47 protein-coding genes (1 of these 47 running past the window's edge) are annotated in these 57671 nt (G+C 50.7%); 10 read left to right on the top strand and 37 right to left on the bottom strand.

Features of this window, described 5'->3' with window-relative positions:
- The 12 genes from MRY86_RS14995 to MRY86_RS14940 all read right to left on the bottom strand — a co-directional run.
- A protein-coding gene (locus MRY86_RS14995) for a M1 family metallopeptidase (protein ID WP_293567205.1) crosses the window boundary here: on the bottom strand, window positions 1-1001 show its beginning. 1342 nt of this gene lie to the left of the window's left edge; only the first 1001 of its 2343 coding nucleotides appear in the window; it begins with the start codon at window positions 999-1001; its stop codon lies off the left edge, out of view.
- A gap of 182 nt (window positions 1002-1183) precedes the next feature.
- A complete protein-coding gene (locus tag MRY86_RS14990; RefSeq protein ID WP_293567204.1) occupies window positions 1184-2350 on the bottom strand; it encodes a beta-ketoacyl synthase N-terminal-like domain-containing protein in 1167 nt (388 codons plus the stop codon).
- Window positions 2351-2395: 45 nt separating this feature from the next.
- Window positions 2396-3523: an 8-amino-7-oxononanoate synthase gene (locus MRY86_RS14985; protein WP_293567203.1), complete on the bottom strand. Its 1128-nt coding sequence runs from the start codon at window positions 3521-3523 to the stop codon at window positions 2396-2398.
- Window positions 3524-3597: 74 nt separating this feature from the next.
- The gene (gene thrC / locus MRY86_RS14980) at window positions 3598-4914 is read right to left on the bottom strand and encodes a threonine synthase (protein ID WP_293567202.1); all 1317 of its coding nucleotides are present in this window, start codon (window positions 4912-4914) and stop codon (window positions 3598-3600) included.
- A 2-nt stretch (window positions 4915-4916) separates the two neighbouring features.
- Complete coding sequence (locus MRY86_RS14975) at window positions 4917-5852, bottom strand: homoserine kinase (RefSeq protein WP_293567201.1); 936 nt, start codon at window positions 5850-5852, stop codon at window positions 4917-4919.
- Entirely contained in the window at window positions 5852-8308 is a 2457-nt protein-coding gene (gene thrA, locus MRY86_RS14970; protein WP_293567200.1) for a bifunctional aspartate kinase/homoserine dehydrogenase I, read from the bottom strand. The genes MRY86_RS14975 and thrA overlap by 1 nt, the downstream gene beginning before the upstream one ends.
- 196 nt (window positions 8309-8504) lie before the next feature.
- The gene (locus tag MRY86_RS14965) at window positions 8505-9707 is read right to left on the bottom strand and encodes an MFS transporter (protein ID WP_293567199.1); all 1203 of its coding nucleotides are present in this window, start codon (window positions 9705-9707) and stop codon (window positions 8505-8507) included.
- A gap of 78 nt (window positions 9708-9785) precedes the next feature.
- The gene (gene ybeY, locus MRY86_RS14960; protein ID WP_363325427.1) at window positions 9786-10184 is read right to left on the bottom strand and encodes an rRNA maturation RNase YbeY; all 399 of its coding nucleotides are present in this window, start codon (window positions 10182-10184) and stop codon (window positions 9786-9788) included.
- 77 nt (window positions 10185-10261) lie between these two features.
- Window positions 10262-10648, bottom strand: coding sequence for an ATP-binding protein (locus MRY86_RS14955; RefSeq protein WP_293567197.1), 387 nt, complete (start codon window positions 10646-10648; stop codon window positions 10262-10264).
- Between the two features lie 130 nt (window positions 10649-10778).
- Window positions 10779-14147: a DUF4175 family protein gene (locus MRY86_RS14950; RefSeq protein ID WP_293567196.1), complete on the bottom strand. Its 3369-nt coding sequence runs from the start codon at window positions 14145-14147 to the stop codon at window positions 10779-10781.
- A gap of 252 nt (window positions 14148-14399) precedes the next feature.
- On the bottom strand, window positions 14400-17009 hold the full coding sequence (locus MRY86_RS14945; protein ID WP_293567195.1) for a M1 family aminopeptidase: 2610 nt from the start codon (window positions 17007-17009) through the stop codon (window positions 14400-14402).
- Window positions 17010-17176: 167 nt separating this feature from the next.
- The gene (locus MRY86_RS14940) at window positions 17177-17953 is read right to left on the bottom strand and encodes an alpha/beta hydrolase (protein WP_293567194.1); all 777 of its coding nucleotides are present in this window, start codon (window positions 17951-17953) and stop codon (window positions 17177-17179) included.
- A 362-nt stretch (window positions 17954-18315) separates the two neighbouring features.
- Here MRY86_RS14940 and MRY86_RS14935 point away from each other — a divergent pair, with 362 nt between their 5' ends.
- Window positions 18316-19083, top strand: coding sequence for an OmpA family protein (locus MRY86_RS14935; protein WP_293567193.1), 768 nt, complete (start codon window positions 18316-18318; stop codon window positions 19081-19083).
- A 90-nt stretch (window positions 19084-19173) separates the two neighbouring features.
- On the opposite strand, the gene MRY86_RS14930 is transcribed toward MRY86_RS14935, so the two are convergent.
- The 3 genes from MRY86_RS14930 to pdxA all read right to left on the bottom strand — a co-directional run bounded on the left by MRY86_RS14930 (window position 19174) and on the right by pdxA (window position 23673).
- Entirely contained in the window at window positions 19174-20034 is an 861-nt protein-coding gene (locus tag MRY86_RS14930; RefSeq protein WP_293567192.1) for a DUF4249 domain-containing protein, read from the bottom strand.
- A gap of 26 nt (window positions 20035-20060) precedes the next feature.
- Complete coding sequence (locus tag MRY86_RS14925; RefSeq protein WP_293567191.1) at window positions 20061-22409, bottom strand: TonB-dependent receptor; 2349 nt, start codon at window positions 22407-22409, stop codon at window positions 20061-20063.
- A 181-nt stretch (window positions 22410-22590) separates the two neighbouring features.
- Window positions 22591-23673 carry a 4-hydroxythreonine-4-phosphate dehydrogenase PdxA gene (gene pdxA, locus MRY86_RS14920; RefSeq protein ID WP_293567190.1) on the bottom strand — a complete coding sequence of 361 codons (1083 nt, stop codon included), beginning with the start codon at window positions 23671-23673 and terminating at the stop codon, window positions 22591-22593.
- A gap of 136 nt (window positions 23674-23809) precedes the next feature.
- Between pdxA and rsmA the strand changes: the two genes are divergently transcribed.
- From rsmA to MRY86_RS14905, 3 genes are all read left to right on the top strand, one after another.
- Entirely contained in the window at window positions 23810-24589 is a 780-nt protein-coding gene (rsmA, locus tag MRY86_RS14915) for a 16S rRNA (adenine(1518)-N(6)/adenine(1519)-N(6))-dimethyltransferase RsmA (RefSeq protein WP_293567189.1), read from the top strand.
- A 149-nt stretch (window positions 24590-24738) separates the two neighbouring features.
- Window positions 24739-25185, top strand: coding sequence for a GatB/YqeY domain-containing protein (locus MRY86_RS14910; RefSeq protein ID WP_044218452.1), 447 nt, complete (start codon window positions 24739-24741; stop codon window positions 25183-25185).
- A gap of 279 nt (window positions 25186-25464) precedes the next feature.
- Window positions 25465-25950, top strand: coding sequence for a helix-turn-helix domain-containing protein (locus MRY86_RS14905; RefSeq protein ID WP_293567188.1), 486 nt, complete (start codon window positions 25465-25467; stop codon window positions 25948-25950).
- Between the two features lie 154 nt (window positions 25951-26104).
- On the opposite strand, the gene MRY86_RS14900 is transcribed toward MRY86_RS14905, so the two are convergent.
- A complete protein-coding gene (locus tag MRY86_RS14900; protein WP_293567187.1) occupies window positions 26105-27208 on the bottom strand; it encodes a COX15/CtaA family protein in 1104 nt (367 codons plus the stop codon).
- Window positions 27209-27937: 729 nt separating this feature from the next.
- Here MRY86_RS14900 and MRY86_RS14895 point away from each other — a divergent pair.
- Window positions 27938-28615: an SOS response-associated peptidase gene (locus MRY86_RS14895; RefSeq protein ID WP_293567186.1), complete on the top strand. Its 678-nt coding sequence runs from the start codon at window positions 27938-27940 to the stop codon at window positions 28613-28615.
- A gap of 7 nt (window positions 28616-28622) precedes the next feature.
- Here the strand turns inward: MRY86_RS14895 and MRY86_RS14890 are convergent, their stop codons facing one another.
- A complete protein-coding gene (locus tag MRY86_RS14890; protein ID WP_293567185.1) occupies window positions 28623-31112 on the bottom strand; it encodes a T9SS type A sorting domain-containing protein in 2490 nt (829 codons plus the stop codon).
- A 77-nt stretch (window positions 31113-31189) separates the two neighbouring features.
- On the opposite strand from MRY86_RS14890, the gene dtd reads away from it, so the two are divergent.
- Complete coding sequence (gene dtd, locus MRY86_RS14885; protein WP_293567184.1) at window positions 31190-31642, top strand: D-aminoacyl-tRNA deacylase; 453 nt, start codon at window positions 31190-31192, stop codon at window positions 31640-31642.
- 16 nt (window positions 31643-31658) lie between these two features.
- A complete protein-coding gene (locus tag MRY86_RS14880) occupies window positions 31659-31997 on the top strand; it encodes a nucleotide pyrophosphohydrolase (RefSeq protein WP_363325426.1) in 339 nt (112 codons plus the stop codon).
- 5 nt (window positions 31998-32002) lie between these two features.
- Here MRY86_RS14880 and MRY86_RS14875 read toward each other — a convergent pair whose 3' ends face one another.
- The 15 genes from MRY86_RS14875 to lptC all read right to left on the bottom strand — a co-directional run bounded on the left by MRY86_RS14875 (window position 32003) and on the right by lptC (window position 48926).
- Window positions 32003-34450, bottom strand: coding sequence for a PAS domain-containing protein (locus MRY86_RS14875; protein WP_293567182.1), 2448 nt, complete (start codon window positions 34448-34450; stop codon window positions 32003-32005).
- Window positions 34451-34515: 65 nt separating this feature from the next.
- Window positions 34516-35310 (bottom strand): DUF481 domain-containing protein, encoded by a 795-nt coding sequence (locus MRY86_RS14870; RefSeq protein WP_293567181.1) that lies wholly within the window; start codon window positions 35308-35310, stop codon window positions 34516-34518.
- Between the two features lie 241 nt (window positions 35311-35551).
- Complete coding sequence (locus MRY86_RS14865; protein WP_293567180.1) at window positions 35552-36274, bottom strand: hypothetical protein; 723 nt, start codon at window positions 36272-36274, stop codon at window positions 35552-35554.
- Between the two features lie 26 nt (window positions 36275-36300).
- Complete coding sequence (locus tag MRY86_RS14860; protein ID WP_293567179.1) at window positions 36301-37020, bottom strand: hypothetical protein; 720 nt, start codon at window positions 37018-37020, stop codon at window positions 36301-36303.
- A 12-nt stretch (window positions 37021-37032) separates the two neighbouring features.
- Window positions 37033-37767, bottom strand: a complete 735-nt coding sequence (locus tag MRY86_RS14855; protein ID WP_293567178.1) for a hypothetical protein — start codon at window positions 37765-37767, stop codon at window positions 37033-37035.
- 4 nt (window positions 37768-37771) lie between these two features.
- Window positions 37772-38347: a hypothetical protein gene (locus MRY86_RS14850; protein WP_293567177.1), complete on the bottom strand. Its 576-nt coding sequence runs from the start codon at window positions 38345-38347 to the stop codon at window positions 37772-37774.
- Window positions 38344-38907 (bottom strand): RNA polymerase sigma factor, encoded by a 564-nt coding sequence (locus tag MRY86_RS14845; RefSeq protein WP_293567176.1) that lies wholly within the window; start codon window positions 38905-38907, stop codon window positions 38344-38346. The genes MRY86_RS14850 and MRY86_RS14845 overlap by 4 nt, the downstream gene beginning before the upstream one ends.
- 66 nt (window positions 38908-38973) lie before the next feature.
- On the bottom strand, window positions 38974-40842 hold the full coding sequence (locus MRY86_RS14840; protein ID WP_293567175.1) for a PAS domain-containing protein: 1869 nt from the start codon (window positions 40840-40842) through the stop codon (window positions 38974-38976).
- Window positions 40826-43069, bottom strand: coding sequence for a PAS domain S-box protein (locus MRY86_RS14835; RefSeq protein ID WP_293567174.1), 2244 nt, complete (start codon window positions 43067-43069; stop codon window positions 40826-40828). The genes MRY86_RS14840 and MRY86_RS14835 overlap by 17 nt, the downstream gene beginning before the upstream one ends.
- A gap of 9 nt (window positions 43070-43078) precedes the next feature.
- Window positions 43079-43267, bottom strand: coding sequence for an ATP-binding protein (locus tag MRY86_RS27190; protein WP_363325425.1), 189 nt, complete (start codon window positions 43265-43267; stop codon window positions 43079-43081).
- 23 nt (window positions 43268-43290) lie between these two features.
- Complete coding sequence (locus tag MRY86_RS14830) at window positions 43291-45159, bottom strand: PAS domain-containing sensor histidine kinase (protein ID WP_293567173.1); 1869 nt, start codon at window positions 45157-45159, stop codon at window positions 43291-43293.
- Between the two features lies 1 nt (window position 45160).
- On the bottom strand, window positions 45161-46240 hold the full coding sequence (locus tag MRY86_RS14825) for a response regulator (protein WP_293567172.1): 1080 nt from the start codon (window positions 46238-46240) through the stop codon (window positions 45161-45163).
- A gap of 187 nt (window positions 46241-46427) precedes the next feature.
- Window positions 46428-47093, bottom strand: coding sequence for a DUF2461 domain-containing protein (locus MRY86_RS14820; RefSeq protein ID WP_293567171.1), 666 nt, complete (start codon window positions 47091-47093; stop codon window positions 46428-46430).
- A gap of 13 nt (window positions 47094-47106) precedes the next feature.
- On the bottom strand, window positions 47107-48369 hold the full coding sequence (locus MRY86_RS14815) for a hemolysin family protein (protein ID WP_293567170.1): 1263 nt from the start codon (window positions 48367-48369) through the stop codon (window positions 47107-47109).
- Window positions 48369-48926 (bottom strand): LPS export ABC transporter periplasmic protein LptC, encoded by a 558-nt coding sequence (gene lptC, locus MRY86_RS14810; protein ID WP_293567169.1) that lies wholly within the window; start codon window positions 48924-48926, stop codon window positions 48369-48371. The genes MRY86_RS14815 and lptC overlap by 1 nt, the downstream gene beginning before the upstream one ends.
- 159 nt (window positions 48927-49085) lie before the next feature.
- Between lptC and MRY86_RS14805 the strand changes: the two genes are divergently transcribed.
- Both MRY86_RS14805 and MRY86_RS14800 read left to right on the top strand, forming a co-directional pair.
- The gene (locus MRY86_RS14805) at window positions 49086-50336 is read left to right on the top strand and encodes a peptidase U32 family protein (RefSeq protein WP_363325423.1); all 1251 of its coding nucleotides are present in this window, start codon (window positions 49086-49088) and stop codon (window positions 50334-50336) included.
- Window positions 50317-50550 carry a ferredoxin gene (locus MRY86_RS14800; protein ID WP_282784093.1) on the top strand — a complete coding sequence of 78 codons (234 nt, stop codon included), beginning with the start codon at window positions 50317-50319 and terminating at the stop codon, window positions 50548-50550. The genes MRY86_RS14805 and MRY86_RS14800 overlap by 20 nt, the downstream gene beginning before the upstream one ends.
- Window position 50551: 1 nt before the next feature.
- On the opposite strand, the gene MRY86_RS14795 is transcribed toward MRY86_RS14800, so the two are convergent.
- Together MRY86_RS14795 and MRY86_RS14790 are read right to left on the bottom strand one after the other, a co-directional pair.
- Entirely contained in the window at window positions 50552-53095 is a 2544-nt protein-coding gene (locus MRY86_RS14795; RefSeq protein ID WP_293567167.1) for a polynucleotide kinase-phosphatase, read from the bottom strand.
- 47 nt (window positions 53096-53142) lie between these two features.
- Window positions 53143-54540: a 3' terminal RNA ribose 2'-O-methyltransferase Hen1 gene (locus MRY86_RS14790; RefSeq protein WP_293567166.1), complete on the bottom strand. Its 1398-nt coding sequence runs from the start codon at window positions 54538-54540 to the stop codon at window positions 53143-53145.
- Window positions 54541-54645: 105 nt separating this feature from the next.
- Here MRY86_RS14790 and MRY86_RS14785 point away from each other — a divergent pair, with 105 nt between their 5' ends.
- Window positions 54646-55689 carry a WYL domain-containing protein gene (locus tag MRY86_RS14785; protein WP_293567165.1) on the top strand — a complete coding sequence of 348 codons (1044 nt, stop codon included), beginning with the start codon at window positions 54646-54648 and terminating at the stop codon, window positions 55687-55689.
- Between the two features lie 137 nt (window positions 55690-55826).
- On the opposite strand, the gene pth is transcribed toward MRY86_RS14785, so the two are convergent.
- The 3 genes from pth to MRY86_RS14770 form a co-directional block, all read right to left on the bottom strand.
- Window positions 55827-56387 carry an aminoacyl-tRNA hydrolase gene (gene pth, locus MRY86_RS14780; protein WP_293567164.1) on the bottom strand — a complete coding sequence of 187 codons (561 nt, stop codon included), beginning with the start codon at window positions 56385-56387 and terminating at the stop codon, window positions 55827-55829.
- Between the two features lie 53 nt (window positions 56388-56440).
- Complete coding sequence (locus MRY86_RS14775) at window positions 56441-57259, bottom strand: 2,3,4,5-tetrahydropyridine-2,6-dicarboxylate N-succinyltransferase (protein ID WP_293567163.1); 819 nt, start codon at window positions 57257-57259, stop codon at window positions 56441-56443.
- A 92-nt stretch (window positions 57260-57351) separates the two neighbouring features.
- Window positions 57352-57474, bottom strand: coding sequence for a hypothetical protein (locus tag MRY86_RS14770; protein ID WP_293567162.1), 123 nt, complete (start codon window positions 57472-57474; stop codon window positions 57352-57354).
- Between the last annotated feature and the right edge of the window lie 197 nt (window positions 57475-57671).

Raw genomic sequence — 57671 nt, 5'->3', positions numbered from 1 at the left:
CTTTGCTCTACGCCCATAGCGTCCCAGATGAATTTCCGGGAGGAAGCAAAGGCGAAGTCACGCACATTCTCAGCAACAAAGGTCCAGGTCTTCTTCTTATCAGACTTCGTTTTTTCGTTTTCGCGGGCTTCCTCCTCCGAGTAAATAATGACCGGTGTTTCTCTTTCTGCACGGGCTTCTTCCAGCTTTTTGCGCTTGTCGCGGGGAAGGACATCATTGGCGTTTTGCAAAGTGCCTGTAGAAGCCACGAGGTGATCCGCCGGCACCGTGATATTCACTTTGTAGTCGCCAAAAGGCAGGGTGAACTCGCCACGGCCCAAAAACTGTTTATTCTGCCAGCCCTCTACATCGTTGTAGACCGCCATGCGCGGAAAGAACTGAGCGATGGTGTACAGGTAATTGTCATCTTCTTCAAAGTATTCATACCCGGAGCGCCCGCCAATTTCCATACGGTCATTAATATTGTACCACCATTTCACCTTGAATACGAACTGTTCGCCCGGCTGAATAGGAGCGGGGGGGTCGATGCGCATCATTGTTTTATTGACGATGTGTGGCAATGGCTTATTATTGGCATCCCGTACGTAGTCCAGCTTAAAGCCCCCATCAAAAGTCGGCGTAAGGCGCTTTAGCTGTCCGGAGGACATCCGGTCACCCATTTCACTCTGCTGAATCTTGTAAGTGTCCGAGTCCTTGGCGCGCATATTCTGATCAAGCTGCACCCAAATGTACTCCAGCGGGTCCGGAGCATTATTGGTATAAGTAACGGTCTCTTCACCATATATCCGCTGCTGCTCATCGTCAAGCTCTATGTCGATAACATAGTCGGCTTTTTGCTGCCAGTATTCATGGCCGGGTGCGCCTGCCGCATTCCGGTACACATTAGGTGTCGGCAATTCGGTGTAAAGTTGCCTGAACTTATTGGTATTGGTATTTTCTTTTTGCGCCCATGCCCCTAATACAAGACAAGACAGGAGCGGCAGTAACAATAGCTGCTTCATACTAATTTTTAGTTTGAATTTAATATTATCGTGTACATGCAAAGGTAGCTTTTGCAATAGTTTTCTAACAGCAAAAGAGAATGCTTAGTTGTGCCGCCAGTAAATGTTCCACGTGGAACAAATTGATTAGAAAAACACTTGAGCCGGATCAATAAGCTAGCTGACCGGTCTTTAGATACGACCTAACACGCTGCCTCCAGAATCACGCTAATTGCATTCCCCCCAAAGCCTAAAGCATTCACCATAACATGCCGGATCGGCCGCTTAAGAACAGGGGTATTCAAATAGGGCACTGATATAAACGCTTGGTGCCTGATCATCAGTAAAGCAAGCTCAAGGCTAAGAGCGCCGGATGCTCCTAAAGTATGTCCGATTTTCCATTTATTAGAAGTCAACGGTGGCATACGTTCTCCAAAAACAGCCTGTATGGCCGCATATTCACTTTGATCCCCCAAACGAGTACCCGGACAATGGCACACCAGCGCATCAACAGATGTAAGCCCCGCCTCCTCTAAAGCATTCTTCATAGCAGTTTGAAGACCGATTGCGTCTTCTGAAACACTAGTCATTGAAGCAATATCTTCACGAGCGTACCCCAATCCACCAATCCAGGCCAAGGCTTGATCAGGCGAACGCTCTAATGCCAATACTGCGCTCCCTTCTCCAAGTACCATAGTGTTTTGCGCCTTGTCTAAATCCAATGAACGGTTAGGGTAGGGGGTAGATAGATCAGAACTTGCGTAAATTTTCAGGGCTTTCATTTGTGCGATTGTAAAGGGCGTTAGCGGAGCTTCTGTACCACCGGCGAGAAACCGCTCATACCGTCCGGACTCCAGCCATGCAACCGCATTAGCAAGGGCATGTACGGCGCTGCTGCAAGTAATCGATTGGTCTGAAGCAAAGCCTCTAATCCCAACATATTGCGCCGTATGCGTGGCCAGGTTGCCCGCAGTGCTCAACGGAGAAGCCTGGGGCGGCAGCTGGCTTTTTCCGGATTGGAACTGTTCAAAGTAGGCCTCCCATGCGCCCGTTGCCCCTCTTGATGAGCCCATGTATAATCCTACCGCCTTCTCATTTTTCCAGGGTGAGGCCTGCACAGCCCGCTTTGCAGCAAGCATAGACAGTAAAACGGACCGATCCAGACGCTGATAATGTTTATTGGATGCAATTAACTGTTGAAGCTTCTTCTCTTCTGACGCAGCCAATGAAGCAACCCAAGCCTCTTGTTCAGGACGATACCTTATACAAGTGCGGTTGTCTAAGTACTGATTCCAGACTTCCGCCCATGTACCGCCGAGGGCTGAACTGCTGCCCCAGGCTACAATACCTATTTTTCCGAATCTGCTCAAACTCTAGTCCGTTTAATTGTAAATCCATAAGCCCTTTTACCCTTTTCAAGCAGTATACCTCCCGGTATGCTTTTCAAAATATCTACTCAGAGCAAACAGTATTTGATCTATCTCCTCATCCGTATTAAAGGTGTGCAGGCATATCCGCAGGCGCTCCTGCCCGCGTGGCACAGTAGGGTAGCGTATAGGAAGCACAGCCATCCCAGAACGCTGCAAAGACTGTGCTAAAGCCTTCACCTCGGTATTGCCAGGACAAAGCACCGCCTGAATGGGGGTTGTACTGGGGATCAACCGCCGCCTGACTGAATCAGGGCATTGCTTCAAAAAGTATTGCACCCGCTCATGTAGCACCTGTACAATGTCTGTTTCTGCCATTCTTCCATAAGCAAGGCTGATATGCGCCAGGCTAATTGGCGGAATAGCTGTAGTATAAATAAAAGACCGGGCAAAATTGACCAGGTAATTCTTCAGTAATTGGCTGCCAAGAACGGCGGCACCATGCCCTCCAACTGCCTTGCCAAAAGTATGTATTCGTGCCCATACCAGATCTTCCAGCCCTAAAGCACATACCAAGCCTTCACCCCGGTCGCCCATAACGCCTGTACCATGGGCCTCATCTACAATAAGGTTTGCACCATATTCCTTACAAAGCGATGCCATATCAACAAGTGGAGCCTGATCTCCGTCCATCGAATAAACGCTTTCGACAATCACCCACTTTTCGCCCTCCGCGACGGCAAGCTTCTTTGCTAGATCATTGATGTTATTATGGGCAAAGCCAAATGCACGGGCTTGCGTCAGCTTAATGCCATCCCTGAGAGAAGCATGCAGCAGCTTATCGTAAACGATGGTATCCTGCCGGCTTACAACTGCAGGCAGCAGGCCGATGTTGGCAGAATAGCCGGAAGGGAATAACAAGGCTGCTTCAGCTCTGTGGAAAGCTGCAATCAATCGTTCTACCTCCTCCGCGAGGGATGAGTTGCCACTGATCAACCGTGATCCGGTAGCTCCAGGCGATTGCTCAGAATAATCAGGTGTAGACCTCGCAAGCCCCAGGTAGTCATTTGAGCAAAAATCCAGCTTACCGCCAATGGGCTCAGGAAGCGCTCTAAGAAGTCCTGCCCGACGGCGTTTCTCCAAGGCCCCTTCCATTCTTTTTTTTATTGAAGACATACCGCAAAGTTAAGCAAGGGCAAGAAGTACCGGACCTCAGAGGGCACATAAATTCAAGCGTAGCACTCCCGGGCTTATCTTAAATGCTCCAGGAGCCACTCCTTTACCGGACTGTACTCAGGCGGCATTAAATCGGCTACCTTTTTTTTATCCCTCAACACAGCCAAACGTTCCGGTACAGTTATCGTTTGCTCCAAAATAGCTTCAACATCAGGCAGGAATTTAGCCGGGTGGGCAGTCTCCAGGATGACACCGTTCGTTCCAGGATTCTTTTCCTGATACTCCTGAAGTGCCAGATACCCCACAGCCCCATGAGGATCAATCACGTAACCATAACGGTCATACACTTCCTTAACCGCTTTGCGGGTAGCTTCATCTGTATAAGCATACCCACTTATAGAAGCCTTCATATTGTTCCACGTGGAACGTTCCTCCAAATCATGGTATAGGTCTTGCATGCGCGCGAAGTTGGAGGGGTTGCCCACATCCATCGCGTTGCTTAGGGTGCGCTGAGAGGGGCGGGGTGCATATGCGCCAGACTCAAGGTATTCTGGTACGACATCATTGATATTCGTCGCAGCGATGAAGTGCTGCACGGGCAGCCCCATGCGTTGTGCCAAAAGACCAGCGGTGAGGTTGCCAAAGTTGCCACTGGGTACGCAAAAAACGACGTTTTCCTGATTCTCTAATTGCTTAAATGCTTCGAAGTAGTAAAAAGACTGGGGTACCAGACGGGAAATATTGATGGAATTGGCAGAGGTCAGGCGGATACGGCTCGTGAGCTCCTGATCCAAGAAAGCCTGCTTTACAATCGCCTGGCAATCGTCGAAAGTGCCTTCCACTTCGAGCGCACTAATGTTGTGCCCGAGGGTGGTGAGCTGCTTTTCCTGCAGGTCAGAAACTTTGCCCTTAGGGTAGAGAATGACTACCCGCGTACCGGGAGTTTGATAAAACCCAGCAGCTACTGCACCGCCGGTATCGCCGGAAGTAGCCACAAGTATGACCAATTCCCGGGACTCTCCCTGATTGAAATAGCTCATAAGCTGCGCCATGAAGCGGGCACCAAAGTCTTTGAAAGCCAGTGAAGGTCCATGGAATAATTCCAGGATATGCTGATGCTCGTTCAGGGACACCACAGGGGCATTGAAATTCACCGCATCATCCGTGATTTTCCTCAAGTCTTCCTCCGGAATGGCGCCCTGAAAAAGGGTCTTCGTTACGATAAAGGCGATGTCCTGAAAGGAATAATCCTTCAGATTGCGGATGAAAGACTCGGGCAGAGCGGGGATAGACTCGGGCATATACAACCCATTATCAGGGGGCAGGCCGCGCAATACGGCTTCCCGGAGGCTGGTAAATTCGCTTCTGTTTTTTGTACTGTAAAGTCTCATAGCTAAGCTAGTATTTTGGCGCCTTCCTTATTGATAGGGGAGACGAATAGATCGCAGGGAATATCCTGGTTTAAAAAGGCTTTTTGCATAGCAGCGCCGACTGACTGCGCAGTCTCACGCCCTTTGCATAAGGCAAATACAGATGGGCCTGCCCCGGATATACTGCAACCCAGTGCACCGGCTTTCAAGGCAGCCGACTTGACGGTGGCAAAGCCGGGAATGAGCTGAGCGCGCTGGGGCTCGATGATCACGTCCTGCAATGACCGCCCGATTAATTCATAGTCTGATTCGTACAAGCCAACGACCAGCCCGCCCAGATTGCCGGTTTGCTGAATGCACTGAGGCAGGGTAGTGGTGGGACGGAGTACATCCCTTGCATCTTTGGTGAGAATACTTACGTGGGGGTAGACTACAGCTGCATACAGTTCGTCCGGAATAGGCAGGCTGTGGACATCCAAGCCCTCATTCGCCCGAATTAGAATAATACCGCCCAGCAAAGAAGGGGCTACATTATCGGCATGGTAAGCACCATCCGCAATTTGCTCCCCAAGGACAGCGCAGTGCAGGGACGCTATCTTGGGCACAGGCATATCCAGCAGCGCATTAACCGCCATTACCCCGGCAGCAGCGCTTGCCGCGCTTGACCCCAGCCCACTTCCAAAGGGCATTTTTTTGTGGATCTCCAGCTCTACGCCCAGCTCCGGCTTACCCAACTGCTCCAGCAGCCGAATGGCGGCAAAGCCTGCCGTATTCTTTTCTGCCTTTAAAGGGAGCTTACCGCCATCACCCGTAATGCAAGAGATCGTGACACCTGAAGCATTACTATACCTGGCAATTATTTCATCGCCCGGGCCATCAATTGCAAACCCGAGTATATCAAAACCTACCGCTACATTCGCTACGGTAGCCGGTGCAAAAACACGTACTTCCTTATTCATTAACTGAGGTAATTTCCAATGGTGATGATTTCAGCAAAAACCCCGGCTGCCGTTACTGCCGCTCCGGCACCAGGACCACGTACCACGAGTGGGCGGTCCTTGTAGCGTTCGGTGGTAAATACGATCATGTTGTCACTGCCACTCAAGTTGTAGAATGGATGATCGGCATCTACCGCTTCCAGTCCAATAGTGGCTTTAGACCCTTCCAACTTCGCTATCATCCGCAGGGCTTTGCCTTCTGCTTCAGCCTCTGCCCTCAACTCTTCAAAATGCTGATCGGCATTGGCAAGCGCACTAAAGAAGGCCTCCACAGTATCTGCTTCCTGACAGGCAGCAGGCAAGATGTTCTCAATCTCAACACCCTCAGCTTCCAAAGGCAAACCCGTTTCCCTGGCCAGGATGATCAGCTTGCGCTGTACATCCAAACCATTGAGGTCGATCCTTGGGTCCGGCTCAGTGTAGCCCAGCTCCTGAGCTTGCTTTACGATATCGCTAAAGCTTGTGCCCGCTTTGAAATTATTGAAGATAAAGGATAAGGAGCCCGAGACGACCCCTTCAATCTTCAGTATCTGATCACCGCTAATAATAAGGTCGTTTAAGGTCGAAATCACTGGCAGACCTGCGCCCACGTTGGTTTCGTACATGAACTGTACGCCCCGGCGGACAGCGATCGCTTTCAGCCGCTGATACTGCGCAAAGCCTGAAGAGACCGCAATCTTATTTGGAGTGGAAATGCTAATGCTGGAATTGAGGATGTCCTCATAAAAGGCAGCGATTTTAGCACTTGCTGTATTGTCAATAAATATGGTGTTCGATAAATTCAACTCTTTCATCTTACCGATGAAGATGGCAGGGTCCATGTCCATACCTTCTTCCTTCAGGGCGGCCTTCCAGTTGTCCAGATCGATGCCCTCTTCCTGGAAAAGCATTTGCCGGCTATTGCCCATGCCTACGATCCGGACTTCCAGTCCTCTTTTTTCTTTAAGGTAAACACTCTGATCCTTGATCTGCTCAATAAGGGTACTGCCGATGAGCCCGACACCAATCATAAACAAGTGCAGCTCTTTGGTATCCGAAAGAAAGAAGGACTCGTGCAGGGCGTTCAGGGCTTTAGCCTCATCTGCCCGGTTGATCACCACCGATACATTCAGCTCAGAAGAACCCTGGGCGATGGCGACTGCATTAATACCATTGTGGCCGAGTGCCTGGAAAAGCCGTCCTGAGATACCCGGCTGATAACGCATATTCTCGCCAATGATGGCGACCACCGAAAGGTCCGCCTCTATCTTGACCGGCGAGATGACTTTCATGCTCATTTCATACTCAAACTCTTCCTCCACACGCTTGCGGGCCTTGTTGGCCACAGCTGGCTGCACGGCAAAGCTTATGGAATGCTCCGAAGAACCCTGTGTGATCAGAATGATGTTGATGCCCGCTGCTGCCAGAGAAGAAAACAGACGGCCCGCAATACCTGGTACCCCAAACAGCCCGCTACCCGACAAGGTCAGCAGCGCTACATGGCTGATGGAGGAAATTCCTTTCACGGCATGCCCATCCGCATCCGCGTAATCAGAGATCAGGGTACCTTTAAAATTCGGATTAAAAGTATTCTTAATATAAAGTGGTATCTTCTTGAGCAATGCCGGCTGCAGAGTAGGCGGATAGATGACCTTGGCACCGAAGTGAGACATTTCCATCGCCTCTGCGTAGGTCATGCTAGGTATGGTAAAGGCACGTTTCACTTTGCGGGGGTCAGCAGTGAGTACGCCATCAACATCAGTCCAAATTTCGATCACGCTTGCATCAAGCCCGGCGGCAATCAGGGCTGCGGTGTAGTCTGACCCGCCACGCCCCAATGTAGTTGTCAACCCCCCTTTGGCGGAAGCCACAAACCCGGTCACCACCTGCACGTCCGGGTGCTGTGCATAATGCTCACGGATTTTCTGGTAGGTCAGTTTGAAGTCCACCCGCGCAGAACCGAACGCTTTATCGGTCTTAATAACCCGCCGCGCATCCAGGTAGCTCGCACTAATGCCGCTTTGGCGCAGGACATTTGCGATGATGAAGGCGGAGTTGCGTTCTCCAAAGCTGAGCACGTAGTCCATCGTGCGCGATGAAGCTTCCCGGACCAGGAAAACGCCGTAGAGTAGATTTTTGAGGACCTCATGGCTACGCTCCAGCTCCGGGAGCACTATAGCCTGGAACTCTTCATTGAGCAACTCGGTGACGGCATCCCGGTGCCTTTGCCGAAAGGCATCGAAGGCAGCCTGATAAGCTTCATCACCTTTAGCAGCAAGTGTACTCATCTCGATGAGGGAGTCGGTTACTCCTCCAAAAGCGGAGAACACTACCGTAAATTTTTCGCCTTTCGTATAGTAGCCCTTGAGGATATCTACGATACCTCTAATGCGCTCAGGCTTCGCGACGGAGGAGCCGCCGAATTTTAATACTTTCATGGGTTAACTCAATTCAAAAGTCTGTAGATGATAGCGCCGCACCGTTGCTATTGGAATTTACTGTAAATGGATAGCAAGGCAGCAATGGCAAATGTATATAGGTTTGTTGGATTGTTGGGCAGATGGGTCATAGAAATGCCTCAACACTAGCCGTTTGATTGGGTATTGGCGGCCGTAATTTTAAAAAAATTCGACATCAGCTTGTTAACCGCCGCCAGCCATTCACAATGGTAAGCACAATAACCCCGGCTATTAATGAAAATATCCAGCCATATGAAAATTCAGCATCCAGAAGCACACCAAAACTAATAGGCCCAAGGGCTGTACTGATGACCATAATTGTAGTAAAGACACTGCGTACTTTCCCGATAACCTGAATGCCATAAATCTCTGCCAGCATGGCATTCTTAATCGTACTTCCCGAGCCGTTTGCCAATCCCATGAGCAGGAGCGCTATGGGATAAGCAATGGGCTGATGAAAAAATACCAGCACGAGCAGCCCTGCCACATAAGGAATCATATAACCCGGAAACAGCTGCCGCCCCGAAAGCCGGTCTACCAGGGGGCCTGCCCCTGCCATACCCAAAGCGCTGGCCAGTGCAAAGGCTGATAAAGAACCGGCTACCCATTCCGGTGTCCACCCCCTCGCTTCTCCCAGCTTGAGCTGAAAGAAAAACAAAGCCGTGTTCGTGTAGCCAGTCATGAATACCAATGGTGTAATAATCCAGAACCGGCGCTCAGCAATCAGCTGCCAAATGCTTTGGTGTACTGTTCCCGCAGTATCCGTATCACTGCTGGCTTCAAATTTTTTCAATCTGGACCTGGCTCCGCGAAGCAACAGTAGCGTGGCAGGCAACACCACAACAGCAACGCTCAAAGCAGAGAACTGTAGAGTTGAGCGCCATCCAAAACCTCCAATGAGCAAGGTCACCAAAAGTGGCAGGGTGGCCTCGCCCAGCGGGTGCCCCAGTGTTGCAATGCCTATCGCTTTGCCCCGGTTGGCCTCGAAGTAACGCGCCATAGCGGAAACCGCTGTATGGCTCATCAGCCCCTGCCCAAATAAGCGGAGCCCGTAAAAGGCGATGACCACGACTACGAGGTGGCGAGCTGAAGAAAGTAACAAAAGCGCTGCCACCAGCCCCACCAAAACCATGAGGGTATAAGCCCGGATCGGCATGCGGTCAAACCGCCCTCCCAGCCAGGGCAGGGTGAATGCACTCGAGAGCGTTGCCACCGCATACAAGCTACCGAAAACGGTATTGCTGATGCCTAGCAAGGTTTCAATCGCAGGTACGTAAAGGGAAAGCAGAAAGGTCTGCCCAAAACTGGAGAAAAAGGTAAGCAGTAATCCGAACGCTAAAAGTGGCAGACTATCACGGAGCAGTCGGGTATGGCGCATGAATGGCGTAACTTCTGAATGATGGAAATCCGCGTAAAGGTACAACGCCAAAGCAGCCCGACTAAAGCTTCAGACTTTTTAATCCGCAGAAAATCCGGAATCAAGCAGTGCCAGGGCCTCATCTTCCTTCGCACGCATCTTCCGGGCTTCGGCTTCCGACTTATCCGGGTAACCACAGAGATGGAGCACCCCATGAATGATCACTCGGTGAAGCTCCTGCTCAAAGGGGACTTTTAGGGTATCCGCATTTTCCTGCACCCGTTCCACACTTATAAAAATATCAGAATGGATCAATGGCGGTTCGGTATAAGGGAAGGTAATAATATCCGTATAGGTATCGTGGTCCAGGTATTCCAAATTAATTTGGTGGAGGTACCGATCGGAGCAAAAGATATAAGTGAGCTGCCGGAGCTGACCACCTTCCCGTTTGATGACTTCTTCAATCCAGGTGTATAACTTTTCAGGATGGGCAGGCATAAAACCTGCATCTTCATCGTGGAAGGAAATACCTGTTTCCAGTTCAGCGTCTGTATCGAAAGGCCAGTCCGTAGTCATTAAAGGTTGAAGCGCATTTCAACGGTGGAGCCGTTGTTGTGAAAGTGCACGCTGTCAGAAAGCTGCTGCATGAGGAAAACGCCACGCCCGCCTACCTGCAATAGATTTTCCGGGGCGGTCGGATCAGGTACAGCAGAATGATCGAAGCCTTCACCTTCATCGGTTACGCGTACGGCCAGGCAATTGTTTTTGCGCCTTAACTGTATTTGTACTGTTTTGGATTCGTCGTTGCTATTGCCGTGAATGATAGCGTTATTGACGGCTTCGGTGAGGGTAATCAGAATATTGCCGTAAATATCCGGTGCTATCTGGTACTGTTCGACCGCACGTTCTACGAAGGACTCTACCAGGGCGATGTTCCTGGTATCAGAGGAAAGTTTCAGCATAATAGGCTCCAAACTCATTGTTACTTCCTGTAATGTAGGTCAAATTTCAGTAAAAAGCAAGTGCGCCTGAAAAGCAGGCGGGCTAAAATAGCCTCAGCCCGGCTGAATTTACCAGACTGAGGCTACAGGTTTAGTCCGTTTTCAGAGTTTTGAAGTATTCTTCAACGATAAATTTGTAGTACGGTTTGAGGGAAGGGTTGACTGTTTTATACAGATCGATCTCGGCTTCCCGCTTTTTGATGTACTCCTCGAGCGAAGGGGGCACTTCCCGTTCCTGCTGACTTGCCTGCTCTGCTTTACGTTTCTCCTCGTACTCGCGCTCGCGCTCTGCTTTCTCATGCTCCAGCAGGCGGGTGAGGATATCCTGCTGCCGGGTCATCATCTCATTGGACAATCGCTTATTGACCAGGTCTTCTTCGATTTTGTCCATTTGATCCATGATGTTTTCGAGCTCGCGGCTGCCTTGCCCCTGTTCCTTCAGTTTTTGCTGTTTTTCTTTCAGCGCTTTGCGAAGTGCGGCTTGCCGGGCAGCCATCTTAGCGAATTCCTTGGCACCAGGCCCACCTTTGCCTTTACCCTCCTCCATTTGCTTTTTCATTTGCTCCATCATCTGGTTAAGCGACTGCTGCCCCTGACTGATTTTGTCCTTGGGCTTGCCGCCCGGGCCGCTTCCGCCTGGCTTGTCGCACATCTGATTGCCCGCCATCTGACCGGCCATCTGCTGCTGCATCTGATTCATGACCTCGCTGAGCATAAGGGCTAAATCATTCAGGTTTTTCATGCTGCGCTGCTGATGATTGCTGGCTTGTGGCTTGTGGCGCTCTTCCAGTTCTTCAAGGCTTTCCTTGAGGTTGCTCTTGATGGCTGTTACTTTCTCTGTTACGAAGGATTCGATTTGGAACACGCGCTTGCTCAGTGCCTGAAGGCTGTCCTCCACCAGGCGGAAATCATCCTCCAGCTTAAATTGTTCCTGCACCAATTCTACGTAGCGCGGCGTATTGATTTCTGCCGCCTCAAACTGATCGATGAGGTCTTCCTGCTCAAAGGACAGGCCTACGATATTCTCTAATAACTGACGTAGGGCATCCATGTCCTCCTCCATCTGCTGCATCTGCTGCGACTGCATTTCCATCTGCATGGAGTTGGCCATGTTCTTCATCTTCTCAGAGGCTTTCTTCTGAGACTCCGATGCCTTTTTATTTTGTTTTTGCTCCAGGCTTTCCTGGCTTTGCTCCATATCCTGCTTGACGTCATCCATTTCCTGCTCCCGGTCTTCCATATCTTGGGGAGACTCCATTTCTTCGTTTTTCTGCTGAATGTTCTCCATTTTTTCCTGGAGCTTCTCGAAGTCTTTATTGAGTTCTTCCTGCTTTTGCTTCAGCTCTTCCTGTTTGGCTTCCTGCTCTTCAGGAGATTGTTCCGCTTTTTCTTCTTCTGCCTGCTCCGTTTCCTCGCTGAGCTTTTCCTGTTCTTCCGCCATTTTGTTGAGCTCGTCAATGGCCTCGTTCATTTCCTGTTCCAGCTCCATTTGCTTGAACAGCTCCAGCATCCGGTCGAGCTCCATTTCCATTTCCTCGTCTGACATTTCCATGTCTTCCATCATTTCCAGCGCTTCGTCCTTGTTGAGTTCCTGCATCAACTCCTCAAGCTGCTTCATGAGCTCTTTCATTTCCTCGCTCATGACATCTTCCATCATTTCCTGCAGCTTCTCCTGCTTTTCGAGGATTTTTTCATCCTGCTCGCTGTACTCTTCCTGGTTTTTGCGGTTTTCTTCGAAAGCTTTTTTCGCTTCTTCTATTTTATTTTCCAGATCTTTCTGGCGTTCCAGCAGTTTTTCCAACTCTTTGCGCTGCTGCCAGTCCAGTTCTTTTTCCTGCAGGAGTTTCTCCCGCATTTTACGCATTTCGTCCTGTATCTTTTTGGATTCCTCCAATGCCTTTTTCAGCTCGTCCTTGATCTTATTGTCGTTCTGCTCCGCCATCTCCTTGTACTCCTCAACGGTGGGCGTAGCGTAGACCATAAGGTTGGTGCGTGCGGTTTTGCTGCCGTTCACACCATCATTATCAGCTACTTCGAAGTAGTAAGTGACTTCATCGCCTGGCTTCAGGCCAAGGGCATTGATGTCAAAAACATGGTCATATTGAATCTGCTTGCCCGCAGGCTTATCCAGCACAACGGTTTGCAGTTCCCCCTGCTCTCCTTTGGCAGGCTTGATGCGGTAGTTGAAAGTCAGGCTGCGCAGTCCGTAATCGTCTGAAGCTTCACCAACGAAGAAAAGCACCTTTTGCTGCGTACTGTCGATAAACTTCTTGGCGGAGATATTGGGGTGAAGGTCCGGTACTACCGAAATGGTGTAAGAAATGGAGTCTGCATTAGGAAGTGCCTTGTTCGAGATGTAGAGCTTATAGCCCTGATCTTCCATCACCTGCTTTTGATAGGTAAACAGGTCATCCGAAAAACGCTTGGCTTCCACCCGGTCATCAGAACCGGTAAACTTCAGGTCGATTGCATCTGTATGTTCGGCATTGAAAACCCAGTCGATGTTGGTACCCTGCGGAACGACGAGGTCACCGATGCTTGACAGCTTTTCATCTTTGCGCTGTGTGTAGGCCGGGAAGTCCAACTCTACGTCAAAGCCCAGCACATTGGGCTTGCGAAGTACATTCAATTCATAAGGCTTAGACTCCACGCCGCTGGAGAACAGCTTGAATTTTGTACTCTTCTGTACATTACTAAAGCGGTAAGAGAAAGTATTTGGAGACTCTTTCACCAGCCGGTATTGTACATTGTCCACATCGATAAACACCTCATTCGGCAGTTGGTCTCCATCGATTTTCACAGTCAGCGGGTAATCCTCAAACTGCACGACCGATGGCGCTTCTTCCTCCAGAATAAAACTAAAGGGAGCAGGCTTTTCGAACTCCTCATTGTTCTTAATCAAGCGGGTCGTACTGTCGGTAATGAGGTTGGCATTGACGAATAGGATGATAAGCAGCAGGGCAAGTGGAGGCAACGCATAACGAAGGTACTTGCGGTTTTTCCGCAGGTCGATAGCTTTTTTGAAAGGGACCGGTTTGATCTCTTCCGACTTTTGGTTCACGCTCGCCATAATGAGCTCGCGGCTACTGCCTGCTTCTGCCTGTGAACGGAGCTGCAGTACATTGAGCAGTTTATCCTGTACATTCCCAAAGTGTTGCCCGATAATCTGAGCGGCCTGCTCATGGGAGATGACCTGCCCCAGCCGGAAATACCGGGCCAAAGGCAAAGCCACCCAGAAGCCCACAGCCAGTGCACTCACTCCGATAAAGGAGAAGAACATCAGCTTGCGCACGCCTGAACTGAAGTAGTAATAATATTCCAGGACGCTAATGGCCAGGAACAGGAACAAGATCAGCCCCACGCTATACAGCGCGCCCCTGATCAGTTGATTGATATAGTACTTGCGGATAAACTGGTCCAGCTTTTCAATGAGCAGCTGATAATTGTCTTGGGTTGCCATGTTGCTTTTTTCCTCAAAAATCTAATTGTGAACAGACCCACTAATAACGAGCCCAATGCCTTAAAAGATTGACAAACAGCCTGCTTTAACAGACTTTTACTTGTCAGAATGGTTGCTTTTAGGTAAAAATACGCTGGTCTTAAGGGGATGATGATGTGTGCAAGTGAATGATAAGGGGCCTGGCGCGCCAGGCCCCTTATCAAACGTGGGTAAAATAAGCTGCTTTTATCGAAAAGTCAAGAGGGCAAAATATCAGGGTTTGATGTCTGACAACATCTGATTGTAAAAAGAAAGCAGCTGTGGGTTTTTTTCACTGGCTTTTATGGTTTTGAGCCTTTCCAGCAGTGTTTCGGCGTAGGCCTGTTGCTCTTTTTCTTCCGCCTGCTCAAAGGCTTTCCGCATTTCATTTAGCCCGCGGGTGGCTCCAAATTTAATCCATGGGGAAGTGCTTTCTCCGAGTGCGAGGGCATTCAGATCGTCCGCAACGTCCTTTGTCGTTTCCAGGTCGCTGTTGACAGCCAGTTCCACGTAGGCATCCATAAAGTAGATGGCAGAAAAGCCGCTAACTTCAGTCAGGTTGTTTTTGAAGAAAGGCAGGTATTTGGCGTCACCTGTGCTGGCGTACAACTCCCCAACCGCCAGGAGGATATCGCTGGAGGAGTGCTGCTCCAGGTCACCCGCGATTTCCAGGGCGGCCTCCGGATCAACGACCGTGAGGTACTGCAGCGCAGCTCCAATCACGCTGTAGGCAGCGTCTTGCTGAATAGATTGCTGAGCAAGGCTGACGGCGCTTGCATCCTCCAGCTCAGCCAGCATAGAGAAAGCCATGGCACGAACCTCAGAATGAGGGTCTTCGCTAGCCATTTTTGAAAGCACCATGCTTGCATCAGCAGCAGATTCCGGCGAAAGGTTTTGCAGGGCAGCTACCCGGATGGCCCAAAACGGGTCTTCCAATGCAGCGGTCATGACTTGCTGTGCCTCCGGGCTCTGCTCGCCACGCAGTTCAAGCACGGCCTCATAACGGTCCAGGAAAAGCGGGGCATTCTTATACTGAAACAGGTATTGTGCTGAAGATTTATTGTCCTGTATTTCTGCCAGCAGGACCCGATCTGCATCAAACTGCATCAAAGCGGGTGCTTCTTCCAGCTCGAAGGTGAACGTTTGGGTACGCTCGTTCACCATAACTTCGTGCCGTACCTTTTCACCGTTGGCTTTGTAGATATCGATGGCGGCAGGCAGCTGAAAAATGGCAGGCATAATTTCCGGATCCTGTATTTGTTCTACGGTTACATTCGCTTGCCCGGTTGCTTCATTGAAGTCGTAACTGACAGACAAATCCGGGTGACCCTGCTCAAAGTACCACTGGTTGAAGAACCAGTTGAGGTCCTGGCCCGTCACTTCTTCAAAGGCCAGCCGCAGGTTGTGGGCTTCCACTGCGGTGTAGGCGTTATCGGTCAGGTAGAGGTTGAGGGCGGCAAAGAAGGCATCATCGCCTACGTAGTTGCGCAGCATATGCAGCACCGAACCGCCTTTGTTATAGCTATGGGCATCAAACATATCCTCCTTGTCTTCGTACCCAAAGTGGATAAGTGGGTGGAGATTGCCTTGTGCGGAACTTAGATAGCCCGACCATTCGCCCAACAGATGGTGATCAGCATAGTCCCGGCCGTATTTGTGCTCAAACCAAAGGTACTCGCTGTAGTTGGCAAACCCCTCGTTCATAGTCAGGTTAGACCAGCTCTCGGTGGTCACCAGGTCGCCAAACCAGTGGTGGAACAGCTCGTGCGCAACGATACGGTCGTTGCCATTGTCGATGAGCTCGCGTTGATGGCGCTGTACAAAATCCCCGAATATAACAGCGGTGGTGTTCTCCATAGCGCCGGAAACATAGTCGCGCACCACCACCTGTGCATACTTTTGCCAGGGGTACTTTACGCCTAATATATCCGAGAAGAAGGAAAGCATTTCCTTGGTATGGGCAAAAATGGCTTCAGCATCCGCCTCGTATTCCGGTTCAACGTAGTAGGTCACCGGCTTGCCTTCCCAGGTATCTTCCACTACAGCAAACTCCCCAATGGCCAACATGAAAAGGTAGGGCGCGTGTGGTTGATCCATTACCCAGTGCCAGGTTTTCATGCCTGCTTCCTCCTCCACGCTTTCCAATACGCCATTCGACAGCACCTCGTATCGGTCCTCCACAGTGACGTACATTTCCTGCGTGGTGCGCTCATTCGGCTTATCAATAGTTGGGAACCAGCGGGAATTGTGCTCTGTTTCCCCCTGCGTCCAGATTTGAGTAGGTTTGTCCGGGTCTTCATCCCGGGGGTCAATAAAGAACAACCCCTTATCGGAAGTGATGGCTGAACTGCCACCAGATGCTGCCGGCGTAGCAATATATTTGATCTCCAGGGTGTATGCTTCTCCTTTTTTATAGGTTTTCCCCAGGTTGATTTTCACCTGACGCCCATCGTAGTCATACTCCAGATTGCTGTCACTGTTTTTCAACCGGATGTGTTCGAATTCAAAGCCTTTGGCATCGAGAGTGACCTCATCAGAAGGATAAAAATAGGGGGACAGTGTAAGCTTAGCCACGCCCAGAACCTGCTCTGTTTCCCAGTCAAAATGCAGATCAAGGATAGTATGCATCAAATCATGCGTACGGGTATGGCTGGCCCGGTAGGTGGGCAGGGTGTAATTTTCCGGCTCTTGGTCACGGGATGCAGAGACGAACATGGTATCCAACTGCCGGAACTCCGTTTCCATTAAAGGCTCTTCCGCTGGCTGTATCGCTTTTTGCTGGCTGCCGCAGCTCCCTAACAGCAATAGCGCGCTGCCAATGATTAAGGTTCTTAAAATAGACATGTATGGTTGTGTTTTACAATACAAATAGATGCACCATGCTGAAATACAACAGCAGTACATTCGCTTCCTGTAAAGGTAAAGGAATCAGAAGTTAACAGCGCTTAAGTACCCCTGTAACGTAAAAATTGGCAAGATAGTCTCCCTTTCTTAAATCAACCAGCCAGCGGCTAAGCGCTTTCTTTAGCAGCCACTTCTGCCAGAAAATCCTGCAAGTGGCCATTGAAGACCTCCGGGTGCTCCATCATTGGCGCATGCCCGCATTCTTCTAAAAAGACCAGGCGGGAATTTTCGATTAGCTCATGGAACTTCTCCCCTACGAAGGCCGGCGTAATATTGTCCTGACGGCCCCACACCAAAAGCGTGGGTGCCTCGATCTGATGGAGTTTATCCCCAAGGTTGTGGCGTACGGCTGACTTAGCAGTGGCGATCACACGAATGGCTTTGTTGCGGTCGTTGACAATATCGAAAACCTCATCCACCAATTCTTTTGTAGCCACTTCAGGCCGGTAGAAAGTCGCTTCCGTTTTGGTTTTGATGAAGTCATAATCGCCCCGCTTGGGAAAGCTCGTCCCCATTGCACTTTCAAACAAGCCTGAACTACCGGTGAGAATGATTGAACTGATCTTGTCCGGCTGGGCCAGTGCATACAGCAGTGAAATATGCCCACCGAGCGAGTTCCCAAGCACGTTCACCTTATCGTATTCTTTATAGTTAACGAAGTCCACTACATAATCGACAAGCCCGGTGACGGATACTTTCCGGATGGGAAGTTCAAAAATAGGGAGTATGGGCACGATGACGTTGTGCGTTTTCTGAAAATGCTCAATGATGCCCTCAAAGTTGCTTAGCGCGCCAAAAAGCCCATGCAGTAACAGAAGGTTTGGCCCCTCACCCTGGGTCTCAATGTACTTAAACTTACCTTCTTCCTTAATCCGGTGTTCCATTTAACTATTTCTGGTTAGACAGTAATATAGGCACAAAAATAGGTAATTACAGAGAAATAGTCCTTTTTTGGGACCTGAGGTATGTCATGCGATAATACTTAGCAAAAACAAAAGGGCTATTTTATTGTGGCTTTACACCCAATAAGCAAACAAACAGCCCGGGATGACGTTCCACTTTTGAATTTACATGACCAACCTGGTAATTTTCTAACCCCTTCAGCAATTATTCTAGCCCCTGTCACCAATCAAATCATAGTATTTGTAAAATATTACAAGCTTTTTTTACCTTTGACCCATGTAATTCGTCCATTGAGCGGGCAAACGTTAAAACCAATATAATTCACTAATCAAACCAAACGAACATGCGTCTGATAGTAAAATTACTGATCTTCACACTTGCCATTGGCGCGCTGCAGTCTTGCGTTTCTAAAAAGAAATATGACGAACTGGCAGCCGCTAAGGAAGCTACTGATCAAGCACTCGCTGAAACTCAGGCTAAAGTGAAAACCCTCGAAGAGGAAAAAGCAGCACTTCAGGAAGAGTTTGAAGCTACAAAAGCAGAAATGGAAGGCAAAATTTCTGACATGGAAGGCAAAATGGCAAACATGGAAAGCCAGATGTCTCAAGTGCAGGAGAAGCTGAACATGACTGAGAAAGAATTGAGCGCCATCAAAGAAGAAATCAACGGTATCTTCGGTGCTTACACAGACTCTGGCCTGAAAATGGAAGAGCGTGACGGCAACCTGTATGTCGTAACTTCTGAGGCACTTAAGTACCGCAGTGGTTCTACTGCACTGAACGCTGATGAGCGTGGTGCACTGGAAGAGCTTGCGATGACGCTGAAGAACAATCCTAAGCTGCAAATGATGGTAGTAGGCCACACTGACGACGAAAAGATGATCGAAGGTGCTGCTTACCGCGACAACTGGGACCTGAGCGTTGCTCGTGCCAGCCGCGTTGTACGCTACCTCATTAGCAAAGGTGCTAATCCTGATCAGCTGACTATCGCAGGTGCAGGTGAGTACGAGCCAGTAGGTGACAACGAAACTGCTGAGGGCCGTGCTGAAAACCGCCGTACTGTAATCCAGCCTAATGCTAAGCTGGGTGGCCTGATGAAAGCGGGTAACTAATCCGGACTTTCTAAAAGCCTTAAAGTAAAAGACGAAGCCGGTAGTGCCCTTTTGGACCTACCGGCTTTGTCATTTCTAAGCGCCTCTGTTTTAATTCCTCATTACTATATCATTCCGCCGAAAGCTTACCAACCCGGTGAAAACGCCCAATGCATTGGCTGTGCCCTCAAGGCTGGAAATCACAGGGCTCGGCTGCCCAAAAGGGTTGCCATTCGCCGCCGCTGCTCCGTCAACGCTCTCCAAAAACGTCGCGTAGTCTTCAGAAATATGATACAGTGTGGTAATTAGGGTGTCTCCTACCTTGTAATTAAACCCGGTGCCAAATGCGATGGTACTGTCTTCCACCAGCCGGTCATCGGTAACAAAGTCCTGTTCCGGCAGGCTATCCAGCGAATTGAGCTGCAGCATGCGCCGGTAAAAATTGTCCGTATTCGGATTGTCCGTAAAGTAAGTCAGCGCCCGGGCTAAAGTATCGCCGGGATTCCCCGTTTCCGGAAACTCAATCACGACACTATCAATTTCCACTTGTGGCAGCAACCGGGTCTCAGCCCTGATGGTTTCCCCATTGGGCAAGGTGATATTCAACTCGAAGGGCAAATCGCTCTCGGTGGGCACCAGGTCGTTTGGGCCCGCAGCGTAGTTGTAAATTTTCTGGGTTGTGGGGTCAAACAGCAGGGTGTTTTCCAACTGATAGGTCACGCCATCGTGGGTAATGCTGACCTCTGCACTGTCCAGCAACAACTCTTCCAGCAAATTATCCAGTGATGGCAAAGGGGCAAAGTAACCTGCACTTAGCGTGAGGAGCAGGCGGTAGCGTTCGCCGGGTTCTACGTAAGCCTCGAGCACTGGCCGGACCTCATACTCGGGCAGGTCTATTTCGACTTCCTGCTCCAGGTTGCAGGCGCTGAGGGCGATCAGTCCCATCAATAATTTGACATGTAATTTATTCATAGCACTAAAGATTCGTCAGGTGATAATTAAAATTTAAAATTCCAGGTCAGTGAAGGCAGGATTGGGAACAGAGAAACTTGATTGGCAGCAATCCGGGTAGGGATATCAATTCCACCCGTAGTGGGCTCTTCCCCTTCGAATTCAGGCTCAAAGAAAATGAAAAAGGCATTGCGGCGGTCATAAGCATTGACTACACTAAGTGTGAGGTCGCTTTCTCCCCACTTTGGGAAAAATTTATAGACCAGCCCAAGGTCAAGACGATGGTAAGCAGGAAGGCGATAATTGTTCCGCTCCCGGTAATCAGGCACCACTGCTTCAAATCCAGCCCCGGGCACATCCTGAAACGTAAACCGGCCCGGAGGCAGCCACGTCAGGTCGCCTGAACCGTAAACGAAGGTTGCAGAAGCCGTTAAACGCTTGCTGATTTCGTAAAGTGCGACGACAGAAATATCGTGACGGCGGTCGTAAATGGGGTTGAAAGGACCAAAACCTTCTGATTCCTGTGCGAAGCGGCCGTTGGGATCAAGGGTTTCAAAGTTCTGCAGGCGGGTCAGCGCCAAGGTATAGCCAATCCAGCCGGTGAGCCGTCCTTCTTTCTTTTCTATGCTAAACTCCATACCGTAGGCACGCCCCTCTCCTACTGCGAATTCGTCCTCCAGCTCATCGTTGACAAAAATCTGCGCGCCATCCACAAACTGCAGCTGATTGTCCAGCCATTTGTAGTACAGCTCAAAGTTCAAAAAGTACTTGCTGCCGAGCAGATAGGATGCACCCGTAGCCACCTGATCAGAACGTTGCGGCTGCACGCGCTGAGTGGAAGGGTACCAGATATCGGTAGGCAGGGCTACACCGGCGTTCGCAATCAGGTGCAGGTACTGGTACATACGTGCGTAGCTCGACTTCAGCGCCCAGCGGTCTGAAAGTTTGTACCGTGCAGCTACCCGGGGTTCCAGCCCCACATACGTTTTGCCATCATTATTAAATCCGGAAAACCGGAGCCCGGCATTGACGCTCAGGGCCTCCGAAAGCTCCATTTCGTCAGAGACGTAGGCGCCAAATTCCACCCCCTGAAACTCCTGCCCAGCTGAGAAGCTGACCACTCCGTCATCGCTACCAGCCTGCAGGCGGCCTACCGTGAAGGTATGGTGCGTCGCCATTGCGCCAAAGCGGATGGTGTGCTGATTGTTAGCGGCATAAAAGAAGTCCGTTTTTAGGTTCGCATCGGCAATATTGGAGCCCAGCCCAAAGGAAAAGCCTGTGATCCGATTGTTGATATTGTACTGATAATCTGAATACGTAAAAGTGGTATTCGCAAACAATTTGGGATTAAAGACGTGGTTCCAGCGCGCCGTGCCCGTAGCATTCCCCCAATCGAAGTCAAAATTGAAAAAATCACTACTGAATCCAAAGACATCCCGCCCAAAGTAACCACTCAGGAAGAGGCGGTCCTTGTCGCTCAGCTGGAAGTTGACTTTCGCGTTCAGGTCATAGAAGTAATAATCCGGGATGGGCGAAAAATCTTCGTTGTCTTCATTCGCCCGGTTGACCTGCCGCGTCAGCAGATCCACATAAGTACGGCGGCCGGAAACGATGAAGCTGGATTTGTCTTTCTGGATAGGACCCTCCAGTGTCAGGCGGGAGGAGATGAGCCCCAGCCCACCGGAACCGGCAAATTTCTGATTGTTGCCGTCCTTAAGCTTGACATCAATGACAGAAGAAAGGCGGCCACCGTATTCTGCCGGAAAGCCGCCTTTGTAGATTTTGAGGTCTTTAACTGCATCCGTGTTGAAGGTGCTGAAAAAGCCGAAAAGGTGATTGGCGTTGTACACCACCGCCTCATCAAGTACAATGAGGTTTTGGTCCTGCGCCCCGCCCCGCACAAACAGCCCGGTACGCCCTTCGCTGCCTGAGGGGATGCCCGGCTTCAGTTGGATCGTTTTTAGGATATCGCTCTCGCCGAGGAGCACCGGCACCAGCTTGGCTTCACGTGTGGTAATCGCTTCCACGCTCATTTCCGTAGAGTTGATTTGTTCCTGAAAAGAATTGGCTTTGACCACCACTTCATCCAGCTGCACGCCCGTCGTCAGGTTGATGTTGAAAGTAGTATCCTGCCGGGGTAACAGGTTGAAAGCCTGAGACTGAAAGCCCACATAGCTGAAAACGACTTTCAGGGTGTCGCCAGTGGGTACAGAAAGCGAGTAAAACCCATAGGCATTGGAAGAAGTACCGAGGCCTAGCTCAGGTACTGCCACAGTAGCACCAATGAGGTCTTCCCCATTCTCACCATCCTTGATGTTACCGCTTATGGTGACATCCTGTGCCTGAACGAAAAGGGTAAAGAGTAACCCGGGAAACAGGAGTAGCAATCGTATCATGGAAAAACAATTGTGTAGTTGAAGGTGCAAATGTACGAGCGCGCCAGCGATTGGCTTGATTTAATCAACCAATGGAGGTTTAAATCCGGCCACCGTATCATTTTGCTCAACTAAGTAATCCGGTAACGACTACGAATTGTTTTGAAGAACACGATAAATTTTGTGCAAGTCCCGACAGAGGTTAATCTTCGTCCTCCGTCAGCACCTCATCTTCCCCTTCAATATCGGCTGGCTTTTGCAGGTCCCTCATCGCATTTTCGTGCAACTCCAGGTACTGTTTCCGGTTGCGGGCAATGTCAATGGCATCATATACGGCCTGCCGGAAAGAAGCTGGATCCGCTTCGTCTTTGCCCGCAAGGTCGTAAGCCGTGCCATGGTCCGGAGAAGTGCGGATGTGCGTAAGGCCAGCGGTGTAGTTTACACCATTGCCGAAGGAAAGCGCTTTGAATGGCGTCAGCCCCTGATCGTGGTACATCGCCAGTATGCCATCAAATTTGGTGTGGTGGCCGGCACCGAAAAAGCCGTCTGCCGGAAATGGCCCGAGTACCATCATGCCTTTCTTTTTGAGCTCTACAATAGCCGGGCGGATGAAAGCCTCTTCTTCTGAGCCAATCACGCCCCCATCACTTGCGTGCGGGTTCAGGCCCAATACAGCAATAGTGGGGCGCTCTATGCCAAAGTCTATGCGGAGGGACTCCTCCATTACCTCCACTTTGCGCTTGACCACATTCTTATCGATAGCATCCGCTACATCCCGTAGCGGCAAGTGGTTAGTTGCTAAGCCAATGCGGAGGCCATCGTTGACCATAAGCATCAGGTGCTCGCCACGGTCGAGTTCGCGCGCCAGGTATTCAGTATGGCCCGGAAAGGGGAACTGCGCGAGCTTCATCGCTTCCTTGTTGATCGGAGCAGTGACAAGTGCATCAATTTCTCCAGCTTTTAAGGCTTGAGCGGCGGCTTCCAGGGAGCGGCCAGCGTACTGCCCTCCCAACTCCGTTGCCTTGCCCAGAGTGATGTTGACATTTTCGTTCCAACAGTTCACCACATTGAGCTTACCCTCCTGTGGCCGGTCGCCCGGGCGGAGAGCATGAAACTCGATATTGCCTTCGATGATGTTCTTGTGATAAGAAACGACCTTGGAGGATCCGTACACCATAGGAGTACACTGATTGAACATTTGCCCGTTGAGGAAAGTCTTCAGGATTACTTCCAGTCCGATGCCGTTGATATCGCCTATGCTCAGGCCTATTTTAAGTTTGCTCATTCCTGCAGTTGTGATTTATCCGTGCTGTCTTCGCTCTTCCGCTTCATCGTCGTACCTTTAGGGCACAACAGCACAGCGGTGAGAGACTCACCGAAATGCAAAAATATAAATTTTATTCACCAATAGCAGCCCTCATTTGAAAGCGAAGAAATCCTACGGCCAACACTTCCTCAACAGCGAGCCTATTGCGGAGCGCATCGCACTAAGCCTGCAGCTCGGGGGCGAAGCATATAACAAAATGCTGGAAGTGGGCCCGGGGCGGGGCATGCTGACCAAGTACCTGCTGCAGCGCCCGGAACAGCTCATCGTGGTGGAAGCAGACCGCGACATGGTCCTGTACCTCAATAAACACTACCCGGAACTAAAGGGGCATATTGTAGAGGGCAATTTCCTCCGGGCAGACCTGCCAGCCCTTCAGCAAGAGGATGCGTTTGGGTTGATCGGCAACTTCCCGTACAATATTTCTTCCCAGATCTTATTCAAAATGATCGACAACCGGTCCTACATCCCGGAAATGGTGGGCATGTTCCAAAAGGAAGTGGCTGAACGGGTTGTGGCCGGGCCAGGCAGCAAAACCTATGGCGTGATCAGTGTACTTGTGCAGGCTTATTATGAAGGCGAGTACCTGTTCTCTGTGGGCAAAGGGAATTTCACACCGCCTCCTAAAGTTGAATCGGCTGTGATCCGCCTTACCCGCAAAGCCGATCAGGACCTGGGCTGCAACGAGCGCACCTTCCGGGTAGTGGTGAAGCAGGCGTTCAGCCAGCGCCGTAAAATGTTGCGCAACACGATGAAGAGCCTGCTCAAAGGGTCGCCCCTGCTACAGGAGCCCTTGTTCAGTGAGCGCCCGGAGCAATTGGGGCTGGATGATTTTGTACAGCTCGCCAGATGGGTGGAAGACTGGCAAAATACCTAGTCGATTGAGCTGCAAATGCCTGGCCACCTAAAGTGCAGCATTTGCAGGGGCTTCAGGGGCAAGAAACCTAGCAAGTAATTCGGCCTGGTCGCACCAGGATTGAACTTTCCGGACCAAAAAATGATTGACAAGCAAAACAGAACTATAATATGAGCCTTGAAAAGACCATCATGACGGACCTCAAGAACGCCATGAAAGCCAAAGACCAGGCTGCCCTGCGCGGCATCCGGGCTATCAAATCTGCCATCCTGCTGGAAAAGACAAGTGGCTCCGGCAAGGAAATTACAGAAGCAGATGAAATCAAGATGCTGCAAAAACTCGTCAAGCAGCGCAAGGATTCCGAGCAAATCTACCTAAAGGAAGGCCGGGAAGACCTCGCCGCCAAGGAAGCCGAAGAAATTGAAGTCATTCAGCGCTATCTGCCTGAGCAAATGTCAGACGAGGAGCTGGAAAAAGAAGTGAAAGCCATTGTAGAGGAAGTAGGCGCCACGTCTATGAAGGACATGGGCAAAGTCATGGGGCTGGCTTCTCAGCGCTTTGCAGGCCGGGCAGAAGGCAAGGCTATTTCCGCTAAGGTGAAAGCTATTTTGGGGTAAGGGCTTCTCGAAAAAGAAGTTTTCCAATTGGGTTTTGCTTTGATGAGAGACAAAACCAACCATCGGGCGGGTTTTGGGGCTTATCAAGGCAAAAGCTATCAAGCAATTGGTCCCGATAATTATCGGGATTGCCCCACTACTTAATTCCCGGGAGATGCTTTACCACCGTCCTTATTCAAGACTAACAAAAGCAATTACAATGGGTCAAAAGATGTTCATCGAACCTATTGATGGGCAGATTTTGATCAGAGCGTATTTGAACAGGAAAAGATAACTCCGATGGGAAGAGATAGGAATATGGAACCGGACAATGGGGCTTTAACAACGCCCATGAATGCTGATAATAAAGAATTCAAGGAACTGCAACAGTTCTTGAAGAAAAGAGCGGATGAATTGGATGAAAAGCAACGACTGCAAATTGAACTTTTCGCATTACAAATAAAGATTGAAGATTATTTGGACGCACACGAAGATGAAGACCATATTATAGGAGTTGGTGAGTTCCTAAGATTGTATATCGACAAATTAGGGTTGAAACAAAATGAGCTTGCAAGGTATATTGGATTAGACCCTACTAATTTTAATAAAATATTATCGGGAAAACGCAAAGTCAATTTTGAGCTATCGTTTATGTTGAGTCAGATTTTTAACCTGGATCCAAAAACCTGGATACTGATTCAGGTCAAGAATGAATACTTAGAATTGAAAAGAGATAAGTTAAAAAACTTCAAAAAGTATAAGCTGGAGGATTTGATTAACACATAAAAGAGAAGAGGCAGCACTGCACATACCCTATATACGGCAACACTTCAAAAATGTAAAATCCCCCATCCAGACAAGTGCGCTGAATGGGGGATTTCTAGTGGAAAAAAGAGTCTGAAATCAGGCATTTACTTTTCCACAAACTTTTCCACATTTGTTAGCTGCTGGTTTTCAGCACTTGATAATCTACAAATAAAACGATGCTTAAAAACAACAATGCACCTGCCTGATGATACACGCCAAGGCCGACCGGAACGGTGCCCACGCAGTTGATCAAAGTAAAGATGCCGAGGCCAACTTGTATTATCAACATACTTACCAACAGGTACAAACCAGTACGGAAATGCGCCGTGGTTTGCGCTTTAAGCCCGCGGTAGGCCAACCACAAAACCAGCGCCGTTAGTACATATGCCGTGGTCCGGTGCAAAATTTGTACCAAAGCAGGCATAAATAGCGTGGCATCATAATCCACAAAGTTTTCCACAGTCCAGTTGGAAGCAGCGAGCAAAACCTCCGGCACCGCCACGCCATTCATATCAGGCCAGGTCGGGAAATAAAGCCCGGCTTTCATACCCGACATAATGCCGCCCAGGATGATCTGTATTGCGGCAAGGGCAGTGATGGCAATGGCCCCCTTTTTCAACATTTTATTGTGGATTACTTCCGGATTGGGCTGCATGACCTTTAAAGTGGTCCAGAATAAATAGCTGAACAGGATCAGCGCCAGCGACAAATGCATCGTCAGTTTGTAGGCATTCACCCAGGGGCGGTCTATAAGCCCGCTAGCCACCATAATCCAGCCGAAAGAGGCCACAAGCGCGGCCAGCAGGAAGACAACGCCCAGACGTTTTAAAAGTGGCTTATCGACCATGCCGCGCGCTACAAAGAACCCGAGGGGGATGATAAAGACAAAACCCATCAGCCGCGCCCACAGCCGGTGGATGTACTCCCAGAAGTAAATAAACTTAAAGTCGCTCATCGACATCCCTTCATTGATCTTCTGGTACTGCGGGGTAGCACGGTATTCGGCAAACTCCATTTCCCAGGCCGCTTCATTCATGGGCGGCAGGGTGCCGGTGACGATTTCCCACTTGGTGATGGACAGGCCCGAGCCGGTCAGGCGGGTGATGCCGCCTACGACCACCTGCACGAAGATCATAAACAGCCCGATGCACAGCCAAACCTTTACCGCAGCAGGGTACCCTTTTTTGGGGGTCGGGATGGTGCGCCGGGACGAAGGCGGTGTTGTTACTGCTTCCATTTTCTATTGCTTTATAAAGTAGAGCACTGCGCTCCAAATCGTATTTTCAAATGGGGAACAAATATACATCCAATTGTTTGGCCATGCAGAAGTAAACTAAATGGAAGCTGATCCCCTTTAATAGTTTTTATTATCAATTTTTTTAATCTCTCTTATTATCATCAGCAGTGTGGAAAGGTGGATAAAAATCAATGTAAATTATAGGTTAATCCATTGTTAACACCAGGCCTTTGGAGTTTACACTTATTTTGCACATCGCTTATTGTTGAGCTATCAGGAGTTTAGGTCACTTGTCCACACCCTGTTTATAAGCACGGGCCTCAGTAACTTTTATTTCCACAATCCCTTCAGCGGCCTTATTGGAATGTCGAAAACGGATGTGGATATCCCCAGAACATCCTATATATAACGCAAATCGACATATGGCAAATGACCATTCTTGGCCAGTGTGGGCCATTGGGGCAGTTACTAAGGCCGCGGCCCACAATTGATGTGGAAAAGCGTTTTGGTGAACCCCTGGTTTTCTTACCTTTAGGCAGGAGCTGAAATGTGGGTGTGGAAAACCCTGGAAACAAGGCGGCCCAACGCTGTGTTCCAATTTCAATACCTTGTCCAACGATCTGAAATAGCATAACCATGTGGATAATCGTGGATAATGCCGGAACAGTCTGATAAAGTGTTTTTTACAGCCCCAGGTGCCAACCCTATAGCCAACAAAAAAATGCAAACATGTGCGGACGTTTCTCATTTGTGACCTCTCCTGAGAAGCTCAGGCAGCAGCTGGGCGATATTGAGACCGGAGAAAACCTGAAACTGAGTTTTAACATCGCCCCAACGCAGCATGCCTATGTGCTGACGAATGAAGAGCCCGGCCGGCTCAACTACTACCGCTGGGGCCTTATTCCGCACTGGGCAAAGGACAGCAGTAATGCTTCCAAGCTGATCAACGCACGTATGGAGGGCATTGGCGCCAAGCCTTCTTTCCGGGTGCCTGTCCGCAAACGGCGCTGCCTGGTTATCGCGGATAGTTTTTACGAATGGCGCACCGAGGGTAAGCAGAAAACGCCCTTCCGGATACTGCCCCAAGATGATAGCCTGCTTGTGATGGCTGGGATATGGGACATCTGGTACGATGGTGACTATCCTGTTAAGACCTTTTCCATCCTTACGGCGCCTCCTAATGCCGAAGTTGCGCCCGTTCACAACCGCATGCCCCTGGTCCTGCCCAAGCCCAAGAATCAGCAGCGCTGGATTTCCGACCTGAGCGTAGAGGAGGTGATGGATATGCTGCAGCCGCCACCGGATGGCCTGCTCAAAAAGTATCAGGTATCCGACCGCGTGAACAACGTGCGCAATAATACGCCCGACCTGCATGAGAAGGTTGGGGAACAGGGGCGGTTATTTTAAAGCTTGCCTATCTGTATATCACTACTTTCACCGTTTTTGCTGCACCTTTTTCATCGCTTGTCCGGATGAAGTAAAGCCCGGGCGCCCAGCCTGAAGTTTGGATGATTACAGGATGAATCTCTGGTACTTGCGTATGCACCCATTGCCCCTGTGCGTTGAAAACATCCACTTTCCGGATATTCAACCCCTTTGCCTGCAGTTCAAAATAAGCGCTGGCGGGATTTGGGAATACCTTGACTTCCTTTCCGCTACCGGGTGCCTCATGAGCCGGTACGGGGGCCATTCCGTTGGCAAAAATGCGCAGGGTGCGGTCGTGCTCATGCAAGGTGACCAGGTCCGGAACCGTGCTGAAAACAGGGGCGTGAAGGGCTACTGTGGCATACCCCAAAGAATCAAGCGTTATCGATTGGAAATCCAGGCTGTTCAGGTCAGCCGGGCCCATTAGCCAATACAGGGAAGTCGTCTGGCCGGGATTGAGGGCAAGGAAAAACAGGTCCCTCTCTTCATCTCCATTGAGATCAGCCGAAAAAAACCGCCCGGTATCTGTGCTGAAGGGAAGGTCAAGCAACAAGGTATTTGATAGTGCTCCGGGTGGGTCGTGCTCCCAAAACCGGATTTCAGAAGTAAAAGAAGCGACAAGCTCTGGCATCCCATCTCCATTGATATCAAAGGGCGCAGGCAATTCCGGTGCTCCGGTGCCTGCAGGGGTGAGTGGAATCGCTTCATCAAACCCATCTCCATTCCACCGGTGCAGGGTCACCTGATCAAACGGGCCAACAGGGCGGGCTATGAGATCCTTGCTACCGTCCCCATCCCAGTCATACAGCATGGCAAAGCGGTAACTTGGCGTGGTGCTTACCGTTACACGCTCACCGAAGTTTCCACTCCCCAGGTTCGGGTAATAAATTACCGCATGAACGCCACTGCTGGCAATAATATCAAGGTCGCCATCCCCGTCCATATCGTTAGGCAAAAGGAAAGGCAGAGCATATTGCTCCTCATCAATCGTGTGCTCTTCCCAGATCTCGTTACTTTGCTCCATCCAGTAGACCCGCCCGTCAGGCAGTGGACGGGATTCGCTCACCAATAATTCGAAGTCTCCATCTTCATCAAAATCGCCGCCGCTAATGTAGGCGGGCAGCGGGAGGTTGGCCCGCTCAATGTGTACAGACCGGAGGGCACCTGCTTCTTGTCGGAAGCTGAAAATGGTATTCGCGATAATATCGGAAGCGAAAAGGTCGGTGTCTCCGTCCCCATCTGCATCACCTGCTAGGAAGTGGTCAGGGATAAGGCCGGCTGGAAAATATTGGTTGGGTGACCAGCTGCCATCCGGTTGACGGGACTGATAGCCGGGGCGCAGTTCGTCTTCATAGTAAAACAGCAGGTCGGGGAGCGTGTCCCCGTCAATGGCGTGAAAATCGAACACCGCATTACTTGGTACTCCAGCTGTAAGTGGCTGTATGATACCAAATTCCAAAGGTGCCGTCTGCCTGACCCAAGACAGCCGCTCCGGTTGAAAAAATGGCGGATTGGTCAGGGTGTCCAGCCCGAAAACGATATCCGTCAGCCCATCAGCATCTACATCATGGAATTTGGAGCCCCAACTATTGGCCAGTGGGCTGCCGTAGACTGTACGCCGCTCCCAGGCACTATTAATATTGGTATAGTAAAAGATGCCTTCCTGAAAGCCCGAGCCCAATAGCTCAGGACTGCCGTCCTGATCAATATCTGCCATATCCCGGATTTGGAAATTCACATCATCAATGGGCATAAAATCACCAAATGATAAATCATCATAATTAAAGGTGATTCGGGCCGATTGCATGTTCCCCCCGTCGGGTCTAAATCGACCATAGATGTGTAGAACAGGCTGTGTAACTTCTGGCCGGAAGAAGAAGTAGGGAGGAAATTCGGCTAGCCCAATTGGCACCCGGAAAGGGGCACTGACTGCCGGGCTGTATGTCCCCGTCCCGGTCCCCATCATGATATGGAATGCAAAATCAGGTGGTACATCATTCAGAAAGCCGGTAAAAATGAGATCCGGCCAGCCATCGGTATTGAGGTCGGCGAGCTGCAGCCCTTCCATGAATTCACCTTGCAAAATGGTGATTTCCTGCCCAAAACGCTCCTGCCCCTCCAGTCCGGTGTTTTCATACCAGACCAGGCGGGAGGGATTGCCTACGGAAGCAATGACATCCGCGTCGCCATCCAGGTCATAGTCACCAGTGATTGCATCGTTGACCGCAGCCGTAGTGGGAAGAATACGGGTAAGCCCAAAGGTACCCGGCTCGGGCAGCGTCATTTGCCAGGATAGGCGGTTGGGCGATTCTGACAGAAGCACGAAGTCCTTTTTGCCATCATTATTCAGGTCTGCCGGCATAGCTTTTACTGTTTCCTGGTTAAGGGGGTGGAGGATTTGGCGGGGCGTCCACTGTGCCTGTAAGGAAGAAAGTAGAGACAGAGCGCAAAGAAGGATGAGATGTTGACGGTAGTTCATACGGGCAGATTTGGATGTTGAGTCAAACCAGAACTATCCTAAAGTTAGCCTGTTCAAACAAAAACCTTACTTAATTTATGCGAATTATTCTGCAACGTGTTAGCGAAGCATCTGTAACGGTAGACGAGAAGATCGTCGGTAAGATTGGTCCAGGGCTGCTCCTGTTTGTTGGCATTGAGGACGAGGATACGGACGAAGACCTGGAGTGGCTCGCTGGTAAGATTGCCAAAATGCGCATCTTCAGCGATGCGGAAGGCAAGATGAACCACTCGGTCAAAGACGTGGACGGCGATATTTTGGCAGTCAGCCAGTTTACCCTGCACGCCAGCGTGAAGAAAGGCAACCGCCCGTCCTTTATGGGAGCTGCCCGTCCGGAATATGCCATTCCGATGTATGAGAAGTTTATCAAAATACTCGAAATCACTTCCGGCCGTACGGTGGAGACAGGTGAGTTTGGCGCAGATATGAAGGTGCGCCTGCTCAATGATGGGCCGGTTACCATTTTCTTAGACAGCAAAAACCCTGAATAGCCCTATGCCACAAGAACTGACCCTGCGCGAAGCCCAGGCCACTGTAGACAACTGGATCAAGACCATCGGCGTGCGTTACTACAACGAGCTGACCAATACCGCTGTGCTTATGGAAGAAGTGGGCGAAATGGCCCGGCTGATGGCCCGGCTATACGGCGAGCAAAGCTTCAAGCGCCCGGAGGATGCCGAGGCTGCCCCGCAACAACTGGCAGATGAAATGGCGGATGTCCTCTTTGTACTGATCTGCCTTGCGAATCAGACCGGCGTGGACCTCACCGAAGCGCTACACCAGAACCTCGCAAAAAAGACGAAACGAGATGCCGACCGGCACGCGAATAATGAGAAGCTGAGATAAGTGCGTTACTGCTTATCAGGGATTGTAAAGTAAAAGATGCTGCCCGCTCCGGGCGTAGATTCCACCCAGATATCGCCGTTGTGGAGGTCCACAATTTTTTTGCAGTTGGCCAGCCCGATGCCCGTACCTTCGTAGTCCTGCCGGCTGTGCAGGCGGCTAAAGATTTCGAATATACGTTCCTGATGCTCCTCCGGGATGCCTATGCCATTATCTTTGACTTCAAACAGCCATGCTTTTTCCCGGCGCCGGGCGTTAATTTCTACCTCAGGTATATGGCCTTGCTTCCTGAATTTGATCGCGTTGCTGATCAGGTTCTGGAAAAGCTGCCGGAGTTCCATTGGAAACCCCTGTATGGTAGGCAGATCGGCATATTTTACCACCGCCCCGGACTCCCGGAGTATGGTATCAAAGTCTGAGAGGATTTCTTCTACTATAGCCTGGCAGCTGACCATTTCCTGAGTGCGGTTCCTGCCCAGGCGGCTGAATTCAAGAAGGCCGTCAATGAGTTTGCTCATCCGGACACTACCATCGGTGATAAACTGCAGGTATTCTTTGGCATTATCGTCCAGATGGCTCTGATATTGCCGCAGGAGTAGCCGGCTAAAGCTGCCGATGGTACGTAGAGGTTCTTTCAGGTCATGGGAGGCAATAAAGGCAAAGTTTTCTACTTCGTTGTACTTGTCTTTGAGTGCCCGGTGCTGATCCTTGATGTGTTCCATTTCTTTTTGTTCGGAAACATCAAGGACAATGCCGTACCAGGCAATTACACCATTGGCTTCCTGCTCGGGGCGCATATCAATACGGTGCCATCGGATAGTGTCTTCCGTGGTTCGGACCCTATATTCCATGTAAAACTTGGATAGCTTTTCCGATGAAGTCAGGAGGTTGTGGTAAAAAGCACTCAGGTCCTCGTGGTAGATATGGAATAGCAGCTCTTCGAGGTTATTATGTACCTGCTCGATGTTCAAATTAGGAATGAGCCTGCGGGCGCCTTCACTTAGAAAAGGCACAGAAAACTTGCCCTCAGGCGTCATCTGTAATTTCAGGATTGCACCTGGCACATTTTGGGTGAGCTTTTGGAGTTCCTGTTTGCTGTTGATCAGTTTGACCCGCTCCTCTGTGTAGGTGAGTATATTGACCAGTACCTGAGCAGAGAGGCGGAGAAACTCCATTTCCTGCTTGCTGTAAACGTGGTAGTCTTTTACAGAATCAAAGCCAACGAAACCGGTGCATCGGTCGCCCTGATACATAGGGACTGCCAGCAGGCTTTTTATGCCCTGGGGCTCCAGGACTTCACGAAGCATATTCTGAGGCAGCTCCTGTACATTTGGGATATGCATGACCTCATTGTTAAGGTGTGCGGTCAGCCAGTCCGGGAAAAAGCTCATAGGGACATCCTGTAGGTTGTCAATTTCAGGTTCGATGCCCTCGGCGCACCACTCGTAGGTATTGCTGGTGGTTTGCTTTTTGAAGTCGTAGTCAAAAATATAGACCCGGTCTGCGTTGACAAAGCGCCCGATGGTGCCCAGCGCCTGATTGATGGTCACATCGGCGTCTTCCAGTGGCTGGCTGATGTGCTGTGTGGAAATTTTGCGCAGGGCTTCCTGCATTTGGAGTTGCGCCCGCAGAGCCGCTTCGGCTTCTTTACGATCCGTAATATCGCTTACAAAGACGTACCATTCCACACTGCCGTCCTCATTTTTATGCGGCTGAGCAGTTGTGCTGATCCACTTCATGCCGGAGGGGGTGATCAGTCGCCATTCAAGTTGAAAGAGGTTGAGGTCATCAGCTGAGCGTTGTATGGCTGTTTCCAGCATAACCGTGTCTTCAGGATGAACGGCTTTCCAAATGCCTTCGGTGTTTTTAATGATCTCAGTTTCTCCTGGAATGCCAAACCAGGCTTTTATCTCCGGGCTGAGAAAGGAAAACTCATCGCTGCCATCGGGGTAGAGCCGGTATTTGTAAGAGGCCCCCGGCAAATTGGGCAGTAAATAGCTGAGGAAATCGTGCGGCAACTGCTGGTCTTTCCCATCCGGAACAGCACCCAGATACCGGTGCCCGCCGAGCATTCGCGTGCCAAGCCCCTGTTGGTTTTTCAGCACGACACCAAAGCAGCGCATTTTGACCCAGTACCCTTTGTAGTGCCGGTAGCGGACATCTCTTGCAAATTTATAAACAGGATCTTTCAGCGCTTGTGCCGCATCTGCCAGTACAGTGGGAAGGTCATCGGGGTGGACAAGCTGCTGCCAGGAAGCGGGGGTATGTTCCATGGATTCCGGCGGGTACCCTAAGGTGCGCCAAAATTGGGCATTCATCCATTCTTCTTCCGGTCGCTCCAGGTCCCAGTACCAAATGCCATCTGCTGCCGCTTGCTCAATGAATTGGAATAGCTCGGGGTTATCTGAAAAGTAAGACAGTAGCTCTGTCTCTAAATAATAGCTTTCTCGAGGCATATTTGTAATGGTACAATCAAAGTAAGCAACCGTAAATATAATAAATCCCAGGGTGAAACCCCAATCTATAAAGTGATTTCAAGTCCGTTATTAAGCACGTACATGGTGTTTGGGACCGGTATCGGCGGGCGCTCGTCATACATCAGCTGGAAATAGGTCCGAAACGCTAGTTTTTCACTGATTTTGAAGGTTAAACTTGTTTCGGAGGAGATCCGGAAGTCGCCAAAGTCAGCCAGATTGGGCTGGAAATAGGTGACGTGATTGATGTTGAAGGTCTCTGTGATTTGAAAACCACCGGACAAGTAGGTGCTCAGGCGGTGGTCATACAGGAAGACATTCACGCTCCTCTCTTCCGGCACTTCAAAAACATCCGTGGAGGCTTCGTGCTCATACATGTACAGTAGCCCAAAGAACAACTGACTGCTATCCGTGCGCAGCAGTTTCACCCTGGGGCCGGTACCGGTCAGCACCCTTGCATCAATTTGCTGGATTTGGTCGTATTGAAACTGCGTGAAGGCCTCCCAGGTCAGCCAGTCATTGGCGAGGTAGTTGTACCGCAGGTGCCCGAAGGCATTGTTAGCAAAATTGCGGGGCACGCTGCCCGGGTCTTCCACGTTTCTGAACTGAGTAAGGTTGTAGGCACCGAGCACCATCCAACGGCTTTTACCTGTATCGTATTCCATCCTGAGGCGGCTGCCCAGGCTGAGGGTTTGCCCGGCTTTGTTGCGGGTGAGCCCGAAATCTAACCCCGCTTCTGCCAGCCAGCCGTCTTCATTGGTGGAACGGAGCTTTTCGGTATTGACCACCTGGGCAGAAAGGAAGACGGGCATAAACAGTAAAAGGAAAAGGCAGTTTCTCATCAGCAGCAGTTTTCGGGGTCCGGCTGCAAAAGTAAGGAATAGCGTTTACAGTCTGAAACTCCGGTATGGGCGGATACTGGTTATACCAATTCGGCTTGTACTTGTTCAGGTATGCCCTGATTTATCTCTGAAACTCGTTTTGGTGCCTTGCCCGGGATGGAAAAGCTGCTAAATAAGCCATTTCTTGCTGCAGGAGGGGCTAAGAGTGCCATGTATAGCTTGCCTATGGTTGTTTTAAGCTTTACTCATAAACGACCAAAAAGGCTCCTTTGCCATTGCGAATATCCACCGCTACATTCGTGTTCGGAAACGTACTATGCCCGTTGGCACCCAGGTAGCGGCCGATCTGGCCGTGGAACTCACACTCGACCCGCAGGCCGCGCAGGGTGCGTTCGGGGAATTCTTCGTATTCGTATTCGTAGTCTTCCACTTTTGTGATGGTCAGGCTACCCGTAGGATTAAAAAGATAAGCGCTCTGGGAGGCGAAGATGGTGACCGGGTAACCAATATCCAACCGCATCAGCGCGTTGACCTGATCCGGGCCGCCGCCAAAATCGATTGTGCGACCGGGGTAAAAATAGGCTTTTAGTGCTTCTCGGGTAGGAAGCTGTGCAGGCTGCAGCTCCGGCAGATGAAACTCGAAGCCAAATAGCGGATTCAATTCCGCGCTGTACCCCCGGTTGTAGATGCCTGTGCGCAGGTATAGCTTACCGTCCCTCCTGATAATATTTTGATCACATGCAAAGCGGAAAAGAAGGGTTTGTTCAGCTGGTGGATAGTATAGCTGCATTGTATCTCCGATAGTATAGTTGACTGGCTGAAATGCTGTATGCATGGTATCTTTAGCTTCGAAGCGCATGTAAAAATCCTCACGATCGGTGGGTGGGGTATAGACTTCTAGTGTCTGTTTTTCACAGGCTAGTGCAACAAGAACGATAAGAGGCAGAAGGATGAGATTTTTCATAAAGAGTATTTTTTAAGTTGAACAGATTAAAAAATGCGGGCGCTTAGCCCCATTAAAAAGGAAGTGATCCAGTAGCCATTTTCGCCTTTAAATTCCGGCGACCACTGATTGAGCATACCCTGATAGAATCCGGCTTCAGCTGTAAGCCCTTTGATGAGCTGATACTGTACGCCAATTTGAAGGCCAGCATCCACAGGGCTTAATTGTTTTTCGAGCTTGTCCACTCTATCCGTGATACTGGCTCCGCTATTGACATGATTGCTGATAATATCCACGTTGTTGGAGGATGGAAAACCAGGTTCCAGAAAAGTAGCCCGGTTTTCAGCAAGCAACGCTGATTCTCCTTTAAATTGAATCCTTTTGGCCAGCCGGAACCCCAGGGAAAAGGACCAGGGAGAGGCAGCTGTATTTAAATGATAAGTGCCATCGAGTGTGAGAAAGGATAGCGCATCGAGCACAGCAGTTTCTACTGTACTGACCACCTGAGTAGGGCCTATGCGCTCTGAATCCTCTATAAAACCAGTACCCAGGCCTGCGTAGTACTGGTAGCCAATTGAAAGGGATAGGTTGCTGCGCTTGCTGATTTCCTTATTGACCCAGATGGCACCACCATTGCCGGTACCCGTATTAAAGGAAGATACAGGCATATTAAATTGCATGCGAATACCTCCGCTAAGCGATTTCTGGCTGTAGGAAAGAGAAGCCCAAAGCAACGTGGCAAGGGTAAATAAAATAGATTTTTTCATAGTTGTTACTGTTTAAAGGCGGCAGTGCACGCCAAGGGTGATGGTCTGGAATTGGTTGAAGTTTTGCCGGGTATTATAGGTGCCGTTTTCCAATACTAAAGCTTCCCTGACTGCGCTGTCTGGAATGCTTGCCTGCGGGGCACCCTGAAACTGCAGCGTACCCATGTTCAATGTTTGCATGGTTTCCAACCCAATAGCTATCGCGAGGCGCTCGGTAGCCCAATAAGTGTAACTTATGCGAAAAGCGTCTACTCTGGCTGTAGCCCAGCCGTAATGGAGTGCCAATGGCTCTTCTGCACCAATCGTTAATTGCTGTCTCAGCGTCTCCATCGTAACCCCAATTCTGTACTCTGCCCCCAGGTCTCCCTGTCCGATCCTTAATTGAAAGCGTGGCCCAATAGTCGTCATCAGATTGGTAAGTTGGGACTGCAGATAAATCGAGTAGTTGCCTTCAAGGATGAGGGTATTTCCCGAGATCAGTGCGCTGCTGGAACGGATGTTTTGATGGCCAACCTCAAGTTGTACACTAAGCCACCGAAAGATGCGGTGCTCCCCCCGAAGTGCAAAAGGGATACGCGATTTGTTGAGCTCATTGTACGTACAGGCCCGGCAGGATGTAGCAGTGTTGAATCCTGTTTCTATACCTATTGTAAATTTGCTGTTGCCCCTCAGTTCGGGCTGTGCGGAAAGGCACAGAGAATACAGGAGCAGCCAGGCTGCAAACATAGTTCGAAGTAAGAACTTCATACGATTAGTATTTTTTAATTACATCAGGAAATAGCGCCTTTCGGTTGCGCTTACGTTCAAAATCGACTTCCAAAGTCGTATCTGCCTGTTCATCCGGTAATGATAGTGGAACAGGCACCCGTGAGGGTATTGGAGCTACTGTTGGTGGAGTGACGCGCCGAATAGGTGGCATGGTCGCTTCCATAGGCAAATTAGACTGTACTGTGAAGGGTTTTGCCGGTAAGAGCAAAAACTCAGGAATCCGGGTTGGAGCTATCCTCTCTTTGGTTTCTTCCTCTTCAAAAACCGGCGATTCCAACAGCTCTTCTGTATCGGTGCTTACCGGCAAGCTCCCCTGCAATGAAGGCGGCGCCGGTCGGCTCACCATCCACCACATCCCCCCTGCCAGTATCAAGCCCGCCGGCAGCAGCCATTTCCAGGCGCTTGCCCACCAACTTCCAGCATTGCCACCTGCGGCGGGCGAAGTGCTGTCCAAGAGCTGCTCCATACCCGCCCAGGCTGCCGGGTCGTAGTCAAATTCGTGCGTCTCGACCACCCGGCGCACTTCTGCTTCCCAAGGTTGTTGTGCTTCGTCTTTCATGCCGACTGATCGTTGTTTAAATAATCTTGTTCCAGGGCAGCCTGCAGCAGTTGGCGGGCCTTGCGCAGGCGCCATTTGCTGGTATCGGTAGTGATGCCGATCATGGCTGCAATTTCTTTGTGTTGGTAGCCATCTATGACGTACAAGCTGAATACTACCCTCAGGTAATCAGGCAGTTGTTGTATGCAGCGGAAGATATCGGCTGCCTCAAGCTGTCCCTCAATACGGCTGTCAATGGCGGCCCGCTCTGGCACTTCCATACGGTAGCGTTCCCGGTAGCGTTGCTCCATGCGCAGGTGGTCCATCGTCACCCGGAAGGTGATGGTAGACATCCACCCCGGAAAGCTGCCGGAATCGGTATATTCTGGCAGGCTCCGGAAAATCTGAAGGAATGCCTGATTGAGCAAATCTTTAGCTTCTGTAGGGTTGCCTGTATAGCGCATGGGGATACCCAATAGCTTGCCGTAGTACTTTTGGTACAACGCTTGCTGCGCCCGCCGGTCGCTCTTCAGGCAGGCCCGCCGCAGCTCTTCGTCCGTACTTTTAGTACTAATTGGCATAGGTGGCTGTTTTACCTATACTATCGGTTGGCAATGGGAAAGGGTGAGTGGGGAAGTGGAATTTTTTTACTTTTCCTGAAAAGTAAGGGTAAAAGTGGTGCCCTGTTTGAGCTTGCTGCGCACTTCCACTTTGATATGGTTCAGGTCTGCAAACCGCTTGACGACATACAGCCCCAGCCCGGTACCTACTATATTTTTGACGTTGTCTCCCCGGTAAAACTGCTGAAACAGGCCCTCAATATTATTTTCAGGGATGCCCATGCCAAAATCGGTTACAGCGGCTTGTACTTCACCTGATGGTGCTTCCCATATTGTAATTACAGGGTCTGCTTTACCGGGAGAGTATTTAACAGCATTTTCTAAAAGGTTTTTGAGGATATGTTCCAGTTGGGTACGGTCGGCTTTTACAGTTACGTGCTCCAGCGCAGTGTCCAGCTGTATGGAGCGGTCACCGAGTCCGGGCAAAAGCTGCTGAATCAGGTTTTCCACCCATTCGATGAGGTCAACGACTTCGGGATTGGCTGTTTCACCTTTAGTATCCATTTTGCTGACCAGGAGAACGTCGTCAACCAGCTTGATCATCCGGTCTGATTCGGTGGCCATCCTGTTCAGTATCCGTTTGACCAGTGGGTCTTCTGCCTGTTCCATGCCCTGAAGCATTTCCAGGTTGGCTGCGAATACGGCCATAGGTGTGCGGAACTGATGGCTGGCCATAGAGACAAACTCTGATTTTAACTGGTTCAGGGCCTCCCGCTCTTGCTGAGCGGTGCGCTGCTCGTGGATATCTTTACAGTAATTAATGACCTTTTCCGGTTTGCCATGTTCGTCATAAAAAAAGCGAAGGTATACATCAAACCAGCGCATTTCTCCGGATTTCAACCTGAAACGCCCGGTGTATTCGGCGGTATCGACGCGGTCTTTGATCCATTGTTGAATGAGGATTGCGGTTTCCTGCTCCTGCTGAGGGGGTATGAATGCAGAATAGGATTGGCCGAGGACCTCCCTGGGCTTATACCCAAACCGGTATTCAATATTGTTGGAAACCCAGGAAATGCGGAAGTACTCATCATAAATGACTACGATGTCCGCAGAGTACTCTATCAGGTTAGCATATTCTTCCTTTTGAGCAGCAAGCGCCTCATTGGCTATTTTGGCTTCGTGTACGTCTTTACAGTAGTTAAAGACTCGCTCAAACTGCCGAGTTTCGTCATAGAAGAAGTGCAGAAAGACCTCATACCATCGGTATGCGCCATTTTTGTTAAGCAGCCGGACGGTACAAGTGCCTTCTTCCACTTTATTATTGGCAAATAGTGTTACCTCTGCCAGCACCCGGTCCCGGTCATCGGGGTGCAGATAGCTAAGGAAGAAACGGTTTTCCTGAACGGCTGCCGGGGTATACCCCAGTTGGCGCTCCACATTATCCGAAATCCATTCGATTTGCCCCTGAGCATTTGTGATGACCACAATATCAGAAGCATATTCTATGAGCTTTTGGTACTCGATTTGTTTCTCCTCCAGTGCTTTCTGCGTCTTTACCTGCTCTGTAATGTCAACATGTGTGCCAATAGCCCGCAGTGGCTTGCCATCTTCTCCCCAGCTGATTACCCTGCCACTGCATAAAATATAAATAAAATGGCCTTTCCGGTGCTGATAGCGGGCCTGTACACTAAACGGGTAAGCTCCTTTACTCTCAATGTGCTTATCAAACTCAGCAAACATCACCTTAGCATCTTCCGGATCAATTAGTTTTTGCCAGGAACTGGGATGGTTTTCCATTTCATGGTCCTCATACCCAAACATAGCTTTGAAGCGGGGGCTGAGGTATTCGTAGTTGGTGATCATATTCCAGTCCCAAAAGCCAGCCAGGGAAACTTCCAGCAGTTCCTCGTACAGCTCACTGGGCATGTGATAATGGTCTTCAGGAAGTTTGTCCATTTTTCGTGTGTTTGAAGGTCAAAGAGAAGGTGGTGCCTATGTCCTCTTTGCTGTCTACCCCGATTTCTATAGCATTTGCCTCTGCAAACCGTTTCACTATGTACAGCCCCAGGCCGGTCCCTGCAATCTTCTTTACATTGGAAGCCCGGTGAAACTGCTGGAACAGCTTTTGCAGGTCTGCCTCAGGAATGCCCACACCATGGTCTTTTAGGTCTACCTGAATCTTGCCTGCTGCCGTTTGCCGGACGTACACCTCTGGTGGGTCGCGCTTTTCGGAGTACTTGACCGCATTGGAAAGCAGGTTGTGCAGGATATGGTTCAGCTGTTCCTCATCAGCTTCTATGGTACCGTGTTTTAATTCGGTGTGCAGGGCAATCGGCGCTTCATCAAAGTAGAAAGCTTCATCAGCCAGGATATCACGCAGGAAGCTGACTATTTCAATAGGCGTTTTATTGACTTTCAGCTCCTCTTCAGTATTGAGCTTGCTCACTGCAAGCACATCATCCACCAGACGCACCATGCGCGTAGATTCTCTTTCCATGCGTGCCAGAATGCGCTTCATCAGTGGGGATTGTGCTTCTTCTGTCCCTGAAAGCATCTCCAGGTTGGCTGAGAATACAGCCATTGGGGTACGGAGCTGATGGCTGGCCATGGAAACAAATTCCTGCTTCAGGCGGTCCATTTCCGCTCTTTTCTCCTGTAGTTCTTTTTGTGCAGTGATGTCTCTGCTGTAGGTAATGCCAATAGGCTGACGATCATCGTCGGTAGTGCGGATAATATGGTTTTGCAACCATTGGTAACTTTTATCCTTATGCAGGAAACGGGCGGTGTAGGAAAATTCCGGCTCCTCTTCCTGCAGGGCGCTCATGATCAGGTCTGTGGCCAGTTTGAGGTCTTCGGGATGTATAAAATCCAGTAGTTTGGAGCCCTGTAGTTCCGATTTGGTATACCCCAATATTGCTTTGGTATTGTTAGAAGCCCACTTTACGGTCAGGTCCCCGTTGCTGATGGTAATGAGGTCGCTGGAATGTTTGACGAGTTGCTGGTACTGCCGTTTCTGCCGTTCCGCTTTTTGTTCTACTTTGACCAGTTTGGTCTTGTCAGAAAAGATGCCAAGCCTGGCTCGTACACCGTTGTAATCAATGAACGTTTCAGAAGGCTGGGTTTCAATAACCCCTCCTTCTTTAGTTCTGAGCGGGAGGACCTGCAATGCATTTGGCTTTATTCTTTTCCTGTATGCATTATTGACTTGCTCCCTTGCTGCTTCGGGATGGATAATGGTGTGGTGCTGCCCAATCAGCTCTTCCGGCTCATAGCCCAGTTTGGGCTTTACGGCTTGATTGCAGTTGAGGATGATGCCGGTTGCTGAATCGGCTATGAAGACCATCTCGGGCAAAGTATCAAATAGCACTTTAAACTGCTTTGAGCGGTGCTCGGCTTCTTCGGTGACCTGCCTGAGGGCGTTGCGCAGGGATACGGCTTCTTCCACGCTTTGATAGGTGCCAATGTATTTATGCCCATGAGGTTGAATGGTGAACAAAATAGGCGTTAGCCGGCCAGATTTGTGCCTGTACTTAACTTCTACTTTAGTATTAGGAGTGGTAGGGGACAGTACCATAGCTTCAATGATGACCCGCATGAGGTGGTAGTCATCAGGTGCAATGAGTTCGAGAGGGGTGGAGAGCTCACCAGGTTTATACCCCAGCATATGGTAAATGGCGTTTGAAAAATAGACTTGCCGGTTTTGCAGGTCAAATCGCCAGAAACCTATATTTTGAGATTGCTCAAGAAGCTCAAAGTCAGCAGGTACAAGTGGTGAGGCAGAGTGGATTTCACGCTGTGGGCGGTCCGTTTTTTGTGTGGAAAAGAGGATACCCAACCAATTTGGGCTGCCCTGATAAAACAGTTGCCGGATACCAAGAGTGATCTTGTCCAAAGGGGGCTCCAAAGGAATTTTCTGGTCGAATGTAGCAGCCAGCAACCGGTATCTGTCGCTGAGCAGGGATTGAAAATTGCTGCGTTGAGGCTTGGGCAGGAACCGGATCAGCTTGTGGAGTGAGAAATCTTCACCCAGCTCGGGATAGCTGGCTTTCAGGCTTGGGCTGACCCATACTTCACCACAAGACAGCAACAGGAATCCGGGGAGGTGAAGCAGATAGGGGTGCTCGCTGAGGAGGGCCTGCTCTTGTGTGGGTGTTAGAAAGGTGATTTTATGAGTTTCGGGCATGCTTTTGATTTAAAGGGTTGGGATATCTAAATGAAACGTAGTGCCTTGTTTGATTTGGCTCTGCAGAGATATTTTGATGTTATTTTGGTCGGCAAACCGCTTAACGATGTACAACCCCAGCCCTGTACCAGGGAGCGTGCTCACATTTTTGGCTCTGACAAATTGCTGGAATAGCCGGGGCTGGTCTTCATCCGGAATACCTATGCCATAGTCTTTAATGGTCAGTACAACATGGTCAGTGGCACTGCAAAGCGATACAACCGGCTTTGGCCGATCGGGGGGGTATATTTGATGGCATTGTTAAGGAGATTTATGAGGATATGCTCAAACTGATCTTTGTCAACACTGACCCATATGGGGTCGCCTGGCAGGTCTGTTTGTACGTTGGCGACACTACAAACTCCGTCCCTACAAAACGTACGTATAAGTTCAACAAGGTTGTACGTTTTGTGCTTCGCCGCTTCCAGTTTTCCACTTTCCAGACGGCTGAGCAGCAGCACCTCATCCAACAGGTGCACCATTCGGTCAGACTCGGTGTTCATACGTTTCAGGATGCGCCGGACTGCGGTTTGCTCATCGGGTATCAGCGCTTCCAACAGTTCAAGGTTGGAAGCAAAAACGACCATTGGTGTACGTAGCTGATGGCTGGTCATGGACACAAACTCATTTTTAAGCCTCGTCATTTCCTGTTGCTTCTGCTGAATCTCTTTTTCTCTGCTGATATCCTGCCGGTAGGAATAAATTTTTGGCACACCACTTTCATTGGTGAGGAATACATACCGGCCTTTCATCCAAACGTAGTTGCCGGAAGAGGTACGAACCCTTGTTTCATAAGCTATTACATTGTCGCCCCGCTCAAATGCGGCTTTAAAAATGGCGGTCAACCGTACCTGTTCTTCCGGGGGGATGAAGGTGTTTAGCTTTTTTCCAATGAGCTCCTCCACGGGGAAGCCTAATAAATCGGCGAAATTTTGAGAAATCCACTCCACTACAAAGTCATGGTCCATTATGGCAATGTACTCGTTTGAGTTTTGGATCAGTTGCCGGTATAGCGCTTCGTTATTTTTAAGTCGTTCTTTAGCCGCTTCTACTTCTGTCAGGTCTGTGAAGGTGCCTATTAGTACCGGTTGGCCATTGAGTTCGGCTTCTGTATGTGAGAGGCGGGTAGGCAATTGGCTGCCATCTTTTTTCATTAAATGGACAACGACATCGGCAGGGGGAACTACCCCATCATCGAAAGCTTTGTCTGCCGCGGCGCGGTACTCAGGAAGGTAGGCAAACGTGTGCTGCTGTCCGATTACTTCCGCTTTGGTATAACCCAGCTTATAGAACACTGCTGCATTGCAGTCGGTAATTTTGCCTGTTTGCCGGTTGGCAACAAGGGTAATCTCAGGAAGGCCGTTCAGAAGGCGTTTCAGGTATTCGCTTTGAGCTTTCTGAGCCCAAAGAGCAGCTTCCAGTTGTTTCCGTAGTTGTTCCTGTTCTGTAACATCAACCCAAATACCGAATAGTTCAATGGATTTGCCTTCTGAAGCTTCAACTTTTTGGCCCATCACCATAAGATGAATGATGTGGCCATCTCTGTGCCGATGCCGGAGTATGGCTTTTGAAGCTGTATTTGGTGGAGCATTCAGGCACTGATCAAAGAAATGGCTAACTTTTTCAATGTCTTCTGGCAAAATGGTTTTTTGCCATGAGATAGTACTCTTGGCATCTTTATAGCCCCGGACTTTATTAATACCATCGGTTGAGAATGAGGTGCTGTCTGTCAAGTTAGAATACCAAACGCCAGATAATGCATTATCAATCAAACCGGCAAGGTCGAATTTCTGAAGAAACTGATTAGGCTTTACAGACGTTGCATTTATGTTGTCTGGCTGATGGCAGGTTTTGCAACACACTACAGTGTACGCCTCCTCTGCCACAGGCGTGGGGAGGAGTTTAAGTTCGCTCAGCAGTAAATCGGTACCGGCAAGCTCAGGGAGATTCTTTGGAATGGGAAAACTGCACGCTTCTTTGATTTCCTTTTCCAAATGCTGTTGCAACCACTGCTGTACGCTATCATCAAAAAGTTTCAGCCAGGCGGACAAATCAGCTACAGTATTTTTGGCCTGCAATAATTCCACTTCGGTCAGCGGAAGAAGTAAAGATCTGCTTTAACTTTTGGCCATCAATGGGTTTTTGCAAAAACTGATAGATGTTATTGTAGTGCATGGCTTTCTCAATATCCGTAGCATGCATACTGCTGGTGAGTATAAAAACGGGCAGCCGGATTTCTTTTTCAAGCAGCTGGTCCACCAGGTCAAAACCGTTCATCGGACTCATTTGCAGGTCGGTAATCAGCAGGTCGGGCGGGGTTTCGCGGGAAACGATCTGCTCCAGTGCTTCTTCGGGTGAAGTGTAGCAGGTGAGCGTGGCTTCCGGCAGGTGCTTTCTAAACAGGAATTTCAAAAAGGTCAGTTGCATCGAATCATCATCCACAGCAATGATATCCGATTGCTGAGAAGGGAGCCGGAAATCCCTGAACCGGAAACTGCCACTTGCCCGGTAACCATTCACCTGAGCGGCCACGGCCTTGAGCATTTCGTCCAGGGTCTCCAGTTGAGCCCGCATGTATCGGAGTTCTTTGTCCCCCACCGGGTGTCCCTGTTCTTCGGCCATATTGAGGAGGGCAAAGATGTTCGTCAGTGGAGCCCGCACCCAGTGGCTGTTAATGACAGCGATGCTTTCCAGCAGCTCGTCCTGTACATCTACGGTGTCCTTAATACGCTGCTGAGAAGTCCTAAGCTTTTTATACCGTTCCAGCTGAGTGGCAATTGCCGCGTACAGGTGTTTGGTCTTGAAGGGCTTGCGGATGTAGTCATCGGCGCCTTTCTGAATACCCAGCCGGACGTCTTCCTCCTCCACCTTTGCTGTGAGCAAAATCACCGGTGTAAGTTCAAACTTAGCCCGGCTGCGGATACTGTCCAGCATGTCGAGCCCGCTACGGCCCGGCAGCATGATATCACTGAGCACCAGGTCAATGTCATCGTTATTCATCAGATACAGGTAGGCATCTTCGGAGTTGTCAAAACTGACATACTCGTAGCCCCGGGCGAGCATTAAATCTTCGAGGGTTTCCCGTATAGAGGTTTCATCCTCTACAATCAGGATTTTGTCTTTTCCTTCCATAGAAATTGTGCATATTAATTAGGAACAATACAAGTAGAGCACACACAGCGGATTGTGGCACCTTACTGTAAATACAGCTCATTGGATAATCGGGGAGGAGTTAGGTTAGGCTGTTCGGGAGTCGAGATATCAAAGATACAAAAGCAGAAAGAAATGGCAAAATAGGTTTAACAATGTATCAGTATGCCTATTCGATAGGCACCCCATTCTCATCCGTCGTCAGTACCTCGCTCATATAATCGAAGAACGGGCGCATCGCCTGAAAAACCCGGCTCAGCTGTTGCGCAAAGTCCGGGGCGAGCACTTCCTCATCGGTGAAGGGGTGGGTCAGTAAAAACTGTTTGTAGCGCAGCAGGTCGATGGCCGGGTGGTCCTTGGTGAAGCCGCGGGGCGCGGTCTTCACCTGATCGCCTTCCAGCCCGTCAAAGTATTGTTGGAGCTCCGGGTGCTGAAGGACTTCGCGCATTTCTTCGGGGTGGTTGGCAATTTCTGTCCGGATCCGCTTCAGATCATCCGTATTGGGGTCCCAAAACCCACCACCGGCAAAGGAACTGCCGGGTGAAAGGTGAAAGTAGTAACCGCCGCGCCGCCACTTGGTCGCCCGTATCATGCTTCCGCTGAAGTGGGGCTTGTAGGGCGATTTGTCTTTGGAAAAGCGCACATCGCGGTAAATACGGAAGAGCTTGAGGTTTTCAATTTCGTCGTGGTGGGACACTTCATCCAGCAGTACATTGGCGAAAGCCTTGAACGCTTTGTGAGCTGCCTGGTAGCGGGGCTTATGTTCAGTAAACCAGTCGCGGTTGTTGTTGGCTTTCAGGTCGCGGAGGAAGTCAAAAGTAGGCGGGGTGATCATGGCGGTACTCATTTTATTCCAAAGATAAAGGTTCTTTTTTGATCATACGGATGGTTTCGATTTTAGTGTCGCTGACCAGCTCCAGCACAAATTTATACCCGCCAAAAACCAGCTCGTCGTTTTGCTCGGGGATGGTGCCGGTCTGGGTGACGATGTAGCCGGACAGGGTGTGGTATTCGCCTTCCGGTAAATCCAGATCGTACTTTTCATTGAGGTAGTCGACCTCCAGGCGGCCGGAGAAGATGTACTCCTGCCCTTCCTCGATGACGCGCTCTACATGCTCTTCCTGATCGTGCTCATCTTCAATCTCCCCAAAGAGCTCTTCCAGGATGTCTTCCATGGTGATGAGCCCGGAAATACCCCCGAATTCGTCTACTACCATCGCTATGTTGATGCGGTCGCGGATAAAGCGGCTCAGCAGGTCCGCCACAGGCATGGCTTCGGGTACATAGGGCAAGTCCATAATCTCCCGGCTGATAGTTTTGGGCCGTTTGAGCAGTTGCTGATGGTGGACATACCCCAGCACGTTGTCGATATCCTGATTGGTAATGATGATGCGCGAGAGCTTGGTTTCCCGAAAGAGCTGTTCCAGGTCCTCTACCGTAGCCGTTACGTCAATGTTTTCAATCTCGGGCCTTGGGATCATGCACTCCCGCACCCGTACGCCCCTCAGGTTAAGGGCTTTGCCAAAGAGTTCCCGGTCGATATCCTCTTCCTCATCTCCCTGAGTGCCTTGGATAAAGTGCTCCAGGTCCAGGCGGGTGAAGGCGTTATCGACCTGTTCCACCGGCGTGCGCAGCAGGCGCAGCAGCTGATTAGACAGCTTGGTCATGAGCCAGGAGGGCGCCAGCAGGATCCATTTGAGCAGTTGCAGGGGCACCGCCAGAAAGTAAAGCACCTGATCGGCAAAAAGGCGGAAGAGGGTTTTGGGCAGGAACTCCCCAAAAATGAGCACGACGATGGTGATGACGAGGGTTTCCAGCAGGAGCAGGGCCAGTGGCTGTTCCGACAGAAAGGGCATCCACTCCAAAAAGTAGGGCTCTATGAGCTTGGTCATGAGCGTGGTGAAAAGCACGAGGGCGATGTTGTTGCCTACGAGCATAGTGCCGAGAAAACTGGCCGGGTCATTGTAAAAACCAGAGATAATGCTGCCCCGGCGGGCACTTTTCTTTTTCTTGATCTCTACCCTTAGCTTGTTGGCTGAGACAAAGGCGATTTCCGTACCGGAGAACAGCGCGGAGAGCACCAGAGATAATATGATTAGGCCAATCAGCATTATGGGTTATCTTGTTTATCGGGATTGTCTACTTTTATGCGGCCCTCGATGGCGTTAATGCGGGAGTAGGAAAAGTCCTGGTCGGCCTCAAAACCATGGCCATAGATGACCTCATCAGGCCGGGTGATGACCACGAACTTGTTGGAGTAGATTTTTTCCCGGCGTTCGTCCCAGAAGAGTTCTTCGGTTTCCAGGGTATCCCCTTCCACACTCTTCCAGACCACGCTGTCGCGCACCACTACTTCTTTCTTATTCTGTCGGCGCAGCCCGTACAGTGCCGTTAGCTGGCTGGTGACCTCACCGTCCGGCCCGAAAAACTCCACATTGACCCCATCCGGGAATTCCTGCTCCGGCTCTGACCGGTCGAGGTGGTAGAGCATGGTAGGCCCGGTGACCCGCACCCTTACCTGTGCCGAATCGCTGTACAGAATTTCCACTTCCTTTGCTGTTTCCACATCCACGCGCAGCTGCTCGTTAAGCGCTTCAATTTCCGAAAGGTCGTTCTTACAACTCGCTGCAAGCAACAAAAACATACTTACCCAAAAGGCTCTAATCATAAGTGCGATTTGATATCATAATACAAATATAGGAGCTTCTGCTTCATGATACAGATTTAGAGCCCGCTAGTTGCTTAATACAAGGTTAATATCGACATGGCGCGTATGACAAATGTCACCTGCTGTCCGGCCGTTTCCCCCGATCTTTGCAGGCTGAAAATGCTACTGAAAATGCAAAGATTGGAATTGCTGGCCCCGGCTGGGGCTTTTGACAGCTTGACTGCTGCGATAGACGCCGGCGCAGATGCGGTTTACTTTGGGGTGGAGCAGCTGAACATGCGTGCCCGCTCTGCCAACAACTTTACGCTGGACGACCTTCCGGAGGTGAGCCGCCTTTGCCAGGCTGCCGGAGTACGTTCCTACATCACGCTCAATACGGTGCTCTACGATCACGATCTGCCAATGATGCGCCGTATCGTAGCTGCCGCAGCCGAGCATCAGATTGACGCTGTCATCGCTATGGAACCCGGCGTAATGCAGTATGCCCGCGAGCAGGGCGTGGATGTTCATCTGTCCACTCAGGCGAATATCACCAATGTGGAAGCGGTGAAGTTCTACGCGCATTTTGCAGAGGTCATGGTGCTCTCCCGGGAACTTACCCTTTCTCAGGTAGCCTACATCTGCCGGGCTGTTGAGCAGCAAAATATCTGTGGCCCTTCCGGGAAACCGGTACAAATCGAAGCCTTTGTGCATGGTGCGCTCTGCATGGCCGTTTCCGGCAAATGCTACCTCAGCCTTCACACCCACAACTCTTCCGCCAACCGGGGTGCCTGCAAGCAAAACTGCCGCCGTACGTATACTGTAAAGGACGAAGAGGGGCACGAGCTGCTGATCGACAACGAATACATCATGTCGCCCAAAGACCTGAATACCATCGGCTTCCTCGACAAGTTGGTAGTGGCTGGAGTGGGCGTTTTCAAAATAGAAGGCCGCAGCAAAGGCCCGGAATACGTATACGAAGTGACTCGCTGCTACCGCGAGGCCCTGGATGCGATACAGGACGGCACCTTCAGCAGTACCAGGGTGGATGCATGGATGGAACGCCTGGAACAGGTCTACAACCGGGGCTTCTGGGGCGGCTACTACCTGGGGCAGAAAATGGGCGAATGGACGGATGCACCAGGCTCCGTGGCTAAAGAGCGGAAAGTCTTCCTGGGCACGGGCATCAAATACTTTAGCGGCATCGGCATAGGCGAGTTCAAATTGCAGTCGGGCGGCCTGCGCCTGGGCGATGAGGTCATCATCACCGGTCCTACGACCGGCTACCTGCGCACCAAAGTTACTTCCCTGCACCTGGAGGAACAACCGGTGGAAGCGATCAACAGACGGGGCGTACATTTCTCCATGCCGGTGGGTGAGAAAATCCGCCCATCCGATAAATTGTACAAAGTTGAGCCAAATACAAATTAGTTTTCTGCGGCACAAATGTATTGGCTGCAATGCCTGCGTGGAAGCCGCGCCCGAGCACTGGGTCATCTCCAAGACAGATGGCAAAAGCTACCTGCGAAAGAGCCGGCAGCGGGGGCAGTACTACCTCAAGGAAGTCAATTGGCTGGAGTACGATGCCAATGCCCGCGCTGCCGACAACTGCCCGGTGAAGATTATTCGGCTTAAAGAAGTATAGGCTACAGTCTCGGGTCTACTGGCTCGCTTTCCAGGGCGAGTACACCCAGTGCACACTCGTGTATCCGGTTGAATGGCTCATGGTGCACAAAGCGTTCCAGCCCTTCGATACCCAAGGCTAGTTCCCGCAGCGCCATTGACCGTTTGTGGGCCAGGCCTCGCTTCCGAAGTTCTGCAAGTTTTTCCGGGTCAGTGTATGCTGGGCCATAGATGATGCGAAGGTACTCTCGCCCCCGGCACTTTACCGCCGGCTGCAGCAGGCCGTTTTTGCCGTAAGCAAGAAAATCCAGTGGCTTGATCACCATGCCCTCTCCTCCTTTTTCTGTCAGGTCCAGCCACCACTCTGTGGCAGCTTTGCGTTCAGTGGTCTCCTCTAAGTTGACGATCCGGTAAGCGGTAGGATGCAAAACCGAATCTGAATCGGCAAGGCGGCCCAGGGTCTCCATGTGCCAGCTGTGGGGCTGGTCGGTATAGACATGTTCTGCTCCTGCCATGATGTGGAAAGGTGCCAGGCGATAGTCCTCTAGCGAGTCTACCGTCCAGCAGTAGGAGCGGTACGCTATGCGAAATTTTTCAACCTGCGCTGCCTTCTCTGCTACGGCTGCTTCGAGCTTTTCTACTGGCAACCCACGCTCAACGGCTTGACGGAGGAATGGTTTCAGGCTTAACAGCGCCTGGGTTCCAGCAGCGCCGACTGCGGCGTATTGCTCTTTCAGCAGTTGCTGCGCCTTGGCAGACCAGGGCATCAATTCGCAATCCAAAACCAGCCAATCCGTATTCAGTTCCTGCCAAAGACCAGCCTTTTCCAAGGCAGCATTCAGCCGCTCCAGCAGGGCCTGTTCCGTGGCCTTCTCCTTGAAGAATGCCCGGCCGGTGCGCGTGTAGATACAGCCTGTGCCTTCTCCTTTTATCCCGAAGCGTCGGGCAATCACTCCTTCATCCTTACCAATCACCACAATGGCCCTTGACCCCATGTGTTTTTCTTGGCAGATCACCCGGCCAACTCCGTTTTTACGATAGTAATCCATTGCCTCATCAGGGTGTTCCAGAAAGCCTTCTCTATGGCTTGTTTCTGAAGGTGACATGGTGGGCGGCAAATAGACCAGCCAGCGGGGATTGACGGCAAATCGGCTCATAGTTTCCAGTGCGGCCAGCCCATTTTCTTCCCTGATGGTGATATGGTCGCGGAGCTTAGTGTGCAGGCTGCGGCGCCCCATGAAGTCCTGCAAGCTGGGCAGTGGCGCTTCCTCTGCTTCTGAGAGTTCATGCATCGGCCGAGCAGGCTTGGCATATTGCTCACGGGCGGGTACGCTGCAAACCTTGCGTTCGGGGTAGCGCAATGCGGTCAGTTCGTGCCCAAACACGCAGCCTGTATCAATATTTATGGTATTATTCAGCCACACTGCCCGCGGCACAGGCGTATGGCCGAATACGACCACCGCTTCACCACGGTATTCCCTTGCCCATTCATAGCGTACCGGCAACCCAAATTCATCGGTTTCTCCAGTAGTTTCGCCATATAGGCAGAAGGCACGGACTGTTTTGGAGGTTCGGCCGTGCATCTCCTCCCGAAGGCCGGCATGCGCCACGACCAGTTTCCCATCATCAAGGACGTAGTGGCTAATTAGTCCCCGCAGAAACGTTCGGGCAGCAGCAATAAAGGCTGGTGGCTCGGAGGCCAATTGATCCATCGTTTCCGCCAGGCCATGCTTTAGTTGTACCTGCCGGCCATCCAGTTTTCGCTGCAGTTTGTCATCGTGGTTGCCGGCTACGCAGAGTGCCGCTCCGCTTTCGTGCATAGACATAACCAGGCGCAGTACTTCATTGGAAGCTGGGCCACGGTCTACCAGGTCGCCGACAAAGACTGCAGTTCTGCCTTCCGGTGCTTTAACCGTATACCCATAGTGACCTCTATTGCGGTCGCGATGCTGGGTAATCCGGTAGCCTAGCTTGGTCAGCAACTCCCGGAGTTCGGTGTAGCAACCGTGCACATCTCCGATGAGGTCAAAGGGGCCGTGGAGGTGTTTCTTATTGTTCCAGACCGGCTTGCGCAGCACCTGGGCGGCATCGATGGTGCTGGTTTCTTTCAGTTCGTACCATTTACGGATGCCTTCTTTCTTCAGCTTGCGCATGCTCCGCTTCAAATCCCGATGATGGTTTCGGATGACCCGGGCGGGCAATTGGCGACCGGCAGCATTGCGCTCAAGCAGTACGGCTTCTGGTACGTTGAGGGCTATAGCTATTGCAAACACATGGTAGCGCTGGGCAATAGCCACAAGCTTGCTCCGGCCTTCCGGCTGTAGGTTAGTTGCGTCTACCACCGTCAGCAAGCCGCGCTTCAGGCGTTTTTCTACTATAAAGTGCACCAGGTCAAAGGCATCCGAATTCGCATTTTTTGCGGTTTCGTCATCAGCTACCATAGCCCGGCAAGCGTCTGAGCTGACTACTTCCGTGGGCTGAAAGTGCCTTTTGGCAAAAGTAGATTTGCCGGCACTGCTGCTGCCCAAAAGGATGACAAGGCACAGCTCTGGTATTTCAATAGTCATGATTTCAGGAATTTAGGCCGAGCAGCATTTGAACTGCCCGCCGGATGTTAGGATTTTTTAAATACAGCCAGTTGAGATGGGGCACCGAGCGTCTTGTGCTCCGGGCCGATGCCTTGCAGCTCACAGGCATAGCCATAAGCATCAGACATGCGCCTGGCCCATGCTTTGAATTCCTCCCGGGTCCACTCGAATCGGTGATCAGGATGCCGCAACTGCCCTTCCGGCATATTCTCAAAGAGCTTATTGTATTCCCGGTTGGGAGTCGTGATGAGCACCACTTCCGGCCTGGCGTACTCGAATACAGCACGTTCAAATGCAGTGAGCCGGGGCGGGTCAAAATGCTCAATAACTTCTACTGCTACCGCAGCATCGTACCCTTCCAGCCGTCGGTCACGGTAGGTAAGAGAGCCGTGCAACAGTTGAAGTCGCTCTCGCTTCTTTGGTCCCATCGTTTCCCAATTGAGCCGCTTTTTGGCCACCTCAAGCGCCCGCAGGCTTACATCCATGCCGGTGATGCGCTCCGGAAAGCGTTCCATCAGCAGGCGGCGTAGCAATTTACCAGAGCTACACCCCAAGTCAAGTACGCTGCGCACATCCAGTTGCCTGAGGGTTTCCACTACCCGCTCGTGGCGTTGTTCATGCAGCTTGAGCGGAGCTTCCAGCTCAGTTTCCTTCTCTTTCTGATCCTCCGGAGTATCCGTTGGTTCTTCCACCGGACGGAGTTTTTCCATGGCCTGACGGGCCAGGGCACGCTGCTTTTTCAGGTAGCGCCGGGAAATAGCAGTAGCTTCCGGGTGCGACTCCAGCCAACCTTCGCCTTTGTCCAGCAGCTTTTCGACTTCCTGTTCGCCTACGTAGTAATGCTTGTTGTTGTCAAGCGCAGGAATAAGCACGTAGAGGTGCTGCAAAAGCTCCTGCAGCCGGATGGAGTGAGATAGCCTAACCTGGAAGTAGGGGCTTTCTCCCCATTCGGGGAATTGTGGGTCCAGCGGAGTGCCAATGGCTTTGACCTTGTAGCCCAGCGGTTCAAAATACCGGCGTATCTGTGCCTCGCCTCCGGAAGCGCGTACGGCCGAGAGGCTGGCTTCCAGAGGTAGCGGCTGTCCTGGGAGCTCCGGGTGAGCACTGCAATTGCCATTGAGCGCACTGCCGTATACTTTGGACAGGGCCACAGATAAAAAAGAAGAGGCGGTGTAGGGGCGGTCGTTGACGTAGTGCGACAACTGGAAAGAGGCGGCATAACTTTTGCCCCGGGAGCGGGTTAGCGCCACCGGATTGATGTCCAACCAAAGGGCGGCTGTGCAACGTTCTGCTGTGGCTTCCGGAAAAAACACCTGCGCTTTGCCGAAAGGCAGCTCTTTAGCCTGCACCCGGTCGGGGTGTTTGCCGAGCAGAAAGCCCAGTTGACGGGCATCGGGCTGGTGATTGGTTATGCTGAGTATCATAAGCTTGATTTCTTTTTACAAAGGAAAACCCAAAGTGCGCAGCTTATTTGCGCAGTCGAAAGAAAGCTGTACTTTTCTGAAGATTTTTCAACAATAACTGCTGCTATGCCTGCAAACCGCCACGCCCTTATCCGGTATAAGACCATTGATGCTTGTCTTCGGAACCGTCATCGCCGTTGGACGCTAGATGACCTTATTGAAGCTTGTTCCGATGCGCTGTACGAGTATGAAGGCGTAGACCGCATACTCAGTCGGCGCACTATTCAGGGGGACATTCAGATGATGCGGAGCGACAAGCTAGGCTATAACGCCCCCATTGTGGTGAAAGAGCGCAAGTACTATACCTATGCGGACCCGGATTATTCGATCATGCAGCTGCCCATCTCTCAGCAAGGCTTACAGCAGTTGCAGGAGGCAGTGCAGGTACTGAAACAGTTTCAGGGCTTTGATCAGTTCCAGCAGCTGAGCGGGTTAGTGCAAAAACTGGAGGGGCAAGTATATGCACAGCAGAGGCAGTCGCTTCCGGTGGTAGATTTTGAGCGCAATGATGATTTGAAAGGGCTGGAATTTCTGGATCCGCTCTATCGGGCTATCACCCAAAAGCAGGTGGTAGAGTTAACGTATCAGTCTTTCAAAGCGCGGCAGCCCGGCAGTTTTCTCTTCCATGCCTGCCTGCTAAAGGAGTACAACAACCGCTGGTTTGTTTTGGGGCGCCGCCACACGAGCAGTACGATTTACACCCTGGCTCTTGACCGGATACAGCAGCTGCTGCCCCGGCCGGAAGAGCGGTATGTTCCCCCCGACTTTGATGCGTCGAGCTACTTCCAGGATGTGATTGGCGTGACCGTTCAAAGTAAAACACGCCCTCGCCGGGTACGCATCCGGGTCAATCGCAAAAATGCACCCTACTTGCTGACTAAGCCTCTGCATCACTCGCAGCAGGTACTGGAGCGCAACCAAGAAGGTGCAGTAGTAGAAATTAAAGTACAGCACAACCTGGAACTAGAAAGCCGCCTGCTGGCATACGGCGAGGGTATAGAAGTGCTTGCCCCTGACCGCTTACGCAAGCGTATCGCTCAGCGGGCAAAGTGGATGGCCGGGCGGTATATCAGTGATGAAAATGGTCCGGCAAAGGAGTGCGGGAAGTGATTGGCATTTGACTAAACGTAATAGGGCTCCTCTTCGAATGGCCGTATGACGGTTTGGGGGTTTATTGTCTAAGTCATACCGCTCAGCGCACAGGGAAAGACCACCGCGTCTTCCCCAATATGGCATACGAAATAAGGTCAACCATTATACTGGCTCATCGCATGCTGTAGCCCAATCGCACCAAATGCAATACAGGCTTCTGCGGCCCGCTTGATGAGTTTGGGCAGTTCATCCTGCTGCTCAGAAGACCATTCGCCGAGCACATAGTCAACCTGCCGCCCTTTTGAGAATTCATTCCCAATGCCAATGCGCAGTCGGGCGTAGTTATTTCCTCCCGTTACCTGATCAATATCCTTCAGGCCGTTATGCCCGCCGTCACTGCCTTTGCCGCGCAGGCGGATTTTCCCAAAGTCGAGGTTGAGGTCATCCATGACGACAAGCAGGCGGTTTTTGTCAATCTTCTCCTTTTGCATCCAATAGTGGACCGCTTTGCCGCTGCGGTTCATGTAGGTGGAGGGCTTGAGCAAAACGAAGGTGCGCCCCCGCTGCTTGATCGTTGCCACATCGCCCAGCTTTTCAGTCGCCCACTCGCCTCCGTGCTTTTCTGCCAGGGCATCCACTACGTCGAAGCCGATGTTGTGCCGGGTGTTGTCGTATTTCGCCCCAATATTGCCGAGGCCCGCAATCAGATACTTCATAGGATCCGCAGGTATGGTCTCTTTTTTCCGGAATAAATCGAATAGCCAGTTCATTAAACGGCTACATTGAACTCGCGCAGGGCATCATTTAAAGACGTTTTCTTGTCTGTACTCGGTTTGCGCTGCCCGATGATCAACGCGCAAGCCACCTGATAAGTGCCTGCCGGAAATTCCTTGGGATAAGTACCAGGGATAACGACCGAACGAGCGGGTACCCTGCCTTTGTAAGTCATGGGCTCCTCATCGGTCACATCAATGATGCGGGTAGACTGTGTGAGTACCACGTTGGCGCCCAGCACCGCTTCCTTTTCCACGCGCACGCCTTCCACTACAATACTGCGCGAGCCGATGAAGCAGTTGTCTTCAATGATGGTCGGTGTGGCCTGCAGGGGTTCCAAAACACCGCCGATCCCCACACCCCCGCTCAGGTGTACATTGCGGCCAATTTGAGCGCAGGAGCCCACGGTAGCCCAGGTGTCTACCATAGAGCCGCTGCCTACCCATGCACCGAGGTTCACGTAGCTGGGCATCATGATGACGCCTTCTTCCAGGTAGGCACCGTAGCGGGCAATAGCATGGGGCACCACCCTGACACCCTGTGCCTTGTAGTTCTTTTTGAGCGGAATTTTATCGTGGAATTCAAACGGCCCCACTTCGATGGTCTCCATTTGCGCCAGCGGGAAGTAAAGCACCACCGCTTTTTTGACCCATTCATTGACCTTCCACTCGCCGTCCTTGGTAGGCTCGGCTACGCGGAGTTTGCCCTTATCGAGTTGAGCCATAACGTGCTGAATGGCTTCCTGTACCGGCTTTTCGTTAAGCTGGGAGCGGTCTTCCCAGGCACTATTGATGAGGTGTTGCAGTTTATCCATATCGGGATGTTTGAGGGCGCAAAGGTAAGGAATTATTGGGGGAGGGGCGCTATAAGTGGGCTAGTTCGAGGTGCTATGTTCCAGGTTCGTAGTTAATCCAGGGTTTGACCGGTGTCCGGTTGCCCAGGATTATGCGCCAGCTCATCGATCAGATGCTCGTACATGCTTTCCTGCACCTCGAGATTGGGGTAGCCCAGAATGTATTCTCCCGTCATCCGGTTGGAAGATTTTACCGTAAGGTAGCCTGCCTAAGTAACTGCTTCGTGTGGACAAGATAACGAAAATTGGCAGACGTGGCCTCAACAAATATTTTAGAGTGTGTATAACAAATTGCACAAGTTAGCTATCTTTAAAGTATGAAGAAGCCAACCCCCACCCCGAGCGAGCTAGAACAAGTTGCCGACGAGATACT

Source organism: Phaeodactylibacter sp. (genome assembly GCF_022763345.1).
In the GTDB taxonomy this organism is placed as follows: domain Bacteria; phylum Bacteroidota; class Bacteroidia; order Chitinophagales; family Saprospiraceae; genus Phaeodactylibacter.
Note: the sequence above shows the minus strand (reverse complement) of the source record. Positions and strands in the feature narration are given on the sequence as shown.

What these genes read in the sequence shown, in the direction of transcription:
- MRY86_RS14985 (WP_293567203.1), bottom strand. Translation starts at nt 3,523, where the DNA reads ATGTCTTCAATAAAAAAAAGAATGGAAGGGGCCTTGGAGAAACGCCGT.
- thrC (WP_293567202.1), bottom strand. Translation starts at nt 4,914, where the DNA reads ATGAGACTTTACAGTACAAAAAACAGAAGCGAATTTACCAGCCTCCGG.
- MRY86_RS14975 (WP_293567201.1), bottom strand. Translation starts at nt 5,852, where the DNA reads ATGAATAAGGAAGTACGTGTTTTTGCACCGGCTACCGTAGCGAATGTA.
- thrA (WP_293567200.1), bottom strand. Translation starts at nt 8,308, where the DNA reads ATGAAAGTATTAAAATTCGGCGGCTCCTCCGTCGCGAAGCCTGAGCGC.
- MRY86_RS14965 (WP_293567199.1), bottom strand. Translation starts at nt 9,707, where the DNA reads ATGCGCCATACCCGACTGCTCCGTGATAGTCTGCCACTTTTAGCGTTC.
- ybeY (WP_363325427.1), bottom strand. Translation starts at nt 10,184, where the DNA reads ATGCCTGCCCATCCTGAAAAGTTATACACCTGGATTGAAGAAGTCATC.
- MRY86_RS14955 (WP_293567197.1), bottom strand. Translation starts at nt 10,648, where the DNA reads ATGCTGAAACTTTCCTCTGATACCAGGAACATCGCCCTGGTAGAGTCC.
- MRY86_RS14950 (WP_293567196.1), bottom strand. Translation starts at nt 14,147, where the DNA reads ATGGCAACCCAAGACAATTATCAGCTGCTCATTGAAAAGCTGGACCAG.
- MRY86_RS14945 (WP_293567195.1), bottom strand. Translation starts at nt 17,009, where the DNA reads ATGTCTATTTTAAGAACCTTAATCATTGGCAGCGCGCTATTGCTGTTA.
- MRY86_RS14940 (WP_293567194.1), bottom strand. Translation starts at nt 17,953, where the DNA reads ATGGAACACCGGATTAAGGAAGAAGGTAAGTTTAAGTACATTGAGACC.
- MRY86_RS14935 (WP_293567193.1), top strand. Translation starts at nt 18,316, where the DNA reads ATGCGTCTGATAGTAAAATTACTGATCTTCACACTTGCCATTGGCGCG.
- MRY86_RS14930 (WP_293567192.1), bottom strand. Translation starts at nt 20,034, where the DNA reads ATGAATAAATTACATGTCAAATTATTGATGGGACTGATCGCCCTCAGC.
- MRY86_RS14925 (WP_293567191.1), bottom strand. Translation starts at nt 22,409, where the DNA reads ATGATACGATTGCTACTCCTGTTTCCCGGGTTACTCTTTACCCTTTTC.
- pdxA (WP_293567190.1), bottom strand. Translation starts at nt 23,673, where the DNA reads ATGAGCAAACTTAAAATAGGCCTGAGCATAGGCGATATCAACGGCATC.
- MRY86_RS14910 (WP_044218452.1), top strand. Translation starts at nt 24,739, where the DNA reads ATGAGCCTTGAAAAGACCATCATGACGGACCTCAAGAACGCCATGAAA.
- MRY86_RS14905 (WP_293567188.1), top strand. Translation starts at nt 25,465, where the DNA reads ATGGGAAGAGATAGGAATATGGAACCGGACAATGGGGCTTTAACAACG.
- MRY86_RS14900 (WP_293567187.1), bottom strand. Translation starts at nt 27,208, where the DNA reads ATGGAAGCAGTAACAACACCGCCTTCGTCCCGGCGCACCATCCCGACC.
- MRY86_RS14895 (WP_293567186.1), top strand. Translation starts at nt 27,938, where the DNA reads ATGTGCGGACGTTTCTCATTTGTGACCTCTCCTGAGAAGCTCAGGCAG.
- MRY86_RS14890 (WP_293567185.1), bottom strand. Translation starts at nt 31,112, where the DNA reads ATGAACTACCGTCAACATCTCATCCTTCTTTGCGCTCTGTCTCTACTT.
- dtd (WP_293567184.1), top strand. Translation starts at nt 31,190, where the DNA reads ATGCGAATTATTCTGCAACGTGTTAGCGAAGCATCTGTAACGGTAGAC.
- MRY86_RS14875 (WP_293567182.1), bottom strand. Translation starts at nt 34,450, where the DNA reads ATGCCTCGAGAAAGCTATTATTTAGAGACAGAGCTACTGTCTTACTTT.
- MRY86_RS14870 (WP_293567181.1), bottom strand. Translation starts at nt 35,310, where the DNA reads ATGAGAAACTGCCTTTTCCTTTTACTGTTTATGCCCGTCTTCCTTTCT.
- MRY86_RS14865 (WP_293567180.1), bottom strand. Translation starts at nt 36,274, where the DNA reads ATGAAAAATCTCATCCTTCTGCCTCTTATCGTTCTTGTTGCACTAGCC.
- MRY86_RS14860 (WP_293567179.1), bottom strand. Translation starts at nt 37,020, where the DNA reads ATGAAAAAATCTATTTTATTTACCCTTGCCACGTTGCTTTGGGCTTCT.
- MRY86_RS14855 (WP_293567178.1), bottom strand. Translation starts at nt 37,767, where the DNA reads ATGAAGTTCTTACTTCGAACTATGTTTGCAGCCTGGCTGCTCCTGTAT.
- MRY86_RS14850 (WP_293567177.1), bottom strand. Translation starts at nt 38,347, where the DNA reads ATGAAAGACGAAGCACAACAACCTTGGGAAGCAGAAGTGCGCCGGGTG.
- MRY86_RS14845 (WP_293567176.1), bottom strand. Translation starts at nt 38,907, where the DNA reads ATGCCAATTAGTACTAAAAGTACGGACGAAGAGCTGCGGCGGGCCTGC.
- MRY86_RS14840 (WP_293567175.1), bottom strand. Translation starts at nt 40,842, where the DNA reads ATGGACAAACTTCCTGAAGACCATTATCACATGCCCAGTGAGCTGTAC.
- MRY86_RS14835 (WP_293567174.1), bottom strand. Translation starts at nt 43,069, where the DNA reads ATGCCCGAAACTCATAAAATCACCTTTCTAACACCCACACAAGAGCAG.
- MRY86_RS14825 (WP_293567172.1), bottom strand. Translation starts at nt 46,240, where the DNA reads ATGGAAGGAAAAGACAAAATCCTGATTGTAGAGGATGAAACCTCTATA.
- MRY86_RS14820 (WP_293567171.1), bottom strand. Translation starts at nt 47,093, where the DNA reads ATGATCACCCCGCCTACTTTTGACTTCCTCCGCGACCTGAAAGCCAAC.
- MRY86_RS14815 (WP_293567170.1), bottom strand. Translation starts at nt 48,369, where the DNA reads ATGCTGATTGGCCTAATCATATTATCTCTGGTGCTCTCCGCGCTGTTC.
- lptC (WP_293567169.1), bottom strand. Translation starts at nt 48,926, where the DNA reads ATGATTAGAGCCTTTTGGGTAAGTATGTTTTTGTTGCTTGCAGCGAGT.
- MRY86_RS14805 (WP_363325423.1), top strand. Translation starts at nt 49,086, where the DNA reads ATGCTACTGAAAATGCAAAGATTGGAATTGCTGGCCCCGGCTGGGGCT.
- MRY86_RS14795 (WP_293567167.1), bottom strand. Translation starts at nt 53,095, where the DNA reads ATGACTATTGAAATACCAGAGCTGTGCCTTGTCATCCTTTTGGGCAGC.
- MRY86_RS14790 (WP_293567166.1), bottom strand. Translation starts at nt 54,540, where the DNA reads ATGATACTCAGCATAACCAATCACCAGCCCGATGCCCGTCAACTGGGC.
- MRY86_RS14785 (WP_293567165.1), top strand. Translation starts at nt 54,646, where the DNA reads ATGCCTGCAAACCGCCACGCCCTTATCCGGTATAAGACCATTGATGCT.
- pth (WP_293567164.1), bottom strand. Translation starts at nt 56,387, where the DNA reads ATGAAGTATCTGATTGCGGGCCTCGGCAATATTGGGGCGAAATACGAC.
- MRY86_RS14775 (WP_293567163.1), bottom strand. Translation starts at nt 57,259, where the DNA reads ATGGATAAACTGCAACACCTCATCAATAGTGCCTGGGAAGACCGCTCC.
- MRY86_RS14770 (WP_293567162.1), bottom strand. Translation starts at nt 57,474, where the DNA reads ATGACGGGAGAATACATTCTGGGCTACCCCAATCTCGAGGTGCAGGAA.